54 protein-coding genes and 1 tRNA gene (1 of these 55 running past the window's edge) are annotated in these 57,671 nt (G+C 52.8%); 31 read left to right on the top strand and 24 right to left on the bottom strand.

Annotated features, from left to right (window positions below; genetic code table 11):
• The 5 genes in view from ACSV5M_RS08110 to ACSV5M_RS08090 are tightly spaced (at most 24 nt apart) and all read left to right on the top strand, a layout consistent with a single transcriptional unit that may run on beyond the window.
• Positions 1–755 carry the final stretch of an IucA/IucC family protein gene (locus ACSV5M_RS08110; protein WP_439175339.1) on the top strand. It extends 1,048 nt beyond the left edge of the window, so only the last 755 of its 1,803 coding nucleotides appear in the window; its start codon lies off the left edge, out of view; its stop codon occupies positions 753–755.
• Complete coding sequence (locus ACSV5M_RS08105; RefSeq protein WP_439175337.1) at positions 742–2,514, top strand: IucA/IucC family protein; 1,773 nt, start codon at positions 742–744, stop codon at positions 2,512–2,514. Before ACSV5M_RS08110 ends, ACSV5M_RS08105 begins: the two co-directional genes overlap by 14 nt.
• A complete protein-coding gene (locus ACSV5M_RS08100) occupies positions 2,498–3,748 on the top strand; it encodes an AMP-binding protein (RefSeq protein ID WP_439175335.1) in 1,251 nt (416 codons plus the stop codon). Before ACSV5M_RS08105 ends, ACSV5M_RS08100 begins: the two co-directional genes overlap by 17 nt.
• A gap of 24 nt (positions 3,749–3,772) precedes the next feature.
• Positions 3,773–5,056, top strand: coding sequence for a DUF6005 family protein (locus ACSV5M_RS08095; protein ID WP_439175333.1), 1,284 nt, complete (start codon positions 3,773–3,775; stop codon positions 5,054–5,056).
• A complete protein-coding gene (locus ACSV5M_RS08090; RefSeq protein WP_439175331.1) occupies positions 5,056–5,910 on the top strand; it encodes a sugar phosphate isomerase/epimerase family protein in 855 nt (284 codons plus the stop codon). The genes ACSV5M_RS08095 and ACSV5M_RS08090 overlap by 1 nt, the downstream gene beginning before the upstream one ends.
• A 42-nt stretch (positions 5,911–5,952) precedes the next feature.
• Here ACSV5M_RS08090 and ACSV5M_RS08085 read toward each other — a convergent pair whose 3' ends face one another.
• The 3 genes from ACSV5M_RS08085 to ACSV5M_RS08075 form a co-directional block, all read right to left on the bottom strand.
• A complete protein-coding gene (locus ACSV5M_RS08085; protein ID WP_439175329.1) occupies positions 5,953–7,041 on the bottom strand; it encodes a hypothetical protein in 1,089 nt (362 codons plus the stop codon).
• A 153-nt stretch (positions 7,042–7,194) separates the two neighbouring features.
• Positions 7,195–9,138 (bottom strand): glycoside hydrolase family 11 protein, encoded by a 1,944-nt coding sequence (locus tag ACSV5M_RS08080; protein ID WP_439175328.1) that lies wholly within the window; start codon positions 9,136–9,138, stop codon positions 7,195–7,197.
• 282 nt (positions 9,139–9,420) lie between these two features.
• Positions 9,421–9,975 carry a hypothetical protein gene (locus tag ACSV5M_RS08075; protein ID WP_439175326.1) on the bottom strand — a complete coding sequence of 185 codons (555 nt, stop codon included), beginning with the start codon at positions 9,973–9,975 and terminating at the stop codon, positions 9,421–9,423.
• Between the two features lie 360 nt (positions 9,976–10,335).
• Here ACSV5M_RS08075 and ACSV5M_RS08070 point away from each other — a divergent pair, with 360 nt between their 5' ends.
• From ACSV5M_RS08070 to ACSV5M_RS08060, 3 genes are all read left to right on the top strand, one after another.
• The gene (locus ACSV5M_RS08070) at positions 10,336–11,247 is read left to right on the top strand and encodes a restriction endonuclease (RefSeq protein ID WP_439175325.1); all 912 of its coding nucleotides are present in this window, start codon (positions 10,336–10,338) and stop codon (positions 11,245–11,247) included.
• A gap of 111 nt (positions 11,248–11,358) precedes the next feature.
• Positions 11,359–11,682: a hypothetical protein gene (locus ACSV5M_RS08065; protein WP_439175324.1), complete on the top strand. Its 324-nt coding sequence runs from the start codon at positions 11,359–11,361 to the stop codon at positions 11,680–11,682.
• Positions 11,675–12,328, top strand: coding sequence for a DUF6036 family nucleotidyltransferase (locus ACSV5M_RS08060; protein ID WP_439175323.1), 654 nt, complete (start codon positions 11,675–11,677; stop codon positions 12,326–12,328). Before ACSV5M_RS08065 ends, ACSV5M_RS08060 begins: the two co-directional genes overlap by 8 nt.
• A gap of 209 nt (positions 12,329–12,537) precedes the next feature.
• Here the strand turns inward: ACSV5M_RS08060 and ACSV5M_RS08055 are convergent.
• The 5 genes from ACSV5M_RS08055 to rpsU all read right to left on the bottom strand — a co-directional run bounded on the left by ACSV5M_RS08055 (position 12,538) and on the right by rpsU (position 17,554).
• Positions 12,538–12,614 (bottom strand) — tRNA-Ile (locus ACSV5M_RS08055).
• A gap of 146 nt (positions 12,615–12,760) precedes the next feature.
• On the bottom strand, positions 12,761–14,620 hold the full coding sequence (gene rpoD / locus ACSV5M_RS08050) for an RNA polymerase sigma factor RpoD (protein WP_439175321.1): 1,860 nt from the start codon (positions 14,618–14,620) through the stop codon (positions 12,761–12,763).
• A gap of 124 nt (positions 14,621–14,744) precedes the next feature.
• Positions 14,745–16,760 carry a DNA primase gene (dnaG, locus tag ACSV5M_RS08045; protein ID WP_439175319.1) on the bottom strand — a complete coding sequence of 672 codons (2,016 nt, stop codon included), beginning with the start codon at positions 16,758–16,760 and terminating at the stop codon, positions 14,745–14,747.
• Between the two features lie 58 nt (positions 16,761–16,818).
• On the bottom strand, positions 16,819–17,274 hold the full coding sequence (locus ACSV5M_RS08040) for a GatB/YqeY domain-containing protein (protein WP_439175318.1): 456 nt from the start codon (positions 17,272–17,274) through the stop codon (positions 16,819–16,821).
• Positions 17,275–17,338: 64 nt separating this feature from the next.
• Positions 17,339–17,554: a 30S ribosomal protein S21 gene (gene rpsU, locus ACSV5M_RS08035; protein WP_087468297.1), complete on the bottom strand. Its 216-nt coding sequence runs from the start codon at positions 17,552–17,554 to the stop codon at positions 17,339–17,341.
• 191 nt (positions 17,555–17,745) lie between these two features.
• Here rpsU and tsaD point away from each other — a divergent pair, with 191 nt between their 5' ends.
• Genes tsaD through folK form a run of 3 tightly spaced genes read left to right on the top strand, consistent with a single transcriptional unit; the run spans position 17,746 to position 19,658 of the window.
• Positions 17,746–18,783, top strand: coding sequence for a tRNA (adenosine(37)-N6)-threonylcarbamoyltransferase complex transferase subunit TsaD (gene tsaD, locus ACSV5M_RS08030; RefSeq protein WP_439175316.1), 1,038 nt, complete (start codon positions 17,746–17,748; stop codon positions 18,781–18,783).
• A 3-nt stretch (positions 18,784–18,786) separates the two neighbouring features.
• Positions 18,787–19,146 carry a dihydroneopterin aldolase gene (gene folB / locus ACSV5M_RS08025; RefSeq protein ID WP_439175314.1) on the top strand — a complete coding sequence of 120 codons (360 nt, stop codon included), beginning with the start codon at positions 18,787–18,789 and terminating at the stop codon, positions 19,144–19,146.
• Positions 19,143–19,658 carry a 2-amino-4-hydroxy-6-hydroxymethyldihydropteridine diphosphokinase gene (gene folK, locus ACSV5M_RS08020; protein ID WP_439175311.1) on the top strand — a complete coding sequence of 172 codons (516 nt, stop codon included), beginning with the start codon at positions 19,143–19,145 and terminating at the stop codon, positions 19,656–19,658. The genes folB and folK overlap by 4 nt, the downstream gene beginning before the upstream one ends.
• A gap of 57 nt (positions 19,659–19,715) precedes the next feature.
• Here folK and ACSV5M_RS08015 read toward each other — a convergent pair whose 3' ends face one another.
• The 5 genes from ACSV5M_RS08015 to ACSV5M_RS07995 form a co-directional block, all read right to left on the bottom strand.
• Entirely contained in the window at positions 19,716–20,135 is a 420-nt protein-coding gene (locus ACSV5M_RS08015; RefSeq protein ID WP_439175309.1) for an Hsp20/alpha crystallin family protein, read from the bottom strand.
• A gap of 204 nt (positions 20,136–20,339) precedes the next feature.
• Positions 20,340–21,305, bottom strand: coding sequence for a magnesium transporter CorA family protein (locus ACSV5M_RS08010; RefSeq protein ID WP_439175307.1), 966 nt, complete (start codon positions 21,303–21,305; stop codon positions 20,340–20,342).
• An 18-nt stretch (positions 21,306–21,323) separates the two neighbouring features.
• Complete coding sequence (locus ACSV5M_RS08005) at positions 21,324–22,817, bottom strand: RimK family protein (RefSeq protein WP_439175306.1); 1,494 nt, start codon at positions 22,815–22,817, stop codon at positions 21,324–21,326.
• 99 nt (positions 22,818–22,916) lie between these two features.
• Positions 22,917–23,684: a pteridine reductase gene (locus ACSV5M_RS08000; protein ID WP_439175305.1), complete on the bottom strand. Its 768-nt coding sequence runs from the start codon at positions 23,682–23,684 to the stop codon at positions 22,917–22,919.
• A gap of 6 nt (positions 23,685–23,690) precedes the next feature.
• The gene (locus tag ACSV5M_RS07995; RefSeq protein WP_439175750.1) at positions 23,691–24,890 is read right to left on the bottom strand and encodes a multifunctional CCA addition/repair protein; all 1,200 of its coding nucleotides are present in this window, start codon (positions 24,888–24,890) and stop codon (positions 23,691–23,693) included.
• Between the two features lie 452 nt (positions 24,891–25,342).
• On the opposite strand from ACSV5M_RS07995, the gene ACSV5M_RS07990 reads away from it, so the two are divergent.
• The 4 genes from ACSV5M_RS07990 (at position 25,343) to ACSV5M_RS07975 (ending at position 29,582) form a co-directional block, all read left to right on the top strand.
• Positions 25,343–26,263 (top strand): DMT family transporter, encoded by a 921-nt coding sequence (locus ACSV5M_RS07990; RefSeq protein ID WP_439175303.1) that lies wholly within the window; start codon positions 25,343–25,345, stop codon positions 26,261–26,263.
• 417 nt (positions 26,264–26,680) lie between these two features.
• Positions 26,681–27,364, top strand: coding sequence for a TorF family putative porin (locus tag ACSV5M_RS07985; protein WP_439175301.1), 684 nt, complete (start codon positions 26,681–26,683; stop codon positions 27,362–27,364).
• A gap of 177 nt (positions 27,365–27,541) precedes the next feature.
• Positions 27,542–28,588 carry a UDP-glucose 4-epimerase GalE gene (gene galE / locus ACSV5M_RS07980; protein ID WP_439175299.1) on the top strand — a complete coding sequence of 349 codons (1,047 nt, stop codon included), beginning with the start codon at positions 27,542–27,544 and terminating at the stop codon, positions 28,586–28,588.
• Between the two features lie 31 nt (positions 28,589–28,619).
• On the top strand, positions 28,620–29,582 hold the full coding sequence (locus tag ACSV5M_RS07975; RefSeq protein ID WP_439175297.1) for a calcium/sodium antiporter: 963 nt from the start codon (positions 28,620–28,622) through the stop codon (positions 29,580–29,582).
• Positions 29,583–29,675: 93 nt separating this feature from the next.
• Here ACSV5M_RS07975 and ACSV5M_RS07970 read toward each other — a convergent pair whose 3' ends face one another.
• From ACSV5M_RS07970 to ACSV5M_RS07950, 5 genes are all read right to left on the bottom strand, one after another.
• Positions 29,676–30,626 carry a DegV family protein gene (locus ACSV5M_RS07970; protein ID WP_439175296.1) on the bottom strand — a complete coding sequence of 317 codons (951 nt, stop codon included), beginning with the start codon at positions 30,624–30,626 and terminating at the stop codon, positions 29,676–29,678.
• A gap of 190 nt (positions 30,627–30,816) precedes the next feature.
• A complete protein-coding gene (locus tag ACSV5M_RS07965; protein WP_439175293.1) occupies positions 30,817–32,196 on the bottom strand; it encodes an ATP-binding protein in 1,380 nt (459 codons plus the stop codon).
• A 42-nt stretch (positions 32,197–32,238) separates the two neighbouring features.
• Positions 32,239–32,919, bottom strand: a complete 681-nt coding sequence (locus ACSV5M_RS07960) for a response regulator transcription factor (RefSeq protein ID WP_439175292.1) — start codon at positions 32,917–32,919, stop codon at positions 32,239–32,241.
• A gap of 17 nt (positions 32,920–32,936) precedes the next feature.
• Entirely contained in the window at positions 32,937–33,254 is a 318-nt protein-coding gene (locus ACSV5M_RS07955; protein WP_439175291.1) for a PepSY domain-containing protein, read from the bottom strand.
• A gap of 126 nt (positions 33,255–33,380) precedes the next feature.
• Positions 33,381–33,965, bottom strand: a complete 585-nt coding sequence (locus ACSV5M_RS07950; protein WP_439175290.1) for a glycine zipper 2TM domain-containing protein — start codon at positions 33,963–33,965, stop codon at positions 33,381–33,383.
• Positions 33,966–34,161: 196 nt separating this feature from the next.
• Between ACSV5M_RS07950 and ACSV5M_RS07945 the strand changes: the two genes are divergently transcribed.
• The 10 genes from ACSV5M_RS07945 to ACSV5M_RS07900 all read left to right on the top strand — a co-directional run bounded on the left by ACSV5M_RS07945 (position 34,162) and on the right by ACSV5M_RS07900 (position 44,271).
• Positions 34,162–35,427, top strand: coding sequence for a glutamate-5-semialdehyde dehydrogenase (locus tag ACSV5M_RS07945; RefSeq protein ID WP_439175287.1), 1,266 nt, complete (start codon positions 34,162–34,164; stop codon positions 35,425–35,427).
• A 23-nt stretch (positions 35,428–35,450) separates the two neighbouring features.
• Positions 35,451–36,092 carry a nicotinate-nucleotide adenylyltransferase gene (nadD, locus tag ACSV5M_RS07940; RefSeq protein WP_439175286.1) on the top strand — a complete coding sequence of 214 codons (642 nt, stop codon included), beginning with the start codon at positions 35,451–35,453 and terminating at the stop codon, positions 36,090–36,092.
• Between the two features lie 62 nt (positions 36,093–36,154).
• Entirely contained in the window at positions 36,155–36,490 is a 336-nt protein-coding gene (rsfS, locus tag ACSV5M_RS07935; RefSeq protein WP_439175285.1) for a ribosome silencing factor, read from the top strand.
• A gap of 20 nt (positions 36,491–36,510) precedes the next feature.
• Positions 36,511–36,978 (top strand): 23S rRNA (pseudouridine(1915)-N(3))-methyltransferase RlmH, encoded by a 468-nt coding sequence (gene rlmH / locus ACSV5M_RS07930; RefSeq protein WP_439175284.1) that lies wholly within the window; start codon positions 36,511–36,513, stop codon positions 36,976–36,978.
• Between the two features lie 53 nt (positions 36,979–37,031).
• Positions 37,032–38,981, top strand: coding sequence for a penicillin-binding protein 2 (gene mrdA / locus ACSV5M_RS07925; protein WP_439175283.1), 1,950 nt, complete (start codon positions 37,032–37,034; stop codon positions 38,979–38,981).
• A gap of 2 nt (positions 38,982–38,983) precedes the next feature.
• Positions 38,984–40,141, top strand: coding sequence for a rod shape-determining protein RodA (gene rodA / locus ACSV5M_RS07920; RefSeq protein WP_439175282.1), 1,158 nt, complete (start codon positions 38,984–38,986; stop codon positions 40,139–40,141).
• Positions 40,142–40,216: 75 nt separating this feature from the next.
• Positions 40,217–41,278 (top strand): lytic murein transglycosylase B, encoded by a 1,062-nt coding sequence (mltB, locus tag ACSV5M_RS07915; protein ID WP_439175281.1) that lies wholly within the window; start codon positions 40,217–40,219, stop codon positions 41,276–41,278.
• Positions 41,275–42,123: a septal ring lytic transglycosylase RlpA family protein gene (locus ACSV5M_RS07910; RefSeq protein WP_439175280.1), complete on the top strand. Its 849-nt coding sequence runs from the start codon at positions 41,275–41,277 to the stop codon at positions 42,121–42,123. The genes mltB and ACSV5M_RS07910 overlap by 4 nt, the downstream gene beginning before the upstream one ends.
• 144 nt (positions 42,124–42,267) lie before the next feature.
• Positions 42,268–43,446: a D-alanyl-D-alanine carboxypeptidase family protein gene (locus ACSV5M_RS07905; protein WP_439175748.1), complete on the top strand. Its 1,179-nt coding sequence runs from the start codon at positions 42,268–42,270 to the stop codon at positions 43,444–43,446.
• 219 nt (positions 43,447–43,665) lie between these two features.
• Positions 43,666–44,271, top strand: coding sequence for a DUF805 domain-containing protein (locus tag ACSV5M_RS07900; RefSeq protein ID WP_439175279.1), 606 nt, complete (start codon positions 43,666–43,668; stop codon positions 44,269–44,271).
• A 43-nt stretch (positions 44,272–44,314) separates the two neighbouring features.
• On the opposite strand, the gene ACSV5M_RS07895 is transcribed toward ACSV5M_RS07900, so the two are convergent.
• The 6 genes from ACSV5M_RS07895 to ACSV5M_RS07870 all read right to left on the bottom strand — a co-directional run bounded on the left by ACSV5M_RS07895 (position 44,315) and on the right by ACSV5M_RS07870 (position 51,249).
• Positions 44,315–45,667, bottom strand: coding sequence for a DUF58 domain-containing protein (locus ACSV5M_RS07895; RefSeq protein WP_439175278.1), 1,353 nt, complete (start codon positions 45,665–45,667; stop codon positions 44,315–44,317).
• A 79-nt stretch (positions 45,668–45,746) separates the two neighbouring features.
• Positions 45,747–46,727, bottom strand: coding sequence for an AAA family ATPase (locus ACSV5M_RS07890; RefSeq protein WP_439175277.1), 981 nt, complete (start codon positions 46,725–46,727; stop codon positions 45,747–45,749).
• A complete protein-coding gene (locus ACSV5M_RS07885) occupies positions 46,724–48,034 on the bottom strand; it encodes a DUF4350 domain-containing protein (protein ID WP_439175276.1) in 1,311 nt (436 codons plus the stop codon). Before ACSV5M_RS07885 ends, ACSV5M_RS07890 begins: the two co-directional genes overlap by 4 nt.
• Positions 48,027–49,595, bottom strand: a complete 1,569-nt coding sequence (locus ACSV5M_RS07880; protein WP_439175275.1) for a DUF4129 domain-containing protein — start codon at positions 49,593–49,595, stop codon at positions 48,027–48,029. The genes ACSV5M_RS07885 and ACSV5M_RS07880 overlap by 8 nt, the downstream gene beginning before the upstream one ends.
• Positions 49,592–50,575 carry a stage II sporulation protein M gene (locus tag ACSV5M_RS07875; protein WP_439175273.1) on the bottom strand — a complete coding sequence of 328 codons (984 nt, stop codon included), beginning with the start codon at positions 50,573–50,575 and terminating at the stop codon, positions 49,592–49,594. Before ACSV5M_RS07875 ends, ACSV5M_RS07880 begins: the two co-directional genes overlap by 4 nt.
• A complete protein-coding gene (locus ACSV5M_RS07870) occupies positions 50,572–51,249 on the bottom strand; it encodes an RDD family protein (protein ID WP_439175270.1) in 678 nt (225 codons plus the stop codon). Before ACSV5M_RS07870 ends, ACSV5M_RS07875 begins: the two co-directional genes overlap by 4 nt.
• A gap of 181 nt (positions 51,250–51,430) precedes the next feature.
• Between ACSV5M_RS07870 and ACSV5M_RS07865 the strand changes: the two genes are divergently transcribed.
• From ACSV5M_RS07865 to ACSV5M_RS07840, 6 genes are all read left to right on the top strand, one after another.
• Positions 51,431–51,703: a YbeD family protein gene (locus ACSV5M_RS07865; RefSeq protein WP_439175269.1), complete on the top strand. Its 273-nt coding sequence runs from the start codon at positions 51,431–51,433 to the stop codon at positions 51,701–51,703.
• Positions 51,704–51,776: 73 nt separating this feature from the next.
• The gene (lipB, locus tag ACSV5M_RS07860) at positions 51,777–52,361 is read left to right on the top strand and encodes a lipoyl(octanoyl) transferase LipB (protein ID WP_439175747.1); all 585 of its coding nucleotides are present in this window, start codon (positions 51,777–51,779) and stop codon (positions 52,359–52,361) included.
• Positions 52,362–52,507: 146 nt separating this feature from the next.
• Positions 52,508–53,539 carry a lipoyl synthase gene (gene lipA / locus ACSV5M_RS07855; protein WP_439175267.1) on the top strand — a complete coding sequence of 344 codons (1,032 nt, stop codon included), beginning with the start codon at positions 52,508–52,510 and terminating at the stop codon, positions 53,537–53,539.
• 183 nt (positions 53,540–53,722) lie between these two features.
• The gene (locus ACSV5M_RS07850) at positions 53,723–54,223 is read left to right on the top strand and encodes a GNAT family N-acetyltransferase (RefSeq protein WP_439175266.1); all 501 of its coding nucleotides are present in this window, start codon (positions 53,723–53,725) and stop codon (positions 54,221–54,223) included.
• A gap of 201 nt (positions 54,224–54,424) precedes the next feature.
• Positions 54,425–55,867: a chitobiase/beta-hexosaminidase C-terminal domain-containing protein gene (locus ACSV5M_RS07845; RefSeq protein WP_439175265.1), complete on the top strand. Its 1,443-nt coding sequence runs from the start codon at positions 54,425–54,427 to the stop codon at positions 55,865–55,867.
• Between the two features lie 266 nt (positions 55,868–56,133).
• A partial coding sequence (locus tag ACSV5M_RS07840) for a hypothetical protein (protein WP_439175262.1) occupies positions 56,134–57,671 on the top strand: 1,538 nt, incomplete at its 3' end.

Genomic DNA, 57,671 nt, shown 5'->3' with positions numbered 1-57,671 from the left:
CCGGCTTTGAGTTGATCATCCGCTCCAATCCTTTTACGACGCAGCACGACACCGGTGTGCATTCAATCGCGGCACTGGTGCAAGAGCCTTTGCCAGGCTTTGCATCGCGTTTGTCGACGTTGATCGCCACCTTGGCCGTTAAAGAAAAGCGCAGCCCCTCGCAGGTTGCGCAGGATTGGTTTGAGCGATACCTGGAATGTGCGGTGGTGCCATTGATCCTGTTGTACGAAGAGCAGGGCATTGCCCTTGAAGCGCATCAGCAAAACAGTTTGCTGGAGGTAAGCAGCGGTTACCCCACCACCTATTTCTATCGTGACAATCAGGGTTTCTATTTATCGCCAAGCCACCGCGAAGCTCTGGCGGCGATTGAACCGAGCGTTAGGGAAACCCCGGAACTTTTTTACGATGACGACATGATCTGTGATCGCTTTTCCTATTACCTGATTATCAATCAACTCTATTCCGTGATTTATCGGCTGGGAGCCGACCACCTGGTTGAAGAACCCGTACTGCTGGCCTGTGTGCAGCGCCGACTAGCCGCTCTGGAAAAACAATTGCACGGCACCGGCAAGCAATTTGTGCACGGCTTGCTGCACAAAAAAGCGATTCCCTGTAAAGCCAACCTGCTCACGCGCCTGCACGATATTGATGAGTTAACCGCAGAACTGGAGCTGGCGGTATATACGCACATCAATAATCCATTAGCTAAAGTCGAGGGCGTTATTAATACGGAGGTGGATTATGAAGTGGCGTGACAACAGCCCGGAACAGCGTGTGCTCCGCCAACTTATTGAGGCGTTGCTATACGAAAAATTAATTTCCTTCGATAGCTTTGCCGTTGCGCAATCCCAGGATGTGTTATTCCAGTTTACGCTGGAGCAGCAACGTTATCGTTGTCGTGGCCAGATCGGTGCGTTTGATCGGATTCATTTGGTGTCGGATAGCCTGTGCCGTTTGCGAAACGATGGTTCCCAGGCCCGCGCTGAATTGTCGACCATTGTGATGAGCCTGCCGGTGGCCGATGCGCGTCGGGAACAACTGTTGCTGGAACTTGAACACACTATTCGTTTGTGCCAATGGAATGAAAAACACCTGCCCATCGCAGAAAGGGTGCGGCGTAACCTCAGCTACGCTGCACTGGAATCGACGATCCATGAAGGCCATCCTTATCACCCTTGCTTTAAAGCGCGCACTGGATTTTCGCTGGAAGATCATCAGCAGTTTGGCCCGGAAGCTGGGCAGAACTTTCAACTGGTCTGGCTGGCTGTTACGCGTCATCGGGTGCGTTGCGCTTTACCGGTAGCGGAAGAAAATTTTTGGCAGCGGGAGCTTGATAAAGACGTCATCCTGCTGCTCGCTCACCGTTTGCGCCAGCAAGGCGGCGATGCCAGCGATTACACCTTGATGCCGATGCATCCCTGGCAATGGGAAAATTTGAAAACGTCTGCACTGGCATCCGCGTTGGCCAACCGGGAAATCATTCACCTGGGTGCCGCCGGCGATTATTACCAGGCCACACAATCGATCCGCAGTGTGTTGAATATCAGTCATCCCTTGCGCGCTACGCTGAAGTTGCCGATGAATCTCGTTAACACCTCATCGCTACGCAATCTGGAATCCCATGGTGTATGTTCTGCACCGGTCATTTCACAATGGCTGCAAGCGGTGGTGCGCACCGATCCGTTATTTGAAAAACATTATCCGCTCTCATTGCTGGATGAATACGCGGGCATAGTGTTTCAACCGGAACCTGAACAACATGCACAGCTCGACGGTCAGGTTGCGGCCATCTGGCGTGAAAGTGTTGAACACCATTTGTTGCCCGGTGAGCAGGCCGTGCCGTTTACCGCACTGGCATTAATGGAGGCTGATGGTCGCCCGTTTATTGATGAGTGGCTGGACTGCTATGGCATGGAGCCCTGGTTACATCGTTTGATTCAGGTGGCGATATTACCTGTCTGGCATTTATTGGTAAAACACGGCATCGCGCTGGAAGCTCACGCCCAGAATATGGTGTTGGTACACCGCGATGGTTGGCCACAAAAAATTATTCTGCGCGATTTTCACGAGAGTGTTGAATATGTGGATGAGTATTTGCCCTCGCGCGATTATTTACCGGACTTCGCTGCACTGAATCCGGCCTACATCAACGCAGAACCGAATCGCTATTACTGGATGACGCGCATTGAAGCCCTGCGCGAACTGGTGATGGACACCTTGTTTGTGTTCAATCTGAGTGAAGTGTCGCACCTGCTGGACAGTTACTATGGGTTTCCCGAAACCCGTTTTTGGCAATGGGTTAATCAACATTTACAGGCTTATCTGGACGATAACCCCGCGCTTGCCAGTCGCCAGGCACAACTGAATTTTGATGCAGCACATATCCACACCGAATCCTTACTGACACGAAAATTATTCGGCAAAGCCTATGCCGAATTTCATCATCTGGTCAGCAATCCGTTTTATTCCCACCAGCCCGTAAAGAGCCTGCCCGAATATGATCTATGTGAATGACGATCACTACAGCCGCGATTTTTTTAATGCGCGCTTTGCTTACTATGAAACCCTGCCTGTGTTGCGCAATTGCGCGGGCCAGCGCCTGGCGGTTTGCTTGACCGATACCGCTGAATGGATTGCCCTGTGTTTATTTATCAGGGAAAAGCAAGGCTCGGTATTTCCTATCCACGCGGCGACACCGCTTGAAGCGGCACGTCGTGCTGCGCATCGCGCTGAGTGCCATCAATTGCTATTTCACGCGCTCGATAATCCGGTAGTGATTAGCGAGCGCGCTGCCGATGCTGCTGGCATGCTGGTACAAATGAGTTCCGGCACAACAGGTGAGCCGAAAACCATCGCGCGCGCCTGGGATTCTATTGACGAAGAAATTACCAGTTATATTGCCAGCTTCGGCGCTGCGGCACAGCTGACGCCGGTGGTGGCGTGTCCAGTGACGCATTCCTACGGTTTGATTTGTGGCGTGCTGGTCGCTTTGCAGCGCGGCGTACAGCCCATAGTGATTACGCAGATCAATCCAAAGTATGTCATTAAAATATTACGCACCCATCCACAGCACCTGTTGTACGCGTCTCCGACTTTACTTAACACCTTGTCGCAACTGATGCCCACCGGTACCCGCTTTCATGCGGTCATGACATCCGGTGCGGTTATGCCCAAACCCTGGTTTGAAGCACTGCAACAAAAAACCGAATTTTTGTTTCAGCAGTACGGTTGTTCCGAAGCCGGTTGTGTTGCCCTGAGCCAACACATGCAGGCCGCCAACGATATGGGTAAACCGCTACCCCACGTAGAACTGGTTGCCGGAACGAATAGCGAAACCCCGGCAGAAATTGTGATTACCAAACAAGGCACAACCATCTTCACCCAGGATCTGGGTTATCTGGATACCCAGGGTCATTTGTTTTTTGTGGCCCGACAGGACGACACCATCATCGTAGCGGGGCTCAACGTTTATCCCCAGGAAGTGGAAGATGTGTTGCTGGAATACGGGCCTATCACCGAATCGGTTGTGTATAAAAAACAGGACGCCTATGCCGGTGAGCGCGCCTGTGTGAAATTTGTTGCGCGCGCTGCGGTGGATATTAATCACCTGCGCGCCTGGTGCGCCAAACACCTGGCACCGCATCAGGTGCCCCATGAGTTTCAACAGCTGGATGACATTCCCCGCTTACCCAACGGCAAGATCAACCGTAAATCCTTAGCCAATGCCACTGCCGTAGCGCCCGCATAAATTTCCGGATAAAAAGGTTTTTGCATGACCAAGACAGATATCGTCAATGTGATACATCAGGTACTGGCAGAGAAGATGGCCATCCCCTATGTATCGGCCTTCAGTCCTTACGCGCGCCTGAACGAGGATCTTTATCTCGATTCAGTGATGGTGCTGCAACTGCTGCTGCATATGGAGCTGGATCATGGTTTTGTTATTCCCGACGAAGCCCTGGCTAAGGAAGATTTCGAAACGGTTGATACCCTGGCGAACCTGTTGGCGCGTTTGGACAACACGACGACCGTTATCGAACAGCCAATAGAGTTTGAAGATATCAAGGTACATTGCTTCGTCAGTTGCGTGTGCGAGATGATCAAGAAATCCGAACGAGTGGATCATCGTCCCTTTTATTTTGGCGTGTGGGATGCCGATATTGTGGTGACGGACGATAGTCGAATTTCATATCACTCAGCGACGATCAATCATGATTTTTTTATTGAATGGTACAAGCGAATCTATGGTGTCACTATCCATCGCTGGTATGACAGCGCCTTATCCAAAGAGGCCAACGTGCGCCGTTTGCTGTCCCTATTGGACAATAAAATGCCTGAACGCAACATCATGGTCATGCTTGATATGTACTTGTTGCCAGAACGGGAAAATAAATTTAATGCAAACCCGTTTCCGCATTACGTGATGCTGGAAACCACTGACGACCCGGATGCCTGGCTGATGCTGGACCCGGATTATCGCTGGGAGGGTGAGCTGCCCAAAGCCAGGATCCTGGAAGCCATTCGCTCGCCCCACGCAGTCGGTGGTTATTACTTTGACAGCACCGATATTGCACCGTCATCCAACGCTGCCATCAAAGCTTACTTCGAGGCGTGCATCAAACGTGATACCAATCCCATGACGGATGCTGTGCGACTTATCATCCACAACCACCTCGACAGTCACCAGGGGCTGCAACTTTCCCACCTTGCTGAAGCCCTGAAAGAGTTGCCGGTATTGTCCATTCGCAAATATGCCTACGAACACGGGTTCGCCTTTTTCTGGCGGGCGATGAAGCTGGAGGATGACGAATTCGAAGCCTGGTGCGATGTGATCGGCAAATTGGTGGAAACCTACAAGATCATCCAGTACCGCGCGATGAAACTGGCGGTAACCGATGATGCCGATCTGGCTCGCGAGATTTTCCAGTTGCTGGATGAGCAGGACCAACGGGAATTCACTATCAAACAACATCTACATGCTGTCTACCAAACCTGGTGCGCCACCTGGGAGAAAACCTCAATCGGTAATACCACCTTATCTCCAGCGGAGGCATGATGATTAATTTATCACTCTGTACCATTTCGTTCCGCCATCAACTCATGTCTATCGAGCAAGTGGCCGACTGGGCGCGCGCGCAACAGTTTCACGGGATTGAACTGTGGGGCATACACGCGCGTAATCTCGCGCACCAGCCGGAGTACGATGAGCAGTGGCTGGCATCTTTTGGGTTATACACCGCCATGATCAGCGACTATTTGCCGCTCGATGGCGATCCGCAAGAAGCCCAGGCAAAGGCCGGCATTCTGTGTGGCTGTGCCAGCCATTGGGGAACACGCAAGATCCGCAGTTTCGCGGGTCAATTGTCCAGTGATGCGGTGAACCCTGAACAGCGCCGGGTGATGGTGCGGCGTTTGCAGCGCTTGTGTGATCAACTGGCAGATTACGGTTGCGAACTCTTGATAGAAACCCATCCCAACACCCTTGCCGATACCGCCGCCTCAACGCGGCAATTACTGGAAGAAGTTGATCATCCCTCGCTGAAGTTAAATTTTGATGTATTGCACTTGTGGGAAGCCGGTGATGATCCGCTGGCGGTTTACCAGGAATTCAAACCCTTCATTAAACATTTTCATTTAAAAAATATTCGCGAACGTCGCCTGCTGCCCATTTTCTCGCCGGCCAATGTTTATTCACCAGCGGGCACGCGTGATGGCATGGTGTCGCTATTTGAAGGAGAGTTTGATTACGCAGGCTTTTTAACAAAGCTGGCGGGTGAGACACCGATCGAAGCATCCCTTGAATGGTTTGGCACCGATGTGAAGGAGGTCTTAAAACAGGATCGCGAACGTATCCTGCGCCTTCTGCAGCCCGTCAACGCAAAAACGTTTTTGCAGGCAGTGCCGGTATAAAAAGCGCACCGGAATTCGGTGCGCCATGATCTGATGTACCGCTTAGGGGCAGCTATGTGTCAGCCTGGTATAGAGCGTATTCAAGTCCAGGCTATCGCTCCAACCTTGCGGTTTATAGGATGAATTAAAGCCGGCGTTTTGCAGATCCTGCGCGTAGCGATTGTTGATGTATCGGTGGCTGAAATTACCGACGCCATTGAAATAATGGTCAACCAAATTGGTCGGATGCAGTGCAAACTCACCGCGATAACTGGCACCGTCATTGCCATCATTCCAGCCCCAGGGTGCATTAGCCGAATTGCTGTTGCAGGAGGCAAAGATCGCACCGCCACCGCAGCCACCGCTGTTATTGCCTTTAAAGGTTCCCCAGGCATGAAAGGTACTCGACATGGCGCTGGTCATGCTCGCTTCATGCAGGGCTTGTTGCCAGAAACCATTGGGTTCGAAGATGTTGACCAGTTGGTATTTCACTGACCGATCATTGCCCGATGAAGGCGTTTCACCTGTACCGCGGCTTGGATAATAGATCACGCCGTCCTGGTTGCTCGCCCCAGTGAAATTATTGATGTAAGGCCAGGCTTTCAATCCATGGCCTTTTGCTTCCTGCGCCGTTCGTGCGCGGTTTGATCCTTCATAAAATGTAAAGGTAACGCTGCCATCAATATTTTCATTGCCGTTGGTTAACGGACTCCCGTTAGGTACAAAGGAATAAAAATCGGAATGGAATACGGTGATCATCCCTTCCATTGCGCCATAGGTGTTGCCGTTCTTGCGCACAATAAAGAGCGCACCTTCCAAGTCATTTTCATGCTCACCATCAAAGGGTGTATCCACCCAATCACGCGGATGAAAAAACGCATAAATAATAAAATAGTGCGAACAGCTTTCTACCACCGAATAATAAACGGTGGCTGGCCACAGGCCATCGCCGAGGTTGTCCCAGTTATTATTTGAAATCCAATCCGAATCGTAATCAATTGCCGTAATGTATTCCGCAGGGTAATTCGTGCTATCGGTATCCTGATAGTGAATTGGCGCATGATGAAACGCTAGATCGGCGTAAAAATCTGCGCTGGCGTGAGCAGTAATGAACATCAACAACATTGCCAATATCTTATAAATGTGTGACACAGTGCGTTCCTTTTGTAAGTGTAAAAAGCAGGAACGCTGATGATAGAAAGCCAATGTTTAGCTAGCGTGACGGTATTGTGACGGGAAGAATCTGCAATAAAAAAGGGAGCGGATTACCCGCTCCCTTTTTGCAATATGCGTGCTCGAATTTATTTAATTACAAACCACGCCTCCGGCACCATTTTGACTGTTGCAAGTACTGGTACTGATACAACTACGGGAATTTTCCCAACCCCAACCGCTGGCCTGGATTTGGCAAGTCGGATACAAGGTGCCGTACCAATTGCATTGACAGTTAGTGCCACCGTTATTACCGCCGCCTGAACCCGAAGGCGCTACCGCACGACCGGTATTGGGATCAATACGACCGGGGCACAAACCTTTCGCGCGCAAGTTAGCAGCGATTTGTGGAATGGCTGCATTGGTGTTGGCGTAGTTGGCATCGTGCATCAAAATAACCTGGCCGTTCTGTAATTGATTCGCAGCATTGGCAATCGCACTGGCGCTTGCACCATTCCAATCCTGTGAGTCTACATCCCACGTAATCACGCGCAAGCCAAGTGCCTGGGCCGCTTGTTGAATCGTGGAGTTCACCGTACCGTAAGGCGGGCGGAACAATGTGGGCTTGGGGGCGCCCGCATTTTGAATGGCCTGGTTGGTGCGATTGAGCTCATCGTACACCTGCTGATAACTGTAGCCGCCCATTTGCGGATGGGTATAACTGTGGTTCTGCACCTCACCAACCGCGCGCATCTGCGTCACCAATGACGGATTGCTCGCTACGTAATTACCCTGACTAAACCAGGTAACCGGTGTGAGATTATTTTGATTTAATAAATTAATCAGCGTTGAGGTATTGGAATTGGGACCATCATCAAAAGTGATACCGACATAACCGCTGCAATTGGTATTACCGCCATTATTACCGCCGGATGAACTGGTGGAACTACTGCTGCTATTGCCGCCGGTATTACCACCACTGCAACTACCGCTGAAACAATCGTAGGTAAAACCAAACCCAATCACACCATTACAATGCATGGTTTGCGAATAGGAACCGCCACCGCACTGGTTGTTGCCGTAAGTCGCGGTGTTGTACTCCATATCTTCCGCTTGACGGGTTTCGCCGTTCACCTGAATGTAATCCAGAATCACATCACGGTTGGTGCCATCGTTGGTGAACTCTACCTGGATATCCCCGGACGCACCGCCAGTGTAAATGTAATTCTGATTGCTGGTGGTTAGCGTCCAGCTGGCCACCGCTGAACCACCGACACGCAAGCTGATGCGCTCATCGCCATTGGTGCCGCGAGCGCGCACCGTAATGCCACCGCCGTTACCACCGCCATTGCCCGCACTGCTGCTGTTGCCGGAGCTGCTACTGCTATTGCTGCCACCGTTGTTGCCACCACCGGTACCTTCGCTGACGGTGATGTCGGAACTGCCACGGCTTTGATAGCCTTCCGTCGCTAATACCATGTAATCGTGATTACCCAGATTCAATCCCTGGCTGGCCCAGTAATTAAAATGGTTCGCCACAGTGATGGTACCGGAGATGTTGCCGAAGCCTTTCTTGGGCGTTCTCACGCTGAAGTATTGATAGAAGGTGCTGCTGTTGCCTTCGATGGATGGCTGGTTAACCCGCTGACAGCGACGCACATTGTAAGTGGCCCCATCGCTCTGAAAACTGCCATAGTTTTGTCCGCCAGAACAGTTGGCGGGATTATAGGAACCGTAGCTTTCAATCACGTAATACTCAATCAACGGATTGCGCGTCCAGCCGTACAACGCGAGATACGAGTTTTGCGAATTATCGACGTTATAGCTGCCGGAATAATTCACAATCTTCGGCCCGCCGGGATTCCAGCCCTTGCCACCGACCCAGTTATTGGTGCTGTTGGACCACTGGGAGGTGTAACGGCCGCCTGCAAGCAACCCGAACGACGCATCGCCGGAATCTTTCCAGAACGAATAATAAAAACCGTTGTGGGTTCCCGTCTGGTTTGACGTTAAGGTTTGCGCATTGGTGGTAGTTATGCCAAAGGCGAGGGCACATGCGAATGCCGTCGCCAGTTTTTTGCCGGTGAGTAATTTCATTATTGATCTCCATGCTGTTGCCCTCTCAACCAATGCCGCCCATAGAGGAGGAGAGGTTGTTGGTAGCTCATCCTGCTCATTGCAAACAGGAGCTGTTTTTTCAGGCGCCACGATTATTATTAAAGCCTTGCCGCGTCCTGAAGAGCGCTATTTATAAGGGCTGGAGGTATATTGTCAATAAAACCATATGTATATTGTCAAACAAACTATATGAGCGGTTTGGATATGAAGATATGTTGCTTGAAAGCGGGAATTGTCGGTTGTTTTTGGATTGCGGGTGGGTTAATGCTCGCCGCCAATACCCATATAGATAAACAATGCTGCTCTATGCACAGAAGAATCCTCGATGGACATATAACTAACACTGTATTCGGCTCGCTTATTGTCCTGAGTAGAGTCGTCATGCGCTGTCGCTAGTGCGCTATCAGCATCAAACCCTTTTTCTTCAAATCGTTTGATCATTGCCGATACTGCATTCTGAATACTCGCATCCTGTACTGCTGAGTAATTGAAAAAACTTTTAAGTGTTTCACTAAATTTTTTGCCATCTGAAAGTTCATTCGTAGTACTAGCGTAGTAAGCAATTTCGAAGTTATACATCAAGCAATACTTGTGCTCCACAACGGCTACAGATCCATCCTTATAGGCAATGTGCAATCGATTGATGGATTCGTATCCATCGACATCCTTCTGCCAAAAGGTATTGGCGATGTTGTCGGATGTTGGTGTAACAAAGTTCAGAGTATCGCTGGTTAAGGAGCATGTGTGAATGCTGCCTTTTTCCGCATGACATGCGGCGGTGAGTGTTAATAAGAGAAGTGAAATTAGCAATCTCATGCACAGCTGCCGTTGATATTTGGTGAGAGAGAACCTCGATTTTGCGGGAGTTGGGGTGCAAATGGAAGGTGATTACGGGTTGGTTTAGGTTGGCTAGGTTGCATAAATCAGGGATATTATGAGATTTGTCGAAAAGTTAATGACGCTAGCTTCTTTGAACTCTTCCCAAGATTCCCCTATTGTCTCAGAATTCACAGGGTCTCCAGATTGTGATTGGTGAAATATTGACCATTGATGGGCTGGCTAGCGACCTCGGTTGGTCAATAAGACCGCCGACCACCTGGCCTCAGAGAGGAGGTTGCCGTTTAGGCGAGTGGATGTGGAAGAGTGGATAGAGCAAGCTAAGCGGAAGGAAGCAAAATGATTCCAGATTTTCAAAGCTGCATGCGCCCTTTATTGGCTGCCGTGCAGGATGGCCAAATACATCGCTTTAACGAAGCTTTCGAGCAAGTGTGTATTCATTTCCAACTTACCGAAGATGAACGCTCAGAAAAGTTGCCATCAGGTAAGCAAACCATTATTCGAAACCGTATTGCTTGGGCTAGAACCTACCTGAATAAAGCAGGATTGCTGACTGCGCCGGGGCGGAGTCAGTTGCAAATAACTGACCGAGGCCGGGCGGCGCTTCAGCAAGAGCCGGACCGAATTAATGTGCGGTTTCTGAAGCAATTCCCCGAATTCGTTGAGTTTCACACCGCCAAACCAAAGGCGAGTACAGCTGTTACTACCTATGAAAGCGACACTGAAGATACGGACCCAACCGAGCGTTTGGAAGAAGCCTACAGCGAAATTCAACAGGAACTTATTGAAGAGGTCCTCCAAGCCGTTAAGCGGCAATCGCCCCAATTCTTAGAAAAACTTGTGGTCGAGCTAATGCAGGCCATGGGCTACGGTGGTTGGAGTAAAGAGTCCGGCCAGGCAACTCAATACACCGCTGATGGTGGCATAGACGGCCTAATCAACGAGGACCCACTCGGTTTAGATACCATTTACCTTCAGGCGAAACGTTACGCAGACAGCACCATTGGTCGCGAAGCTATTCAGGCGTTTTCTGGTGCGTTAGATATGCAACGCGCCCACAAAGGTGTTTTTATCACTACGTCAATATTTAGCAAAGGGGCGCTGGAATACGTAAGATTGATTCAGAAAAAAATTATCCTGATTGATGGCGCCAAGCTCGCGGCGCTTATGATTAAACACAATCTCGGTGTATCAGTGAAAGAGACCTACGAAATTAAAGCACTGGATACAGACTTCTTTAACGAAGATTAAAGTTGATAAAAATGACTAAAGAACGGCAGATAGAACAGAAACTAAAAAGCATAATCAATTTTTAAAAGAGCCTGATCTGTATACTTTTCCAAATTGATGGATGTTCTAACAATGAGCAGAAAACATATACCCGACCAGCGTACCTATGCCTTTCACCAAAAAGCGGCAGAGATTCTTCGGGGATCACCGCAAAGATTGAGTGAAGTTAATGACGTTTTGCTCAACTGGAAAACGATGTCCGGAACTCAGGCCGAAGGCTGGGCTGGAAAGTGGCAAGAGCTAATCGACGGCTTGAGTGCTGCTGAAGTGGCAGAGTTGATTTGCCAAGAAGGAGAAGAAATGGACTTCTATCGCAAGAGCAGTCCGTTTGCTTGCCTTTTATCCGATGAAGAGCGAGTGGAGATAATACGGAGGTTTAAATTCGATCATGAATAAAGCACAGCTGGAACATATTTTACTATCAGCCGCTAAAGTTGGTGACGATAACGAAATTATCGTCATAGGCTCGCAATCTGTCCTTGGACAATTTCCGGAAGCAAGTAAAAACCCGGTGCTTTCCTATTCAATGGAAGCTGACCTTTATCTCAAAAATAAGTTGAAAAACACAATATTAGTTGAAGGCGCTATTGGCGAAGGTTCTATGTTTCACCAAACCTTTGGCTATTACGCGCAGGAGGTTGGCCCAAATACCGCGATTTTGCCAAAAGGTTGGGAAGATAGACTGTTCCCGGTTGTTGTTAAGCGTGATGGCCGAACTGTTACCGGATACTGTTTGGAGGTTCATGATCTTGCCATAGCAAAGTATGCAGCCGGTCGGGAGAAAGATTATATTTTTCTCGCGGTACTGATCAATAAGGGCATGCTAAGGAAAAAGGAATTGATCAGTCGTGTGTATTCTACCAAGTGTATTCAGCCCCAGTCCGTAATTGATCGTATCAAGCGAGACTTTAAAGAGTACGCTGGCAAGCACCATGATTTTGGAAAATATATGCCTGCCTCAACTCATCAGCCGTCATCGAGAAAGGATCATGATAAGCAGAGCTTTATAGCTAGTGTGAGAAAAGGGAAAAATATCATTTAGGAGAAATAGACTCTCATCGACATAGATGCTCATCGCCTGCATTTTGATTCTTGCCTTACTGAAGTCGCGGTAAGGTTGAAATAACGCTTCAATTGAGGTGCTGTTTGTAATACAAAAAAGCAGTTATCTTGGCCATTGGCATCCTGGCTCATCATGGTTTGGCCAAAACGGCAAAACTATGATGCCAAGATAAATATGGTGTCGGAGAATGGTGGGCCCAGCTGGACTTGAACCAGCGACCTGCCGATTATGAGTCGGATGCTCTAACCAACTGAGCTATAGGCCCTTTTTGAGGAGCTCGCATGAAGGATTGCGCGAGTGGGGCGCATTATAAAGGCATGTGTCGACGGTGGCTATAGTTTGGTTTCATTGAGTTTTAAATAGCAAAAAGCCCGCGCTTGGCGGGCTTTTTAGTTTTAGCTAGCGTCAGGATTACTCATCCAGAAAGCTACGCAAGTGATCAGAGCGTGAAGGATGGCGCAATTTGCGCAGCGCCTTGGCTTCGATCTGGCGGATACGTTCGCGGGTTACGTCGAACTGTTTGCCCACTTCTTCCAGGGTGTGGTCGGTGTTCATATCGATACCGAAACGCATACGCAGTACTTTGGCTTCGCGCGCGGTCAGGCCGGCGAGGACTTCGCGGGTAGCTTCGGTCAAACCTTCGATGGTCGCGGACTCCACCGGTGAAATAATGGTGGTGTCTTCGATAAAATCGCCCAGATGTGAATCTTCATCGTCACCGATCGGGGTTTCCATGGAGATTGGCTCTTTGGCGATCTTGAGCACCTTACGCACTTTATCTTCCGGCATATCCATACGGATACCCAGTTCTTCCGGCGTCGGCTCACGGCCCATTTCCTGCAGCATCTGACGCGATACACGATTGAGTTTGTTGATGGTCTCTATCATGTGCACCGGGATACGGATGGTGCGCGCCTGGTCGGCGATAGAGCGGGTAATGGCCTGGCGAATCCACCAGGTCGCGTAAGTAGAAAATTTGTAACCGCGACGGTATTCAAATTTATCTACCGCTTTCATCAAGCCGATATTACCTTCCTGAATCAGGTCGAGGAATTGCAAGCCACGGTTGGTGTATTTCTTCGCGATGGAAATAACCAGACGCAGGTTGGCTTCCACCATTTCTTTCTTGGCGCGACGCGCACGCGCTTCACCAATCGACATGCGACGGTTGATGTCTTTGATGTTGGCCAGTGACAGGTTATTTTCCTGCTCAATCTGAATCAGGCGGCGTTGTGCGCGCAGGATATCTTCTTCAACCAATTTCAGGGCGTCAGAGTAATCGCGCTTTTTCTTGATGATGTCCGGAATCCACGACTCATTGACTTCGTTGCCGGGGAATTCTTTGATGAATGTCTTGCGCGGCATGTGCGCTTTACGCACACACAATTCCATGATGGTGCGCTCTTCGCGGCGCACAGTGTCCAGAACACCACGGATTTGAACGTAAATCGGGTCGAATTGGCGTGGCGGGAGCTTGAAGAATTTGAACAGGTCGCCTTGGGCGGTCAATTCTTTCTCGGCTTGCTTGCTGTTGCGCCCGTGTTTCGCGACGGCTTTATCGGCCTTCTCGTTTTGCTTTTTCAATTCTTCGAAGCGAACGCGTGCTTCTTCCGGGTCGACACCGGATACGCCTTCTTCTTCATCGTCGCCGGAGGATTCTTCTTCCTCGTCATCGTCATTGGCGGCTGCTTTGGGGGCAGCGGTGGCGATAGGAAGTTCTTCGTCGGTGGTGGCTGCGGGAATATCTTCTGCCGGGTCGAGCCAGCCGATAATCACATCGCCCAGGCGACGCTCTTCTTTGGCAACCAGTGCGTATTCGTCCAGTACCTGCTGAACGGCGCCGGGCCAGTAGGAGACGGCATGCATTAATTCGCGCACACCTTCTTCAATGCGTTTGGCAATGACGATTTCGCCTTCACGGGTCAGCAGTTCGACAGTGCCCATCTCGCGCATGTACATCCGCACCGGGTCAGTCGTTCGGCCCGCTTCGGTTTCCACGGCAGCCAGGGCGGCAGCGGCTTCTGCGGCGGCGATTTCGTCGGCAGAGGAGTCGCCATCGGTCATCAACAAGGTATCGGCATCCGGCGCGGTTTCGTACACGCGGATACCCATGTCGTTGATCATCTGGATGATATCTTCGACCTGATCCGGATCTGAGATATCTTCCGGTAAATGGTCATTTACCTCGGCGTATGTGAGGTAGCCCTGTTCTTTACCTCGGGCGATCAGCTCTTTGATACGAGACTGTTGCTGTTGAGCGTCGTCAGACATTCGGAACCCTGTCAAAAACGTGAGTGGGAGAAACGCAAAGCGCGGGATTATAGCCCATATGTGGCATTGGATTCTAGGAAATCAAGCGGCTGGCGGCGGAGGTGACATAATTCTTTTCGGTTGGTTATTTTATGATCTTGTGCGCTAGAACCTCGGCAGCAAGGCGTTTGCGCTCCTCTTGATTTAAGTCGCCACTGCGCAATTTTTCCAATAATTGAGCGGTTTTTTTTGCGCTCTCCTGTTTGCGTAGCTTCTCCATGCAATCGCAAAACGCAGCGGCGCTGTCGTAATCCGCCTTGGGTGGTTTGTCCTGGCGTACCTGGGTGATCGCGCTTGTGGCTTGCAATAGGTCATGACCGGCGATGGCGGCCAGCTTTTCAGTATTTTCCGAGCCGTAGGCGCCCAACCAATAGCCGAGGATGTGGGACAGGTTGTAATGGCTTCGTTCGTGCAGCAGTTTCAATAGCCGCCCGAGTAACTGTATCTCTTCGTCTTCACAGGCCAGCCAACTGTCATGATCCGCTTCGCTGGCGGCCAGCTCCGGGTGTGTAAGCAACAGGGCAATTGCCTTGCGCGCGGGCGGCATCAGGTATTTGCTTGCTACCTGTGGTTGTAGGTCCGGTTGTAGCTCTCGATAGTCTCGCGCTTTATTCCGGCGCGGCTGGCGCTCCTCGTAGTAGCCATCGTATTCCGGTGGCGGTGACGGCGGGCTGTAATAATCGTCCGTATAGTCGCTGTACTCCGGCTCGATAGGCGGCGGAGCGGAAGGGTGTGACGGCTTTTCCGGCTTGGGTTCTGTTTTGATCGGGGCCGGCGCGGGTAACGGCTCGGGCTGTGCCTGGCTGATCAAATCCTGCAGGACATTGCGACTGAGGCCGGTGCGTTTCGCCAGGTTTTCAAACATCAACTCGCGAAAGACACCTTTCGGGAGGCGATCCAGTAAAGGCGCGGCGCGTTTACTGAAGCTGGCGCGGCCTTCCATGGTACGGATGTTCAGGCCTTCTGCCACGGCATCAAACAAATAGTCTTCCAGGGGAACGGCAAGCTCTACCATGCGCTCAAACTTTTCCGGTCCTATCTGACGCACCAGGGTATCCGGGTCTTCGCCCTCGGGCAGGAACAGGAATTTGACCTGCCGGCCGTCTTTCATGGACGAGAGGGAGTTTTCAAGTGCGCGGTGTGCGGCGGTGCGCCCGGCGTTGTCGCCATCGAAGCAAAAGACCACTTCGTCGGTGTGGCGGAAGGCGCGATCCAGGTGATCTTCGCCGCATGCCGTTCCCAAAGTGGCTACGGCGTAACGAATACCGAACTGCGCCAGGCTGACCACGTCCATATAACCTTCAACCACCAGCAGGCGCGGTAACTCACGGTACGCCAGGCGTGCTTCGTACAGCCCATACAGTTCCTGGCCTTTATGGAATATAGGCGTCTCGGGTGAGTTGAGGTATTTGGGTTTATCGTTGCCCAGAACCCGTCCGCCAAAGCCAATCACCCGGCCGCGCGTGTCGCGAATGGGAAACATGATGCGATGCCGGAAACGGTCGTAGATGCGTTTTTCATCGGTGTTATGGATCAGCATCCCGCCTTCGATCAGCAGGTGCTTGTCTTCGTCCGTTTCCGCGAGGGATTTGAGCAGGTTATCCCACCCCGGAGGTGCAAAGCCTACGCCGTATTCCTTGGCAATCTTGCCGTCGAGGCCGCGGCCTTTCAAGTAAGTCACCGCCATCTGCTTGCTGGGGTGCTGGCGCAACTGATTTTGGTAAAAGGTGCTCGCTTTCTCCAGCAGGCTGTAGATGCTGCGCTTTTCCTGCTCGCGCTGCGCCTGGGCTTCACTTTGTACTTCGCGCGGTACATCAACGCCTACCAGCCGGGCCAATTGCTCCACGGATTCAGGAAAGCTGAGGCGTTCGAAGTCCATGATAAAGCCGAGCGCATTGCCGCTGGCGCCGCAGCCAAAGCAGTAATAGAACTGTTTTTCCGGGCTGACGGTAAACGAGGGGGTCTTTTCTTCGTGAAAGGGGCAGCAGGCGCTGTAGTTCTTGCCGGTTTTTTTCAGCTTAACGCGATGATCCACCACCTCGACAATATCGACGCGGTCGAGCAGGGTATCGATAAAGCTTTGGGGGATTAAACCGGCCATAGTGAGTCGCGTAGCTTGGGGTGACGAGTTGCCAGTATAAGCAATTGACTCGCGGTTGTTAGCGGCTCAGTTGTTCTTTCAGTAACTTGCTGACTTCGCCCATGTCGGCGCGGCCCTGTACCTGGGGCTTGATCAGGGCCATGGCTTTACCCATGCCGCGCATATCGGCAACACCGGCATCTTTAATGGCCTGGGTAACGATTGCAGACAACTCATCGCTGCTGAGGGCGGCGGGCATGAATGCCTGGATTTGGGAAACTTCGTAGGCTTCCTGGGCGGCAAGCTCATCGCGCCCGGCGGCACGGTATTGCTGCTCGGAATCGCGGCGCTGCTTGATCATCTTGTCCAGCACCGCCAAGGCGCGCGCGTCTTCTACGTCAATGCGCTCATCAACTTCGATGCGCTTGAATTCCGACATAACCAAACGCAACACCGCCACGCGCTCTTTCTCTTTCGCGCGCATGGCGTTCTTCAAGGCATCGTTGATGCTGTCTCTCAGTGTTGTGTTTGCCATGGGATAACCTGTAGCAGAACGACACGGAATCCGACTCAGGTCGGATTACAACCAAGACCCGGAATTAATACAGGCGGGTAAATTTCTTGGATTCGCGTTGCACTTTCTTGGCGTGGCGCTTAACGGCAGCCGCAGCGTTACGCTTGCGTACAGTCGTGGGCTTTTCGTAGCACTCGCGAGCACGTACGTCAGCCAGGATGCCAGCTTTCTCACAAGCGCGCTTGAAACGGCGCAGAGCAACGTCGAAAGGTTCGTTTTCTTTAAGTTTTACTGAAGGCATGTTGTTACCTTTGCTGTCTTGATTCATCCTCTGGCGCAGGGCTGCAAACCAGGGAACCTGAGGGGCGCAGATTCTATACACTTCTTATTACCGGCGCAACCGTCGCTCCGGGCCTGGGTAAAATACTTACTGGCGCCTGGCACCAGCCGCCTTTATCATACGCCACCCCTGTATATATAGATGGTAGAGCAATGCGCGTACTTGGGATCGAAACCTCCTGCGATGAAACCGGAATTGCCGTTTACGACAGTGAACGCGGCTTGCTGGGCCATGCGCTCTACAGCCAGATTGACCTGCACGCTGAATACGGCGGCGTGGTACCTGAGCTGGCCTCCCGCGACCATGTCCGCAAGATTCTGCCGTTGATTGACCAGGTCATGGCCGAGAGCCACACCACGCCGCAGGATATCCAGGGTATTGCTTATACCTCCGGCCCCGGTCTCATCGGTGCCTTGATGGTGGGAGCTTCGGTTGGCCGCGCGCTGGCCTATGCCTGGGATGTGCCCGCTATCGGCGTCCATCATATGGAAGGCCACTTGCTCGCGCCCATGCTGGAAGATAATCCCCCCGCTTTTCCTTTCGTTGCCTTGCTGGTTTCTGGCGGGCATACCCAATTAGTCAAGGTCGATGCCATTGGCTGCTATGAATTGCTGGGTGAGTCGCTGGACGATGCGGCCGGTGAGGCCTTCGATAAAGCGGCCAAGATGCTTGACCTGGATTACCCCGGTGGGCCCCAAGTGGCGCGCCTGGCTGAACAGGGCACACCCGGCCGTTTTGAATTTCCGCGCCCGATGGTCGATCGCCCCGGCCTGGACTTCAGCTTCAGCGGTTTAAAAACCTACACCTTGAATACCATTGCCGCTCACGCACTACCGGACGGCCTGCCCGATGACCAGACCAGTGCAGACATCGCCTGCGCGTTCCAGGATGCGGTGGTAAGCACACTGGTGATCAAGTGTCGCCGGGCGCTGGAGCAAACCGGTATGAAAACCCTGGTGATTGCCGGTGGTGTTTCTGCAAATAAAAAATTGCGCCAGGAGCTGGAAATCGCCTTGGCCAAAATCCACGCCAAAGTGTTCTACGCCCGCCACGAATTTTGTACCGACAATGGTGCCATGATTGCTTACGCCGGTTGTCAGCGGTTGCTGGCGGGGCAATCGGAATCGCTCGCCGTCAACGTGCGTGCCCGCTGGCCGCTTAACACGCTATCGCCTCTCGCTACGGATTGATTCATGGATATTGTTTACATCAGAGATTTACACATCGACACCATCATCGGCATCTATGATTGGGAGCGTCAGGTGCGCCAGACGGTCAGTATCGATCTGGAGATGGCCACGGATATTCGCCAGGCTGCCGCGACGGATGATATTCAATACGCCTTGAACTACAAGGCTGTGTCCAAACGCGTTATTGCGTATGTGGAAAACCGCAATGCCTTGTTGGTGGAATCGCTGGCCGAAGAGGTGGCGCAAATCGTGCGTGACGAATTTAATGTGCCCTGGTTGCGCTTGCGTTTGAGTAAACCCGGTGCGATTCGCGGCGCGCGCGATGTGGGTCTGGTTATCGAGCGCGGAGTCAAACCGCAATGACGCAGGTGTATCTCGGTTTGGGTAGCAACATTCATCGCCATCAACATATCGCGGCAGCACTGGATGCGTTGCATGAGGTGTTTGGTGAACTAAAAATCTCCACCGTTTATGAAAGTAAATCTGTGGGTTTTAACGGTAGTAATTTCTTTAACCTGGTTGTGGGTGTCCAGACCGCGTTATCGATCTCTGAATTATCAAAGGTGTTGAAGAATATTGAGGATGAGAACGGGCGGTGCCGGCAAGGACCCAAATTCAGCCCTCGTACGCTGGATATCGATATTCTGTGTTACGGTGATTTTGTCGGTGTTGAGAATGGCATTGCGTTGCCGCGCGCAGAGGTGGTCCAGAACGCATTTGTCCTGTTGCCGTTAGCCGATATTGCGGCGGACGCAGTGCATCCCGCGTTGCAAAAAACCTACGCGGCGCTGTGGCAGGCTTACGATAAAACTTCGCAATCACTTTGGCCGGTTGATTTTTATTGGAGAGACCGAAAAATTTCCAGCGCTACCTGAGCGCAGAAAGCCTCTCCCTTCCCTGGTAATGAGAGGCGGTAGCATAAGTCAGTGCAATTAATGGATTTCGATTCGATGAGTTGATGGCACTGAGGGCTCTACTTTGGGAACCATCAATGTCAAAATCCCGTCCTTGAACTTGGCGTCAATGTCTTTTTCCTTGACCGCTGTGCCTAAATCAAAACTGCGTACAAACTTGCCATAACGTCTTTCCTGGCGAATAAGTTTCCCATCCCTCTCATCCCTGGTTTCCTGACGCGCTTCAGCGGTTATTGAAAGCATTCCATTATCCAGTGTTAGTTGGATATCTTTCTTCTCGACACCGGGTAACTCGGCGGTAATTTCGAAGCGATCTTTTTTCTCGTTGATATCAACGCGCGGTGAAAACGATACTCCAGGGCCAGCTCTCAGCGGTGTCCAGAAGTTTTCGAGTATTTGGTCTACATCAAAGAGTGAGTTGCGCGGTATAAGATTCATAAACAACCTCCGTCATGATGGTTAACTAACCAGGGTAGGGACGGCTGAATTATGAGCGTGTTAGCAGGTGGCTATTTGATTTGGAGCAATTAATCCTTATATTTTTGCGCAATGGGATTTTTCAGTATGCGTTATTGGCGTAGCAAGTATAAAAATCGCGCCACGTATGACTTCTTATTGATGCGTTAACACTTTCCGATATGTCTACAGCCATTTTTTATAAGCGAACCAACCGAAGCCGGTAGCCACCAGCAGCATGGCGCCCCACGCATAGAAGTAACCATATTGCATCTTTAGCTCGGGTATATTTTCAAAGTTCATCCCATAGATGCCGGCGATAAAGGTTAAAGGAACAAAAATTGCCGTGATAATGGTCAGCACCTTCATGGTGTTGTTCAGCATGTGCGAGGAGATAGAAAGGTAACCTTCAATCAAGTCGCCACAAATTTCGTAATACATGGTGCACAAACCGTGCAAGCGTTCGCACCGTTCAAATAAATCCTGCAGGGCATGTTCAATGTCGCCGTCTTCGTCAATCCAGGCTTGAGGAATATTTTTCAGCAGATTGGTCGCAAGGCGCTCGTGGTAACTGAAGATGCGGCGTAGTTTGCGCAAACGGGATTTATAGGCAATCAGCTCGCGCATGGTTTCATCATTGGGGCGCTCCTGCATACAATCTTCCAATTCATTCAGGCTTGGTTCGAAGGCCAGCACGGCCTCCAGATAACGCCCCACGGAATAATGCATGGTGCTGACGGCAAGTAACGCAGGGCTTCTGAGCGAAGTGCCTTTGCCAGCCATCTCCCAGCCGTGGCGCACGCCCGTGGAGGGCCGTTGGTGACAACTGATCACACAGCGTTCACCGACAAACAACGCAATGGTCATTTGTTCTATCGTCAGGTCGTCGTTGAACTGGGTAATACCGCGATACAGAAGCAGGGTATGGTTTTCAAAGGCTTCTGTTTTGGGGGGATGGCGAAAACGTTGCACATCTTCAATAGCCAGTGGATGGCAGTCAAGTGATTCGAGCATCTGGCGTTCATCTTCAGGAGACTCGCCTTCCAGGTCTATCCATATATAAGTATTTTCTTCATTCTGCCAGCGTCCAATCAGTTCAGTGCCGCCCTCGATAAGATTTTCCTCTGCGGTGAGCAGTAGCGTTTTGATCATCCCAAAGTCCTTACGGTGTTAAAAAGATAACTCTTCTTTTAAATGACGAATTTTTTGTACGCGGTGGATAAACTCCTGCAAGATCATGTGGTAAAGCTCATCACCGATAAATTCATCTTCTACACCGGCGTCGATGCTGGGGTTATCATTAATTTCAATCACCACCACGCGATCTTTTAGTTGTTTCAGGTCGACGCCATACAAACCATTACCGATCATGCTGGCTGCTTTGATGGCGGTATTGATGACCGCCTTGGGTACTTCATAGGTCGGCATGGTAACGAAGCCGCCGGAAGGATCGCTTTTATTGTTGTGGTCGTAAATCTGCCAGTGGTCACGCGCCATAAAATATTTGCAGGCATACAAAGGTTTTCCGTTGAGCACCCCGATGCGCCAGTCAAAATCGGTGTAGACAAATTCCTGAGCGAGCAACAAGGCCGAATGTTTTAACAAGTCCGCCACACCTTTATCCAGGGCTGCACGATCTTCAGCTTTCACCATACCGCGCGAAAAAGAGCCGTCGGGAATTTTAAGGATTAACGGGAAGCCCAGCTCTTCCGCAATCTTGTCGAGAATCGCCGGCGATTGATTGGAAATCAGGCGGGTCTTGGGTGTGGGAATGCCACGCGTCGCAAACAGGTCGGCCAGATACACTTTGTTGGTGCAACGAATAATGGATTGGGAGTCATCCATTACCGCCAGCCCTTCCGCCTCGGCGCGGCAAGCAAACTGAAAGGTGTGGTGATTGATATTGGTGGTTTCCCGGATAAATAACATGTCGTATTCCGGCAGTTTGCGAATATCCTTGCGTCCGATAAAGTCCACCTGAATACCGAGTTTGTTGCCAATCTTCACGAATTTTTTCAGCGCTTTTTCATCGCTGGGTGGCAGAGGATCTTCAGGGTTGATCAGTATGGCCATATCGTAGCGGCTGATCTTCTGCGTTTTTTGTTTGCGCCAGAGCTGCGCGCTGAAATGATCAAGTGCATTGGCAAAAGCCTCCTGCTCGGCGTCCAGCTTCAAACTGTGCAGGGCTGTGACCTTCAGGCTGCTCACTCGCCAGCTGCCGTCCCATTCCAGTTCGGCGCGCATGATCGGGCAGGGCTGCTGCTCAAATAATTCCCGCGCCAGCTTTTGCAGTTCCGGTACGCTGCTCTCACCAAAAAAAATCCAGAACGCTAACTTGGGTTCCTCGCGCGATGCCAGTTTTTTAAGGAACTTCTCGGAATGGTTGTGCAGGTGTTCCTGGATGATGGCAAAGGAGTGCTGGTTGCGCAGATCATTGAGCGTCTTGACCGAAGGGATAACCGAATGACCGCGCGCTTCTGCCAATAGTGAGCAGTAATAGCCTTTGCTCAGGTAGCCGAATTTACGGCACAGGTTGATCACACGGGTACGATTGGTTTTGGTGGTACTGAGTTGCAGATAGTTGTCGAACGTGATGACATGTTCACTGGGAAAATAGGGCGCCCAGTCCTGTTCAGATTCAACCACGATGAGCAGACGCGACATTGAGAGTGTAACCTCGCTGGTAAAGTCTTTGTTATGTAGCTTAGCGTTTTTTAATGCAGGTGCCAGTCTTTGTTTGGGTGAATTGTGCGGGCCAACACGTTAATTACAGAGGCTGCGGCCACCGTCTACTGTGATGATCTGACCGGTAATGTAAGGTGCATCCTGAACCAAAAATCTGACAGCCCGCGCAATGTCTTCGGGGCTGCCGCTGCGTGCCAGGGGGATTTTTTGCAGGATCTCCTGCTGTGTTGCGTCATCCAGACCATTGTTCTGTTCCGGCCAAAGTATAGCGCCTGGCGCAATGCCGTTGACTCGCACCTGTGGAGCGAGTTCCCGTGCGAGAGATTTGGTGAGCATCACATTGCCCGCTTTGGCTGCACAATAGATCGGATGTTGCTTGAGTGGGCGATCTGCGTGGATATCCGCAATATTGATAATACAACCCTTGCGTTGTTGCAGCTCGGCGGCAAAGGCTTGCGCGAGAAAAAACGGCGCCTTCAGGTTGCTGTTCATTAAATCATTCCATTGCGCCTCACTGGCATCGGCTACCGGTGTAGGAAAAAAGCTCGACGCATTATTAATTAATACATCGAGCCGTTGCCATTGTTGCAGCAGGGTGTGGGCCAGGTGTTGAATTTCCTGGAGATGATTCAGGTCGGCGGCAAAGGCAAGAGCGGAGTTCGAGCGCTGTTGATTCAGTTTGTCCACCACCGCTTGAGCCTCCTTCGCTGAATGACGGTAATGCAGTGCAATATTGAAACCCGCCTGATGAAGGTTTTCAGCAATGATTGCGCCGATGCGACGCGCCCCACCCGTTATTAATGCAACGGGACGTGAATCAGACGATGTCGATAAAAGATTTTCCATAGTATGTCAGTGTGTTTCTGGCTTGCGCAGTTGTTGAATGTGGGTCAGGCGTTGTTGGTCCAGTTCATCACCGAAGGCTTTGCCCGTTAAGCCTTGTGCCGCGATAGCCTTCAGGTCGATCGCCAGGCAGGCCTGTAACGCCTCACGCAAAAAATCTGCGGGAAGATAATGTGCTAACGCTCGGTCATGACTGCGAGCGATGGATTCACAGCATAATAAAAAATTCTCAAAACGTTGTGGTCGGCGAAAGGCATCGGTACGCAACAACAAAGTTAATACCATTTCAGGTTCCAATGTTTGCGCGCAATGGCAGTGAACATGAAATTCTGCCACCAGCACGGCCAGCTCCCGGTACTCTTTAGGTGCCGCGATACGTTCGCAAAGCGCATGAATTGCAGAGGTATTGTTGTCGAGGTGTGGTGGCAAGCCATCGTTCAATGCATGTAGCAAGGTGGCAAAACGGATCAGCGGATCAGGGCTGAGTTGACTCGCCTGTTGTAAGCTCAATAACGCGAGGGAGCCAAGGTCCGCAGCGGGCTGATGTGCATCTTGCACCGGCATCTCGAACAAGCGGTCCAGCTCCGGCAGAATACGCGCAAGGGCACCACAATCGCGTAACACCCGGATAAACACATCGGCTGATGTTTCTCCCAATGCGCGTTGCGTTTCTTTCCAGACCCTCTCGGCCACCAGGTGATCCGCTTCGCCGCTGACGACCATTGAACGCATCAATGCCAGGGTTTCTTCCGCAATGCGAAAGCCTAAATGGTGGTAGCGTGCGGCAAAACGGGCAATGCGTAAAATGCGCACCGGATCTTCTGCAAAGGCGGGCGACACATGCCGCAGGATTTTTTGTTCCAGATCGCGGCGGCCGTTATAGGGATCAATGATATTGCCCTGTGCGTCTTCAGCGATGGCATTGATGGTGAGATCCCGGCGGCGCAGATCGTCTTCCAGGGTGATATCTTCCGCACAATAAAAGGTAAAGCCAGCGTAGCCGTGACCGGTCTTACGCTCTGTGCGCGCCAGCGCATATTCTTCGCGGGTTTGTGGATGCAGGAAGACCGGAAAGTCCTTGCCCACTGGCACAAAGCCCTGGGCTTCCATGATCTTCGGCGTGGCACCGACCACGACCCAATCTTTTTCGCTGGAAGGATAGCCCAGCAGTTTGTCACGGACGGCGCCGCCGACCAGAAAAGTCTTCATCATGTTCAGGCAGGTCATCATGCAGGAGCCAGACGTTGGCTCTTTATAAGGTGGAGTCACTCTACTGTATGTGTTGGTGAAATCATAGATGCCGCCTTGTCCAGTGGACGAATAAGTGAGAGTAAAACCCGCTTCATTTTTATCTCATTTTTTATCTCGTGGGCTGTTGTTATCCGCACCGCTTTCCTTTAGAGTCATTGCTCTTTTCATCCAAAGATTAATGGCTATGTCTGTTACACAATCCGCACTACGAATCCGCGCACTGCATGTCGCCCATTGGGTGGCACGCGCGTTATTGTTTGCGGAGTTTGATGAATAGTCGATAGAAAACTTTTTCAACAAAGGCCGCAGCGAGATCTCCCTGCGGCCTTTTTTATTTCCATAGAAAAATCCCGGGGTCAGCTACCGCGTCGCTGCATCAATAAGCTGTATTAATGATAAGGAGCTTTATCGTGGCAGTTTTTCTGGCGTACGTTTTAGTGGTGCTCATTTGGGCAACAACTCCCCTGGCTATTCAATGGAGTAGCGATAGCATCAGCTTTATTGCCGCTGCACTGGCGCGCATGATGATTGCTGTGGCATTTGCATTGCCGATATTGTTCGCACTGCGCCGGCAGTTATTTCCTCCCGGTGCCTGGAAAGTCTATCTGGCCGGTTCTATCGGCATTTTTCCCAATATGCCGGTCGTGTATTGGGCGGCACAATTTATTCCTTCGGGTTTAGTGGCGGTGATTTTCGCGATGTCGCCTTTCGTTACGGGTGTTCTGTCGCTGTTGATTTTGCGTGAAAACCCTTTCACCCTTCGGAGAGTCATGGCATTGGTTGTGGCGCTGTCAGGGCTCTTGGTTATTTTTTATGGCCAATTGCGCATTGATCGCGAAGGGGTCTATGGCATCGGTGGCATCCTGTTGTCCTGTCTGTTGTTCAGCTTCAGCAGCGTCTGGATGAAACGCCTTAATGAAAATACCGAAGCCTTTACGCAGATGACGGGTTCGTTGTTGTTTTCGCTGCCGGGCTTAATGCTCACCTGGTGGTGGCTGGATGGTCAGTTCCCGCACGATTTTTCGCATAAAACCATCGGGGCGGTGGCCTACCTGGCGATCTTTGGTTCCCTGCTGGGTTATACGTTGTTTTTCTTCATCCTGAAGCGCTTGTCCGCCAGTGTCGTCTCGCTGGTCACACTGATGACACCTCTTCTGGCATTAGTGTTGGGCGTATGGGTTGCCGAGGAGCGGTTCACGTTGCAACTCCTGATCGGTGTCGGCATGGTCATCCTGGTGCTGGTGTTTTACGTCGATCTGGGGCTCACCCGGCTGTGGCGATCCTGCCTGCAGGTGGCGAGTCAGTTATGGGGCGCATCCGCCGTTCGATAACCGCGATTGCCTTTACCCCGAGAGTGGTGTGCCCGACTTCGGTCGGGCCACGCCCCTCTGCCGGAGCGGATGTGTGCGCTGTGCCGGGGTTTTAGCTGGAGAAATTGGCTTTCTATCAATTTTTATAGCGATTTATCCTTCCTTTCCTCCGCTATCCCTCCGGAACATTTATTTGTGCACAAAGTTGGTGCCAATGGCCTCCGATGCCACCGATTTTCTGCATCAATATGGTGCCTCACGATGTTTTTGCCCCGGTATGCCATCTTGTATTCATCCTCTATCTTTTTGATTTATATATAAAAAACAAAGTTGGCTTGGTAACTGCAATATTGGCGACAAGCTAGTTCGGAATGATATCGACAGCTGCCTCAACAATTAAACGGCTTTACCAATACCTAAAACCTAGAGGAAGAACTCATGAAGAAGATGAAACAAAAATTTCTGGCCAGTGCCATCGCTCTTTCGGCTCTGGCTTCTACCGCTGTAATCCCGGCTGCTAATGCGGCTGAGGTGTCTGCATCGGTAGGTGCTTCTAATATGTATTACTGGCGCGGTTTTGACCTGTTGGGTGGTGCCGCATTAATCGGCGATGTGAATGTAAGTTCCAATGGTTTCTTTGCCGGCCTGTGGGCCTCTTCAGGCGATGAAGTTTTGGGAAGTGAATACGATATCTATGCAGGTTACTCAGGTGAAGCGGGTGATTTTAGCTACGGTGTCAGTTTTGTTTCATATAACTATGCCAATCCATCAGCAGGTATTGAGCCTGTTAGTCCAGGTGATTACGTAGAAGTCGTGCCATTCTTGGGATATGGTCCATTCAAAGTCACCTACTACGATGCCATCAATGCTGACCACGATTCATTCTCTGAGGATTACAGCTACGTTACCGCAGAGCTTAACTTTGATAAATTCGGTATTAAGTACGGTCAGCACATGTTGAAAGACGGTGGTTCTGGCTCAATGGATGGCGTAGCTCATATTGACCTTACCTACAAATTTAACGACAAGCTGAGTTTCACGTTGGGTCAGATCGTAGACGACAATGATTTTGCAAACGACGAAACTAACTTCGTCGTGACTTTATCTCTGCCGATTGAATAAATACTGATGCATTCACGTTAAAAGTTAAGGCAAGCGCAAGCTTGCCTTTGCTGTTTTTACACCACGGATAAATTTTCACCGCCTGTATTTTTCTGTGAACATCCCCGGCTAAATCAGTATGATGGGCACCTGCAACGGGTTACCTCTCTGACTTTACATCTAAGGGACACAGGAATCATGACTTCATCCCAAGAGCGGGCTGATCGCCCTCACATCCTCGTTACCGGTGGCGCCGGTTTTATCGGTAGCCATGTCTGTGTTGAATTGATTAATAGCGGTTATCTACCTGTCGTTGTCGACAATCTGTGCAACAGCAAGCCTGAAGCGCTGAAGCGGGTCGCGGCTATTACTGGTGTAGAGCCGGTGTTTTATGAAGTGGATATCAATGATAAAGCGCGGATGCGCGAGGTGTTTGCCACCCATTCCTTTGCCGCCGTCATGCATTTTGCCGGCTTGAAGGCCGTAGGCGAGTCGAACCAGATCCCGATGAAATATTACCGCTATAACGTGGCGGGCACGCTCTCCCTGACGGAAGTCATGGAGGAGTTCGGCGTATGGAAATTGATCTTCAGCTCATCCGCCACCGTATACGGCGATCCGGTGAGTGTGCCTATCGATGAAAGTTTTACTACCTCGGCTACCAACCCTTACGGGCGCAGCAAGTTGATGGTAGAGGAGATCCTGCGCGATATCGCCGCGGCTCCGGGCAGCGACTGGAATATTTCCCTGCTGCGTTACTTTAACCCTGTTGGTGCGCATGAAAGCGGCATGATCGGCGAAGATCCTGCTGGTATTCCCAATAACCTGTTGCCTTATGTGGCTCAGGTGGCCATCGGTAAACTGAAAGAGCTCAGCGTCTTTGGCGATGACTACAACACAGTGGATGGTACCGGCGTGCGCGATTACATCCATGTGGTGGATCTGGCCCAAGGCCATGTCGCGGCGTTGAAGGGATTGGATCAGGTGGGCGCCGGTTGTCGTGCATACAACCTCGGAACCGGGAGCGGTTATTCGGTTTTACAGATTTTACAAGCGTTCGAAGCGGCGAGCGGGCGTAAGGTGCCGTACCGCATCACACCGCGTCGGCCGGGCGATATCGCCAGCTGCTATGCCAATGCGGATAAAGCCAGGAAGGAATTAGGCTGGGAGGCGCGCCTCGACTTGCCGCGCATGATGCAGGATGCCTGGCGCTGGCAGCAGCAGAATCCGAATGGTTACGAATGACGGCAATAAATAAGCAAGGTGTGGGGCGTTTATGACGAATGTGTTGTGGTTGTTGTTGGGTGTGGGTTTACTGACGGTTGGTGGTGAAGGCGTTGTGCGGGGTGCCCTGGCCGCCGCCCGCAGATTGGGTGTTTCACCACTATTGGCTGGTCTGGTGATTGTTGGTTTCGGTACTTCCGCCCCGGAGCTGGTGGTGTCGGTGAAAGCGGCTTTTGATCAGCAACCGGACATTGTGCTGGGTAACGTCGTGGGCAGTAATATGGCCAATATGCTCCTGATATTGGGGGTTAGTGCGTTGATCATGCCGTTGACCATTCATATCAAATCCCTGCGGCGCGATGGTTTATCCATGTTGGCTGCGACATTGCTGTTTATGGCTCTGGCCAATCTGTATGGATTAAGCCACCTGGACGGCTTTATCTTATTTGGTGTGTTGTTGGCCTACCTTATCTGGGCGTATCGCAGCGAGCGTGAACACCTTGATGATCCGGTGGCGGAGCTGCATCAGGCGGAGGCCAACGAATACGAAAACTTGCCACTGTCTATCCCGTTGACGCTGTTGTTTTTGATCGGTGGCCTGGCGTTATTGTTGCTCGGCGCAGATCGGTTCCTGGTGGGAGCGGTAGGACTTGGACAGATGTTCGGCGTCCCGGAGGCGATCATCGGTTTGACGGTCGTGGCGGTGGGTACGTCCTTGCCGGAACTGGCGGTGTCTATCATCGCCGCAATTCGACGTCATGCGGATGTCGCTATTGGTAATGTACTGGGCAGTAATATCTTTAATTTATTGTCCATCCTGGGGATTGCGTCCATGTTGCAGCCGCTGCCGTTTGGCGGGCGCTTGCAAGCGGTGGATCAATGGGTGCTGTTGGGTGTGTCGATTTTGTTGCTGCTGTTTTTATTTTTTGGCTTACGTTTGTCGCGCATGAAAGGTGCCGCGTTGTTGTTGGTTTATGTGGTCTATGTGGTGACTATGTTTTTTACGCAGCAATAAAGCGAGGCTTGCGAAAACGTTTACTACGTAAGTCATGCAAAAATAAAAACCGGTCTTGTCCAGCCAAGACCGGTTTTTTTGTGCCTATAACATTCAGACCAGTTCCTTGTCAGTTGCAAAGGACAATGCAAATGACTTGGGTCCTACGTTGATGGCGCCGGTCATGCTCATCATCGACAACATGGTTTTAATGCCGTGCTGTTTACAGAATTCGCGAAACTCAACCATCACCGGTTCATCCTTAATTTCTTCCAGTAAACCGCCGTAACTCATGGCGACTACGTCACTGGTTAATCCTTGTTTAACTTGTTTGCGCACGTGGTCCAACAGCTTCCCTACCGCGCCGATAAATCCTTTACCGGTGTCCATCTTTTCAGTCTCGCCGCGATATAACTGCACAATCGGGCGAATATTCAGCATGCTGGCCAATTGGAAATTGATCCAGGAAATATTGTTGTCTCCTTTGCGCAGATGGCGACGGTCGCGCATGTAGGAAAGGTCGTTAGGAATAATGTAGCCGTACACATCTTCACGCATATCGTCGATTTCGCGGATGGCTTTGCTCAGGGGAACCTTTTCCTGATGAATCTTTTTCACCAGTTCGTATACCAGTAGTGCATGACCGGTAAACATGGACATGCTGTCGTACAAGCGAATGCGGAAAGGGATGCGACTAGGGTCAATTTTTTCCAGCTCGCGGAACTTGGGTTCATTAATCAGGGCCGCTTCAGAGACGCGCTTGAACACATCACTTTTTTTGCTGTTGATGGTGACGACTTGCACCAGGTCATATTTGGGTAGCAAGCGGTGCTTGAGGATCTTGGTCATGTCATCCACAGACAGAGGATCGGATTGCGCCAGGCCAAACTTTTTCTTGGAATGGTTTTTATAGAACTGCAACATGGTTTGCGGATCGCGGTAGTCAAGGTGCTGGCCACCGTCATAATTAATGTAAATTGGTAGAACCTCAATGTTGTGTTGCTGGATAAACTTGGCCGGCAGATCGCAGGTGGAATCCACCGCTATACAGGTTCTCGCTGCCATGATTGTGTGCTCCGCTATTTTTACTTGTTGTTGGCTGTTTGTTGTCGATCAATGGGTTTCATGTCGATGGTGACATTATTGACCGGCGGTGGCCGTGCGGACAGCAGCCAAAGCCACTGCGTGTTGTGCGGTAGATTCACAGCATGTTGTGCGACATAGCGCACATAAGTGCAGAAAAAGGGAAGGCGTGTCAGGCGGCCAGCGGTAAGCGAAGGATAAAAGCCGCGCCGCCCAGGGAAGAGCGGTCAATCTGCAACTGGCCGCCGTAGCTGGCAATAATGTCAGCACTGACCGCCAATCCTATGCCTTGACCGGGCTGCGATGTGTCGAGGCGCTGGCCGCGTTGCAGGATGCGCTCCTGCTGGTCGGTGGGAATGCCGGCCCCGTCATCGCTGATATTGATGAGCAGGTGTTGCTGTTCGGTGCGCGCCTCCAGCCGTACCTGGCGATGGCAATATTTAAAAGCGTTTTCCAACAGGTTGCCGAGCAGTTCGAGCAGATCCTGTTCGTCTCCCACAAAGATACTGTGACTGTGGATGTTGGTCTGACAGTCGACCTGTTTATCCCGATACACTTTTTGCAACGCAGCGACCAGCCGTTGCACCACTTGTTCGACCTCAATGCGCTGGTTCAGCCCTTGTTGCTGACTGGATACCGCCCGTTGTAATTGATAGGTCACCACCTGATTCATTCGTGTGACCTGTTCGGCGAGGGTCTGTTGAAGATCGCTCTCATGCGGATCCTGGCTCAACTTACCTTGCAGGACCGCCAGGGGTGTTTTCAAACTGTGCGCCAAATCGCTCAGACTATTACGGTAGCGCTGGCGCAAGGCTTCCTCCCGCGCTAACACCAGGTTCAGGTTATCGACAACGCGTTGCAGCTCACGCGGATGTTCGCCGGCGATGTTACGGGTGTCGCCGCTCTGCATGGCTTTGAGCGCGCGGGCCAGTTTGCTCAGCGGGCGCAGACCCCAACGCAGGATCACCGTCTGGGCCAGTAGCAGCAATAATCCGGCGGCACCCAGCCAGCGCCAGAGTTGGTTGCGATAAGCCTTTAGCTCGGCCAAAAACGCATCGCCATCGTGGGTGACTGCAAAACGAAAAGGATGGCCCTTGCCTCGTGCATCCTCCCAGATCACATCGTAATGCGCACTGAAACGCAGCCCTTCTTTCGTGTCTTTGTCCTGCACAATCAATTGCCCCACAGTGGACTGCTCAGCAAAGCTGTCATGGGAGGGCGCTTCCATCAGGGCGGCGGAATTGGAGCGCCAGATTAACTCTTTGCCTTCGTTATAAATATAGGCGTAGAGCCCGGAATTGAGACGTTCAAAATCCGGCTCCATCAGCACCGTGGGCATCTCCAGGTTGACTTTGCGGGTGCGGATATTGGGCAGCTCCGCAACACTGAACAATAGATATAAGTGCGTGCGCAACCGCGCGTCTTCGGCGGCCATCAGGCTGCGCTGAAAGGCGTTATCGAGGAAAAAGCCGGTGAGCCCCAGGAACAGCGGCAGGAGCAGGGCGGAGGCGACCAGCAGGCGGGCGGAGATCGAAGTAAGTTTGACGGCCATCGTTGGTTATCGGATCTGCGCTGGTGAATAAAACGAGTGGGATTATTTACTGGTGTCGAGATTAAAGCGATAACCCAGGCCCCGTTGGGTGGTAATTAAGTTCAGGCTGCCATCCGGGTCGAGCTTTTTGCGCAGGCGCCCGACAAATACCTCGATCACATTGCTATCGCGATCATAGTCTTGGGCGTACAGATGCTCCGTCAATTCCGTTTTGGAGACATTCTTGCCGGCATGCAAGGCCAAATAAGTAAGCGTGTTGTATTCAAAGCTGGTCAATTCCACTTCCTGACCGCGCAGATGAACCCGGCGGGCACTGGTATCGATAGTGAGCGAACCATAATCCAGCACCGGCGCGGCATGACCGCTGGCGCGACGCAGCAGGGCATTGATGCGGGCGCGCAGTTCTTCCGGATGAAAGGGTTTGGTGAGGTAGTCGTCGGCACCGGCTTCCAGCCCTTCCACTTTGTCCTGCCAGGCACCGCGTGCGGTGAGGATCAGGATGGGAAAGTTACGCTGCTTGGCGCGCAGTTGGCGAATTAATTGGGTGCCGTCCAGCAGCGGCAGGCCGAGGTCAATAATGGCCAGGTCGTAATCGTATTCCTCGCCGAGGAACAGTCCCTCGCGGCCATCAGCGGCGGTATCGCAGGCAAATTTTTCAGCGCTTAACTGACTGCTGATCTGCTCGCGCAGGCTGGGCTCGTCTTCCACAATCAGGATTCGCATGCTGGGGTCCGCTCAGGTTAATTAAGGATGGCGCCGGTCTGGCCATCCACGCTGACCGTGCGCATGTGACCGGAGTTCTGCAGGATCTTTACACCGTAAACCACCCCGTTACCGGTTTGGCGGGTGCTGACATTCATCACTTTGCCGCCGTAACGCTGCTGCACGATGGCCGCCGCCTGGGAAGCGGAAATCCGAGCGCGGGGCCGCTCGTCCTGACTGCCCTTGTCGCTCCGGGGTTCGGCAGAGGCGACTGAGTGGAATGAGCCCAATGTCGCGGCCAGGAGCACAATCAGCAGCCAGCGACAGGGGGAATTGGAGTGACGCAACAGCGACATGGCAAGACTTCCTGCAAAATCATCAAGTTGGGCGTAAGTATACAAGGTGTTCGCAACTCTCGCGTGTGTGCCTTCACAGGAAAAAAGAATCCGGGGTGATTCTGCACCCCGGCAAGAGCGGAGCCATTAGTAGCCGCGACCCGGGCGCACATGCACATCCACAGGAATACGGTCGCCGGGATGGTGGCTGGTGCGTGTTTGGTAGTACTGGCCGTGGTATTGGTAGGTCACGTCATAGCCCACGACCCGTTGTGAATATTCGGTGTGGTAGCGTGTGTGACATACCTGCTCATCCCGATAGTGAGTGGTGCCGCCGCTGGAGCGATTGCGGCTCACATCGTGGCCGATAGCTGCACCCAGCAGGCCGCCAGCAACAGCGCCGACATCTTTGTTGCGTTTGCTGTGGCCCAGCTCATGGCCGACAGCGGCGCCAATCAGCCCGCCCACAACCGTACCCGTATAGGAACCACTTCTGCCGGGTTCGCGATAAGCGACAGTTTCATAATGACAGGCTTGTTGGGGCACCTGGGTTTCAACACGATGATAAATAGGGCGAGCTTCAACCACGCGGGCGTAATCGTTATGTTGATAACCGCCGTGGTAATGGTGTTTATGTTTGTGATGATGCTTGGGTCCCGCCAACGCGCCATTGGCCAGCAGCAAGCTCAATGCGACGCCGGTGACAGTGCTGATCAAAAGGGACTTTTTCATGGTGGTTCTCCACTGGCTATACGGGTGATCAAGGGATTCTTTACCCTTGTCAGCAGATTACCCTTGTCAAACTGAACCGGAACTGAAGTAAATAGCGCTTTATCCTCCGCTAAATTCGCCAAAAGGCCTTACCAATCAGGGTATAATCGCCGCACTCTTGACTTCACATCACCCTGTTCACGGATTTTTATTACTGATGACCGATTCTCTTGATGTAAAAGCCTATATGGCCGAGTTGGGCCGCAATGCCCGGCAGGCGTCTCGCGTAATTGCCGCCACCCCCTCGGGCGTAAAAAACCAGGCGCTGTTGGCGATTGCTGATGCGCTGGATAACGCCCGGGCCACGCTGACCACGGAAAATCAGAAAGACCTGGAAGCCGGCGCGGCCAATGGTCTGGATTCCGCTATGCTGGATCGCCTTGCGCTTAAGCCAAGCACGATTGACGGCATGATCGAAGGTCTGCGCCAGGTTGCCGCACTGCCGGACCCCTGTGGTGAAATTACCGGTTTGAGTTATCGCCCGTCCGGTATCCAGGTGGGCAAGATGCGCGTTCCCCTCGGTGTGGTGGGCATCATCTACGAATCTCGTCCTAACGTGACTATTGATGCGGCAAGCCTGTGCCTCAAATCCGGTAACGCCGCCATTTTGCGCGGTGGCAGTGAAGCGATACATTCCAACCGTGCGATTGCCAGCTGTTTGCAACAAGGCCTGAAGGCCGCCGGTTTGCCCGACACCGTTGTGCAGATTGTGGAAACCACTGACCGCGCCGCCGTGGGCGAATTAATCACCATGCCGGAGTACGTGGACGTGATCGTCCCGCGTGGTGGCAAGGGACTGATCGAGCGGATCAGTAATGACGCGCGCGTGCCGGTTATTAAACACCTCGATGGCATTTGCCACGTGTATATCGACGATAAAGCCGATCTGGAAAAAGCCTTCGCCATTGCGCTCAATGCCAAGACCCATCGTTACGGCGTATGCAACGCGATGGAGACCTTGTTGGTTGCCGAGAGCGTTGCAGCCAATATATTGCCGCGCCTCGCGGTGGCTTTTGGTAAAAAAGACGTGGAGCTGCGCGGGTGTGAAAAAACCCGCGACCTCATCAATGCCAATATCGCCACTGAAGAAGATTGGGCTACTGAGTATCTCGCCCCGGTGTTGTCGATCAAAGTTGTGGCTGGCCTTGATGAAGCCATTGATCACATCACCCGCTACAGTTCGCAACACACCGACGCCATCGTGACCGAAGACTTCACGCGCGCGCGCCGGTTTATCACGGAAGTGGATTCCAGTTCGGTGATGGTCAACGCATCTACCCGTTTTGCCGATGGGTTTGAATATGGTCTGGGGGCGGAGATCGGTATCTCCACCGATAAGATTCACGCGCGTGGGCCGGTAGGACTGGAGGGATTAACTTCGCAAAAATGGGTCGTGTTGGGTGATGGGCATATCCGCCAATAACGCCGCTGCCGGTGAGCACCTTCATGCGTAACAAGATCGGCGTCCTGGGCGGCACCTTTGATCCGATTCATTTCGGTCATCTGCGCCTCGCCCTGGAGTTAAAGCAATCGCTGGGCTTATCGCAGATGCGGCTGATGCCGTGTCATCGTCCGGTCCATCGTGATGAGCCACAGGTCAGCAGCGCCCAGCGTGCGGAGATGATTCGCCTGGCTTTGCTGGATTGCCCCGAGCTGACCCTGGACGAGCGTGAGTTGCGCCGCGATATGCCGTCTTACACCTTTGATACCTTGCGCAGCCTGCGTGCCGAGTTGGGTGCAGAGGTCAGTTTGATCTGGGCCATGGGCACTGACGCCTTTGCCGCGCTGGATTCCTGGAATCGTTGGCAGGAGTTGCTCGATTACACGCACCTGGTGGTGATTGAGCGTCCCGGATTTTCGTTGCCGGACGCCGGGCCGGTTGCCAGGTTATTGCAACAACATCGTGCGCCGGCCTCGGCGCTGGATGAACTGCCGGCCGGCGCAATTGTCTTGCCTTCATTGCGCCTTCTGGATATTTCCGCTACCGGCATCCGCGCACAGTTGGCGGCCGGTGAGTCGGCCCAGTTTTTATTGCCCGAGTCGGTACGCCGTTACATCCTGGCCGAAGGACTGTATCGACAGGGCTGAGTCTATTTTCTATGGCTTCATCCAATCTCGGATGAAGTATTTTTTAAGCAAGCAGGTAAAGAATGTCAGAAGAGTTAAGCCAGATCGTGATCAACGCGCTCGAAGATCTGAAAGGTAAAAACATTGTGCAGTTGGACGTGCGCGAAATGACCGATGTGACGGATACCCTGATCATTGCCAGCGGTACCTCCAATCGCCATGTCAAATCCATGGCTAACAATGTGGTGGAAGACTCCAAAAAGCTCGGGTACATGCCGCTCGGTGTTGAAGGTATCGATGCGGGTGACTGGGTGCTGGTGGATTTCGGGGATATCGTCGTGCACGTGATGCAGGAAGAAACCCGCAATTTCTATGAGTTGGAAAAACTCTGGTCGATCACGCCCAGTAACCGCGGCTGATTAATTCAGGTTTTCTCGCTATGAGGATTCGCATCATCGCGGTGGGCACCAAGATGCCGGGCTGGGTTGAGCAGGGTTACGCGGAGTACGCCAAACGGTTGCCGCGCGACTGCGCCGTTGAGCTCGTCGAGTTGCCCCTCGCACAACGCGGCAAAAATACTGATATCGCCCGTGCCATGGAAAAGGAAGGCGAAGACATGCTGGCGGCTATCGGTAAGGGCGAGCAGGTGATTGCGCTGGACGTCAAAGGCAAGGCCTGGAGTACCGAACAACTGGCAGAGCAAATGGCGGATTGGCGTATGAGCGGCAACAACTATTGTTTGCTGATCGGTGGCCCCGACGGTTTGGCTCCGCAATGCCTGGCACAGGCGCATATGCGTTGGTCGCTGTCGGCCTTGACCTTGCCGCATCCGCTGGTGCGTATCCTTGTCATTGAGCAGTTGTACCGTGCATGCAGCATCTTGCAGAATCATCCGTACCATAAGTAACGAACGCCCGGCAGCGTCAGCAATAATCTTTTGCAGGTTCAACCAGAGGCACAATGTCCGAAACGCAACACTTTAAAGACTACCACCGCGAAACGCGTATCTTCTGGGCTCGCCTGGCGGTAATGTCTTCGGTGATGCTGGCATTGCTCGGCGTGCTGGTGTATCGCTACCACCACCTGCAAATCGTGCAATACCAGGATTACGCTACCCAATCGGATCGCAATCGTGTCCATATCCAACCCATTCCTCCTACCCGCGGTTTGATCTATGACCGCAACGGTATTTTGTTAGCCGAAAACCGCCCCAGTTACACCCTGTCGATTGTGCGCGAGCGGGCGGGGGATCTTGAAGAAACGCTCAATTTTCTGCAGACCTTGGTTGATATCCGTGCGACTGATCGGGAGAAATTCTACAAACTGATGCATCAGCGTCGCCGTCCCTTCGAGCCCGTGCCGCTGCGTTACAACCTCAGCGAAGAAGAGCTGGCCAGCCTTGCAGTCAATGAATTCCGCCTGGAAGGAGTGGAGATTGATGCGCAACTGGTGCGCCATTATCCCCAGGGCGATTTATTTGCTCACACGGTTGGTTACGTGGGGCGTATCAGCGAGGCAGAACTGGGAAACTTCGATGAGGAGGAATACCGCCGGTATAGCGGTACCCATTCCATTGGCAAAAATGGACTGGAACGGCATTACGAAGATATCCTGCTGGGCGAAGTGGGTAACCAGAACGTGGAAACCAATGCGCGTGGCCGCGTACAGCGGGTATTGGAGCGGATAGATCCCAAACCCGGTGGCGATCTGCATTTGTACCTTGATGTGCGTATGCAGCAAACGGCGGTGGCCGCCCTGGCTGGTCGGCGTGGTGCGGTGGTGGCCATTGAGGTGAAAAGTGGTGGCGTACTGGCGGCTGTCAGTGTGCCCAGTTATGACCCCAACTTATTTGTGACCGGCATCAGTTTTGCCGATTACCGCAGTCTTAATGAATCCCTCGATATGCCGCTTTACAACCGTTTTATCCAGGGGGTTTATCCACCTGGCTCGACAATCAAACCTATGATTGGCCTGGCGGGCCTGGATACCGGTTTTACCGACGTCAATCGCAGCATCAGTGATCCGGGTTTCTTTCGTTTGCCCAACACAGAATGGATATGGCGTGACTGGAAGCGCGGTGGTCACGGCGGCCGCGTTAATCTGAAACAGGCCATCTCGGAATCCTGTGATACTTATTTTTGGGATCTGGGCAATCGCATGGGCGTTGATCGCCTGTCCGAATTTGGCAACCATTTTGGTCTGGGTGAGCTGACTCACATTGATATCCCCAATGAACGTCGTGGTGTTTGGCCCTCGCGCGACTGGAAGCGCGGTGCCAAGGGGCAAGCCTGGTACCCCGGAGATACGATCAATATGTCTATCGGCCAAGGGTATGTCCTGGCATCGCCCATGCAGTTGGCCGTGATGACCGCAACCCTGGCTCACCGAGGTGTACGTATCCGACCCCAGATGGTACAACGCGCCAATGACGAATTTCTCGCGCCGGTGATTGAAGACCGTTTTGATGTCGCGGAAGCCCATTGGGATGCGGTCTTTGACGGTATGGCAGAAGTGATGCACGGTCAACGCGGTACAGCACGTGCGGCAGGCCAGGGGGCGGATTATCGCATGGCGGGCAAGTCGGGCACGGCCCAGGTTGTCGGGATTCCCCAAGGTGCGAAATACGATAGTGAGGCGCTCAAGGAGCGCCACCGCGACCACGCGCTGTTTGTCTCTTTTGCGCCGCTGGAAGACCCGCAGATTGCGGTGGCGGTTATCGTGGAAAACGCCGAGGGCGGCTCCAGCCAGGCGGGACCGGTAGCGCGCAAGATGATGGATGCTTTTTTACGCGGTAAATATCTGATGCCCGAGCAGCCTGAAGGCGTTGAAGAGGCTGCGCCGCCCGTTGCCGGTCGGGCTCCATCCCAGCCTTTGGCCCGACGCGCAATAGATGCAAGCGGAGTGAACTAGCCATGAGTGGACAGGATTTTCTCCGTCGTTTACCCAAAACCGGCTTTGGCCTTGGCCGTCGCGAGGCGCTGCAACAACGCCTGCATGTGGATTTTCTGTTGTTGTTCCTGCTCCTGGCATTGACGGTCGTGGGCATGTCGGTGCTCTACAGCGCCAGCGGTGAAAGCATGGTCACCATGCGCCGCCAGGGGACGTTTTTTCTGATGGCATATATCGCGATGTTTGCGGTCGCCCAGGTGCCTGTGGGTTTAATGCGGCGCATGGCACCCTGGGCTTATGTCGGCGGCGTGATTCTGCTGATCCTGGTACTGGTCGTCGGCGTGGGTGCCAAGGGCGCCCAGCGTTGGTTGAGTATTGGCGGCTTTCGCTTCCAGCCGTCCGAAATCATGAAGCTCGCCATGCCGGTGATGATTGCCGCCTACCTCAGTAAGCGTTTCCTGCCGCCCGGTATCAAACATGTATTTTTTACCTTGCTGCTGATCGCGATTCCCACCGCCTTGATTATTGACCAGCCGGACCTGGGGACCTCTATCCTGGTAGCTGCCTCGGGCATTGTGGTGCTGTTTTTCGCGGGGTTGCGCTGGGGTTATATCGTCCTGGCGGTCATCGTCTTTGCGGCCAGCCTATGGCCGATCTGGCATTTTATGCTGCACGATTACCAGCGCCAGCGGGTGTTGACCCTGCTGAATCCGGAGGCAGACCGCCTCGGCGCCGGCTGGAATATTATCCAGTCCAAGACGGCCATCGGCTCGGGAGGGCTATCGGGCAAAGGCTGGCTTGAGGGTACCCAGTCGCGTCTGGATTTCCTGCCGGAAGGGCACACCGACTTTATTATCGCGGTGATGGCCGAAGAATTCGGACTGCTGGGGGTACTGATGTTGCTCGGCGTTTATATCCTCGTCATCATGCGCGGCATGATGATCGCGCTCAATGCACAGGACAGTTTTGGCCGATTATTGGCTGCGAGCATTACCACCACCTTTTTTGTGTACGTGTTTGTGAATATGGGCATGGTGTCCGGCCTCTTGCCGGTGGTGGGGGTGCCTCTGCCGCTGATCAGCCAGGGCGGTACTGCCATCGTCACCCTTATGGCGGGCTTTGGCATCCTCATGGCGATTGCCACCGAGCGCAAGCGGGTCATGACGCCGCAGAAAAAATAATCAGACCGAAAATAAATCAGGCGCTGTGGGCCAACCAGTTACAGCGCAAGTATCAGTGCGAAAAGGGGTTCAATAATGACGCGAGTCAACGCGGCGGAGGCTGCGCCAGCCAGGCGCTTATCTGCTTACTTCAGTTTGGGAAAAGCCATCAGCCTGCTCACCGGCTGTCTGGTATTGGGATGCGCGAGCACAGGCTCGGCGAATTACAGCCAGCACGCGGAAACCCAGGGCTTTATCGACGAGATGGTGCGTGACCACGGTTTTGCCGCCGAACCTCTGCGCCAATGGTTGGGCCAGGCAGAAAAGAAACAAAACATCCTTGATGCGATTTCGCGCCCGGCAGAAAAAACCAAAACCTGGAAAGAATATCGCCCGATCTTTATCGTCCCGGCCCGTATCGATAATGGCGTGAAATTCTGGCGCGACAACCGTGCGGCCCTAACGCGTGCCGAGCGCGAGTTTGGCGTGCCCGCGGAATATATCGTGGCGATTATCGGGGTGGAGACCAACTACGGGAAAAATACCGGCAGCCATCGCGTGATTGATGCACTCACCACGCTCGCTTTTGATTACCCGCCCCGCGCACCTTTTTTTCGCAAAGAATTACAGAATTATTTTCTCCTGACCCGCGAGCAAAAACAGGACCCGCTGGCGTTCAAGGGGTCTTATGCCGGTGCCATGGGTTACGGTCAGTTTATGCCGTCGAGCTATCGCGCCTATGCGGTGGACTTTGATGGGGACGGCTTCACGGATATCTGGAATAACACCACCGACGCCATCGGCAGCGTGGCCAATTATTTCAAACAGCATGGCTGGCAGGGTGGTAAGCCGGTGGTCAGTCGCGTGCGGCCGGACGATGATATGGGCAAAAAGGCGCCCACCTACACCTTCAATGAGATCAACCCCCCAAGTGTGACGGTCGCCGAATGGAAACAACGGGGTTACCAGCCGATCACGGATTTACCCGTGGATGCCAAGGCCCTGATCCTGAAACTCGATGGCCAACACGGCGAAGAATATTGGCTTGGCCTGCAAAATTTTTACGTCATCACCCGCTACAACCGCAGTCATTTGTATTCCATGGCTGTGCATCAACTCAGCCAGTTAATCAGAGAAAAAATGGAGGCTGGCCAATGAGCATCGTTATTCGCGCGCTGATATTGAGCCTGGTGGGGCTGTTGCTGTTTGCCTGTACCCCCATTACGCCTTACCCCTCGACCCCTAAACAACCGGATTTTGACGATATCAAGGACAGCGGTCCGGAGCGCGAGATTGACACCTCTCACGTACCCGATGCAGTACCGCGCCATGAAGTCCGCACCATCGCGGGCAATAAAAATCCCTATACCGTGCTGGGTAAAACCTACTATTTGCTGAAAGATGAAAGTTCCTACAAAGAACGTGGACACGCTTCCTGGTACGGCAACAAATTCCACGGTCGACGCACATCCAACGGTGAGATCTACGATATGTATGCCATGACCGCCGCCCACAAAACCCTGCCGATTCCGTCTTACGTGCGGGTCACCAATATCAGGAATGGCAAGAGTGTTGTGGTGCGGGTGAATGACCGCGGCCCCTTTCACAGTGATCGCATCATTGATTTAAGTTACGCGGCTGCACAGCGCATCGGTATTCTCAACGCCGGTACCGGGATGGTGGATGTGGAGATTGTCCTGCCGGATGACGCACCGCCCGCGCCCCTGAAAGCCAACGCCACGAATAATGTCATCGCGGGTAGTAAACTCCCGGCCAATACGCATCTACAAATCGGCGCCTTCAGTTCTGAGTCCAGTGCAAAACAATTCGCTGCACAGGTGTCCGGCCATCTGACCTACCCGGTGATCATCAGCCGCAATCAAACCGGCAAACCGATCTTCCGCGTGCGTGTAGGGCCTATTACCGATGCGCGGGATTTACAGCAGGTGCGTCTGGATGTGAAAAAATTGAATATTCCTGAAGCACACGTTGTCTACGAATAATTCTGGTGCCGTTGCGTTTTTTATTGTGCACATTTTTGCGTAAACAGAATGAAAACTTGTGCAACGACAGACGAAAAATCCGGTCACCAACTGGTACAATTCGCCAGTTTTTTTGAACCCATAACAGCGAGTGATTCTGTTCCCATGTTAAAAACATTATTTACCAGTGCATTGTTGTTACTGGCCAGTCATACCTTGCTGGCTCAACCATCTCCCACTCCGAATGCACCCAGTCAGCAAGTGATTATTCCCTCTGCGCCGCAACTCGCTGCGACCGGTTATTTATTGATGGATGCTAATACCGGGGCGGTTATCGTGGAGCACAATGCGGATGAACGGTTACCGCCAGCCAGCCTGACCAAGATGATGTCCAGTTACATCGTTTCGGAAGAGATTGAAAAGGGCCGTATCGGCGAAGAAGACATGGTGAACATCAGTGTCAAAGCCTGGCGCATGGGTGGCTCCAAGATGTTTATCCGTGAAGGCACCCAGGTGTCAGTCAAGGATTTATTGCTCGGCGTGATTGTGCAATCCGGTAATGACGCAACGGTGGCTCTGGCTGAGTATGTGTCCGGCAGTGAAGATGCCTTCGTCGATGTCATGAATCAAAAAGCCGCCTTGATGGGTATGAACAGCACCCACTTTGAAAACTCCACCGGCTGGCCCGCCGATGGTCACCTGACCACTGCCCGCGACCTGGGTATCCTGGCGCGCGCGATCATCAATGATCACCCCGAGCATTACGCACTCTATAAAGAAAAATATTTTGTGTGGAACGACATTCGCCAACCCAACCGCAACCTGTTGTTGTTCCGCGATGAAACCGTAGACGGTTTGAAAACCGGCCATACCGAAGAAGCAGGTTATTGCCTTGTCGCCTCGGCAAAGCGCGATGGTATGCGTTTGATTTCCGTGGTCATGGGCACTAGCAGCGAGAACGCCCGCGCGGCAGAGTCGCAAAAACTTCTGGCCTATGGCTTCCGCTATTACGAAACCCTTTCACTCTATAACGCCGGTACGGAGCTCAGCAAAACCCGCGTCTGGGGTGGTAAAAGTGATGAAGTGGGGCTGGGTATCGCTGAAGATATCAAGCTGACCCTGCCGCGTGGTCGCCAGCAGGACCTGCAAGCCAATATGCATATCAATGACATCATCAAGGCACCCATCGAAGCCGGTCAGGCCCTGGGTAAGGTGGTGATTGAGCTGGATGGTAAGGTGCAGGCCGAGACGGATCTGATTGCCTTACAACCAGTTGAGCAGGCAGGCTTCTTTGCCCGTATCTGGGACAATATAAAGCTGTTCTTCCGCAATTTGTTTAGCTGATACCGGGTTAGCTAGACCGGCGGCGCCCACAGCGAGTGGGCGCTTGCTGTATTCTTCTCTCAAGCCTCTTCTTCTGTTCGGCTATTTTTTTAATTAGTCGACACGATCATATTTTTCGTCGCGCAAAACCGCCGATTTGGGTCTACAATTTCTGGCATCCGTTACAACATCTTGGGGCGTAGCGGAGTCATTCCATTTCATATTTTCAAGGAGATGCTCATGGAAGCAACTAACAATCCCTATCAAACACCGGAAGGTCAATTGACTGTCGATGGTCAAGGTTATGGTGAGGTGAATTTCTTTTCACCGAACACGCGCATCGGGCGACTGCGTTATCTCTCTCACAGTTTTGTATTTATGCTGGTTGCCTATGCCGTACTGGCTGCCGGGTTGGGGCTGGCTTTCGGTGTATCCGAATTTTTCTGGGTGCTGGTAGGTGTCGGGTATATCGCGATGATCGCCTTTTCAGTCATCTTAATGATCCAGCGTTTACACGACCTCAACAAAAGTGGCTGGTTCTGCCTGCTTATGTTTGTACCTTTGGTGAACTTTATTATGGCGTTGTTTCTGGTCTTCGCCGCCGGCACCAAAGGCACGAATAATTTCGGTTTGCAGCCACCGCCGAATAAAACCTGGAACTGGATTCTCGGTATGGCGTTTCCGGTCATCATGGTGGTCGGGATTATTGCGGCTATCGCCTTGCCGGCTTACGTGGATTACACCGAGCGCGCGAAGGCGGCAGCCGAAAGTTATCAGTATGACGACTACGATACCGATAGCGGTACCGAGTCAACAGAATATTCAGACTACGCCGAGGAAGAGTAAGGTTAACCTGTGATCTGATAAAGCGAATCCGCAAGGGTTCGCTTTACAATACCCCCGCCCCTTTAATCTCCAGATAGCTGTTCGCCACCCGCACCGCCAATTCCTTTGCCGTACAGTCCAGGGTATACACCCCGGCGGCGGTCAGTTTTTTCTGCACGTCATGGCGACTGCTCAGATACTGCTGTACGCCGGCATAGCTGATGGCCTCGTCGAGGTTGGTGACCGGGCGTTGTTCCAGTTGGTCGAGGATTTCCTCGCGGATGTTGGCGATCATCACCAGGTGGCGTTTCTTCAACAGGTTTACCGCCAGGAGCAATTCATTCACATCTTCATCGCGGGAGTTGGTGACCAGGATCACCAGCGAGCGTTTTTGTTGTAGCAGAGCCAGTTTTTCCGCAGCGGCGGTGTAATCCGGCGCGCATTGCCCGGCTTGCAGGTCGTACATGCCGTTGAGCAGATTCTTGATCCGTTCCACGCCTTTCTGCGGCGGAATCCAGCGGCTGACTTCGCCAAAACTCATCACGCTCACGCTATCACCCTGACGCAGGGCAATGAAACTCACCAGCAGCATCGCATTGAGCGAATGATCGAAGTGGCTGAGCTCGTCATCCTTGGCGCGCATGCGGCGGCCGCTGTCCACCAGCAATACAATCTGCTGATCCCGTTCGTCCTGGTATTCGCGCGAGATAAGTTTCTGGCGGCGCGATGTGGCTTTCCAGTCGAGTTGCCGCAGGCTGTCGCCGAGGCGATATTCACGCAGTTGCTGGAACTCCAGGCCCGTGCCGCGCCGGGGCTTACGTTTGATGCCGATCTGGCTGGTGTGATTATCCGTGGCCAGGATGGTGTAAGCCGCGATGGCCATAAAATCCGGATAGACCTTCACCTGGCTGGTTGTGCCGCTGCGGTACTGGACTTGCCAAAAACCCAAGGGGCTGGGGATTTGCAAGTAAGCCGCCTCGATAGCCAGAGGTCCACGCTCCAGCGGGCGCAGGTTGTAGCTGACCTGGCTGGTTCGACCGGGCAGGAGTTCAAGGGATAACGGCAGGTTTTGCAGTTCAGCCTTGGCGGGTACGCCGTCAAATACCTGCACCCGCACAGGTCGATTAAATTGGTGGCGCAATTGCAGGGCGACACTGGCCCATTTATCCACCGCCAAGTTGCCTGCGACCTCGCGCTCGACATCGATCCCCGGTAACTGGCGCGACATCATGTAATCCACCCCCACCACAATCAGGCCGGCCAGCAGTATCGCGCCACCGGATTCGAGGCTATTTCCCAAGGCAAAGTAGCTGTTCACGAACGCCAGAGCGAAGGCGGCCAAGGCTAACAGGAGCAGCCCGCCGTAAAGACGTTTGCCCGGTATCCAGCGTCGGCGGCTCCAATGGTGTGGTTTCATGGACGGTCTCGGGTGCTATGCGGTGTTTGGTTTCCTTGGTACGGGTGTCGGATTACGCCTTTGGCTAATCCGACCTACGTTAGTGCCTGGGCGCTTCTACGTGTTGCATGACTGAGTGGAGTACGCGGTCGGCGTCCACGCCTTCGATGGCCAGCTCCGGCGACAACAGGATGCGGTGGCGCAGGGCGGGGAGGTACATGGTTTTGACATCGTCCGGCGTGACAAAGGTGTTGCCTTTGACCAAGGCATAGGCGCGGGCGGCGGCGAGCAGCGCAATGCAGGCGCGCGGACCGGCGCCACGGGCGATGCCATTCCATTCGCGGGTGGTGCGCACCAGTTTCACCACGTAATGCAGAATCTGGTCATCCACGGTGATCTGTTCCGCCACCTTTTGCAGGCTCAGGACATGGGATGTTTTGAGCAGAGTGCGGATATCCTCCAGGCCAAAGCCGCCCTGGGCCTGGCCACTGACGTGCCGGAGCATGACTTGCTCATCGCTTTCGCTGGGGTAGTCGATCATGACCTTCAACATAAACCGGTCCAGCTCTGCTTCCGGCAGCGGATAGGTGCCCTCTTGCTCCACCGGGTTCTGGGTGGCGAGAACCATAAACGGCTCGCCGGTTTTGAAGGATTCGCCCTCGATGGTGATCTGGCCTTCCTGCATGACTTCCAGCAGAGCAGCCTGGGTTTTTGCCGGGGCGCGGTTGATCTCATCCGCTAACAACAAGTTGGTAAACACTGGGCCGCGACGAATCTCGAATTCCTGTTTGGCCATGTTGAACATGGCATGACCAGTGACATCGCTGGGCATCAGGTCCGGGGTGAACTGCACACGGGAAAATTGGCCGCCGAAACACTTCGCCAGGCTGCGCACCAGCAGGGTTTTACCGAGGCCGGGTACGCCTTCAATCAACACATGGCCCCGTGCAATCAGGGCGACCAACACCTGCTCAATGATAAGGTCCTGGCCGATCAGGGCTTTCCTGATTTCCTGCAGCAGGTTATTGGCCAGGGCGCTGGCCTGCTCCAGGCGGGACTCGCGGGAAATATCATCACTCATATGTTGTTCCTTATGGTTTGCAGGCAGGCGACTGCCGAGGTGAAATCGTGGGGATGTTGCAAGTTGTCGCTGAACAGTGCCCGATGCAATTCACTTGCACTCAGAGCGGTAAGCTGTTGCAGGTGGCTGATCTGTTCCCGCTCGGAAAATTGACTGAATTGGGGGTAATGCTGGTGTAACTGCTGGCGGACCTCTTCACGCAGGCGATCCACCAGATACGGATGTTGCTGGCGGCGCCACAACAGCATGGCGCTGGCGTGGATATGTTCTGCCAGACTGCGGCGACCCTCGGCTTTGCGGGTCAGGATCGGCCCGAAGCGTACCGCCTTGGCCCACAGCCAAAAGCCCAGCGCGAGCAGCGCAGCCAGCATGCCATAAGGCACCGCTTGCCATAGCAGGCTCCACAGTGAAGGGGCTTCCTGATTGATCAAAAACCACACCTTGCCGTCGTGGTCGATCAGCTTCCACAGGGCGTAAGCATGGTCGTGGCAGTCGACGCGCTGGTTGGTCCAGATGTCATTGTCGCTGTTGACGATGACCAACCCCTGACCCCATTCGAACTGCGCCAGATGCAGCCCCCGATCATCCCCCGACCAGCCCTGGGGTTCTTCGTCGTAGTAGTCAAACGCCTCACCGTCGCTGTAGTCGATCAGCAGGGGCTCATCCTCACCGAAAAAGTCCACCGCCTGGGGTTCCAGGTAAAGCGCACAGCGGAAATGGTTATCGGGCAGTTTCTCCTCTTCCTCGGATTCCTCATCGTTTTCCTTGGGGGAGGCATCATCGCCGTCATCTTCCAAGGATTGGTCAGCAGATTCGGTTGAGGTTTCGTTTACCGAATCATCTATTACCGGGCCAGTATCCTCGGCAGCCTCATCATAGTCGCCCACCAGGATGCCGAAATGATCCAGCAGTGGATCGCTACCGTCAGCACCCACAAACGGGTTATGGGTGCTGGTAATCACGGTGCCGCCCTGTTCAACCCAGCCGAGCAGGTTGTCGAGCCGTTGGCCGCGCAGCATCTTGTGCGCATTGAGTAGCACCAGGGTATCGCGTGCTCCCAGCCGCTCACCTTGCCAGGCCAGGTTATCGAGCAAGCCAAAGCTGCGCAGGCTCTGGCTTTCAATACCCTGTTGCGCGAGGAATTGTTTGATGGCGAGAAAGTCGTCTTTCTGGGCTTCGCGTGAATAACCCAGGTCGATTTCTTCTTCCTTCCAGGTGATATAGCGGCTGGCCCAGAAGAGCAGGCCGATGGTCACCGCAATGATCGCCAGTATGAGTAGCTTGTTCGTGGAGATCCGGCTAGCCATTGGCCGCTTCTCCCGTCACATCGGCCGGGCGCCATAGCGGGTTCCACTGGCGACAGAGCTGCTCGGCGGTAGCATCGTCAACCGGTATATGGCCGTAGGCCAAGCGCTGCCAGATATGGGTTAGCTGGCCAAAGTAGACGATCGCGGCTTCGGCGGCTGGGGTATGTTGAGCATAGTCACGCGCCAGTTGCAGGCACTCGCGCTCGGTGTGACCATCCTCGATATCCAATCCGGCATCGAGCAGGCGAATCAGGCAGGCGCGGTAGAGCAGGGCCAGTGCCGCCCGTTGTTCACCCTGATTCCAGAGCTCCTGGGCTTTGGCACCGACATCGGCGGGTAAGGATTCACGGCTCAGGTCCAGTCCAAAGAGTGTGACCGGACGCGCCCGGCGGGCCGTTTCCGGAACCTGTTGCGGCAGGTAGGCGGCGAGCCAGTGGCGGTAGCGAAATACCACCCAGACAATCAGGCCGATTACCCCCGCCCACAACAGCAGCTCCAGCCAACTGGCCAGGCGCAGGGCCTCAACGAAACCGCTCAGGATATCCAGCAACCAGTCCCATTCGCCTTCCCGGTCTTTCTTCTCTTCGTCGTCCTGATTCAGAAAGCTGGGGTAGCGTAAGACTTCCTTTTGGTGAAAATCCTCGCCGGCCACGATGGCTTCAATCGCGGCTTTTGCCGATTGGCGATCCAACGAGGTGGGCGCAGTTTCCAGCACTGCCGGCATATCAGGCGTTGCCTCGTCCGCCTGGGGTTCAGCCCAGGGCATCAACCCGATCAAGACAGCAAGCATTAGGCCGACGACCGAGTGGCTGTGCGATTGCACGCGGCGTTTGTTGACGATGCGCTGGAAGGCAATATCAATATCCCAGGCTTCCAGTTTGATGCGGCGGTTGAGGTAAAGGGAAAAACCGCAGGCGACATAAAAAGGTGCCACCAAGGTAATCGCGAGATATCCACAGGCGTTGGTGAGGTAGACAAACCAGACGGCTTCTTCGCTGGTGAACAGGGCCAGCAGATCGATATCAACTTCGCTGGGTATAAATGCATAAAGCAGTATCAACATGCCCAGGCTCAGGAAACTCTCGACATGGACACCGATGATGGTCAACCAGGCGGCGGAGTTGGAGTCTTCGCGGTGGAGGATACCCAGGCGTTGCTTGCGCCGCTCCCCCTTCAGGCCCTCCAACTGGATGACGGGTAGATCCAGCGAGCGGGTAAAACTCAGACGTCGCCAGGTGAGGCTCAAAAAAGCTTGTCGGGCCGCTTGGGCAGGAAAGGCTATAAGGGTGCTGCGCGTATCGGGTAAGTCACCGAACACGGCCTGGCTGAGGATATGCAGTAAAGGCCGCTCGAACAGGGGTTTGAGCCACCAGATGATCACAGTGCTTAACCATAACCAATCCTGGGGCAACAGGTTCAGCAGCAAAAACAGCGGCAAGGTCAACACCAGCCAGACTTGGGTCATGGGCCACCACCAGCGGCGGGCCATCAGCAGACCCAGGTCCACCGCTTCCCAGGCGCGACGCGGGCGAATCTCGATAGTGACCTGGTCCAGATTCATGGCAAGTCCGCCTTACCCTGGCGACCGCTCAGGCATAAGTAAGCGATTACTACCACCCAAAGTGCTGCACCGACGAGGTATTTCTGCCAGGGCACCAGGATGTTATTCGATGACCAGAACGCCTCAATAAATGCCGCAATCACCAGCATGATGATCACCCCGTACACCAGGCGAATCGCAATCCGGCCCGCCTGTTTTAACGCTTCCAGACGGGTGCGGTTGCCGGGGTTGAGCAGGTGGTAACCCAGTTTTAACCCCGCCGCACCGGAGATCACGATGGCGGTGAGTTCGAAACTGCCGTGGCCTACCACAAAGGTAAAGAATGTCTCGGTGTATTCAGCGTTAGTCAGATGACCTGCCACCGCGCCAAACAACAGCCCGTTAAATACCAGAAAGAAGATGGAGCCTATGCCGTACAACAAGCCCGAGGCGAAGGTGCGGAAGGATACCCCGATGTTGTTACTGATATAAAAGCCAAACATCTGCCAGTTGGTGGCCGACTCACGGGCACTGCCGAGGGTGCGGTTGGCGGGGTTGTACATCTCTTCAAAATTGTCCACCTGCTCCGGCGCCATGATGGTGTAGACCAGGTCCGGCTGCCAGAGCACAGCCAGGAACAATAACAGGCCGGGCAGGTAGAGCAGCGCCGTGGCGGTCCAGAAATACCCCTGCTCCTGCCGCACCAGGCGGGGAAAATCGGTCACGATAAAACGTAGGAACTGCTGCGCCAAGGGTTGCTTCCGCCGATAAAGTTGCTGGTGCCCGCGCACCACCAGGTCACCCAGTTTATCCACCAGATAACTGCTGTAGCGACGCTCTTTGGCCAGCGCGTGGAAATGGCACACCTTGCGATACAGCGGCGCAAACTCAGTCAATTGCTGCGCCGTAAGCACTCCTTTGCGCGCTTCCAGTTGTTCAATCAAGGTTTCCAGCGCTTGCCAGACGGGTTGGTAGAGCGCTTCAAATTGCCCCTGCTTCATTGACGCCCCACCATGCTGTTGGCCATTTGTTTGATGGCGATGACCGGCTCGTCAGTCTTTAATACCGGCAACAGGATAGCCGCCAGCTCGCTTTGCCGCTCCGGGGATAAACGCTTGCTGCGCTCGGCAAACGCCAGCAGTGCCCGCTGTTCATCGGTCGTGAAATCAACCGGAACCGGCAGGTGGCCTTTGACATCGAAGTTGGGATCGGGGATGGGATCGGCGTCGTATACCACCAGGGTGCCGGCGACCAGATCGCCGAGGCGTTTGAACTGGGTATTGAACAGGCTGGTGATGATACCGGTGAGATACATCAAGGGTAGGAAATCCACCACCCGCAACAGGTTGCGCAGCAACGAAGGCCCGAAGGTTACGGGCGTACCATCGTCATTAACGACACGAATATTGAGATTCTTTTTCCCCGGGGTACGCCCCTGGTGCCAGACCTCAAAGTACACTGGATAAAACCATTCGAGTAAAAACGCCAGGATCAGCGCAATCCCCATACCCATGCCGCCCAGAAAGGCCAGCAGCGTAAACACCACCATGTTGGCCACCATCTTGATCAGCATGTCGATCATAAAGGCCATGATGCGCACGCCCATACCGGCGGGGGCGAGCGGGAGGGTTGCTCCTTCGGGGGTTTCAAGCGAAAGGCGGGTGTCGAGTATCAAACCTGGGCTTCCATTGTCTCGATAGTTTTACCTGAATGGCGGTGTATCGCTGTCGCGAAAACTGGCGCATGGGAGAATAACCCATTGGCCCAGGTCTGGGTAGCCAGTGCCTCACACTCCCGCAGCTACCGGGAGGCTCTGGTATAATCGCCGCACTTTTATGCTTTTCGGTTTGATTGCTATGACTGACCAACAACCCCCCAAGATTGAATTCCCTTGCCCGGACTATCCCATCAAAGTACTGGGCGATGCCGGCGATGAATTACACAGCCTGGTGATTGAAGTGATGGAGCGCCATGCGCCCGGTTTTGACCAAACGCGTATCACCATCAATGAGAGCAGCAAAGGTCGCTTTCAGTCGATTACGGTATGGATTACCGCCACCGGTGAAGCGCAACTGCATGCGATCCACACCGATCTGCGCACCAAGCCCATTACCAAGATGGTGATGTAAGTTGGTGCCAGCCTTCGATAATGTGATTGTCCGCCGATTGGGTCTGCAGGATTACCGCCAGGTATGGCAGTCGATGACCGACTTCACTAACCGGCGCACGCCGGACACACCTGACGAGTTGTGGCTGGTGGAACACCCGCCGGTATTTACCCAGGGGCAGGCGGGTAAACCGGAGCATCTGTTATTGCCGGGCGAGATTCCGGTGATCCAGACGGATCGTGGCGGGCAGGTGACCTACCACGGCCCGGGGCAGCTGGTGGCTTATCCCTTGCTGGACTTGCGCCGTATAAAGATGGGGGTGCGCGATCTGGTGACGGCCATCGAGCAAACGCTTGTGGCGACCCTGGCGGTGTATGGCATTGAAGCGTATCCCAAGCCGGATGCGCCGGGGGTTTACGTCGCCGGTAACAAGATTGCGTCGTTGGGATTGCGCGTGCGGCGTGGGTGTAGTTTTCATGGCCTGGCGTTGAATGTGGATATGGATCTGGCGCCGTTTCAACGGATTAATCCGTGTGGTTATGCGGGCCTGGCGATGACGCAAATGCGTGATTTATTACCCGAGCCCCCCGTGTTAGCTGAGGTTCAAGACCAATTGGTTATGCAATTTGCGCGGAAATTGGGTTATGAAAGTTGTACAATGGCCGCCGATTTAGGTTGACGGGGATCGGGTACAGGCTTGTGAGACACCCCGTGAATCCTTCCCTGGAGGCTTGGCGTCGGCGTCCTTGCCGACGACAGTCTCTCAAGCCTTTACCCGATCCCCTCTGAGGTATCGTGGAAACTTCATGAAACAAAGAGATTTTTATGTCTGATTTGCCTCCTGTATCTACCCTTGTTCCTGAGCTGCAACCTGTTAAGCGCACAGAGCGTTACAAGCAGGGTGAGAAGTTGCGTGATGCGGATAAGGTTGAGCGTATTCCGGTTAAGGTGATTGCCAGTGACCGGGAAGAGATGTTGCGCAAGCCGGATTGGATTCGCGTGCGTATCCCAGCGTCGCCGGAGGTGGATCGTATCAAGGCGATCCTGCGTAAGAATAAGTTGTCGTCAGTGTGTGAAGAAGCGAATTGCCCGAACCTGGGCGAGTGTTTCAGCGGCGGCACCGCGACCTTTATGATCATGGGTGATATCTGTACCCGCCGTTGTCCTTTTTGCGATGTCGGCCACGGTAAACCGAATCCTCTCGACGTCAACGAGCCGCGTCAGCTGGCTGAAGCGATTGCCGAGATGCGTTTGAAGTATGTGGTGATTACCTCGGTGGATCGCGATGATCTGCGCGATGGCGGTGCGCAACATTTTGCGGATTGTATTCGCGAGGCGCGCGCCTTGAGTCCGAATTTGCAAGTGGAAGTCCTGGTGCCGGACTTCCGGGGGCGCATGGAGATTGCGTTGGATATCCTTGAAAAAGAAGCGCCGGATGTTTTCAACCACAATATGGAAACGGTGCCGCGTCTGTATCGCCAGGCCCGCCCCGGTGCTAACTATGAGTGGTCATTGCAACTGCTGAAAGACTATAAAGCGCGTCGCCCGGATGTGTTGACCAAGTCCGGTTTGATGGTCGGCCTGGGTGAAACGAAAGAAGAAATTATCGAAGTCATGCAACACATGCGCGATCACGATATCGACATGCTCACCATCGGCCAATACTTGCAACCATCGCGCGACCATTTGCCGGTAGCGCGTTATGTTCACCCGGATGAATTTGAAGAATACACCCGGCTTGCCACTGAGATGGGTTTCAAACACGCCGCCTGTGGTCCGCTGGTGCGCTCCAGTTACCATGCTGACAAACAAGCCCACGGTGAAGACATCAAATGGTTTGAAGCCGCCAAAGCTTAATTTTCGAGAAGTAGGTCGGATTAGACGCACAGCGTCGTAATCCGACTTAAAAAATTCTGGCAACAAGGCAACGAATAATGAGCACTGCGAGCGGATAACGCTAGCACCACCAGCACCGCCCGCGAACCTCACCACCACTTTCCTGTCTGTACACCATTCCCTTCATTTTTTAAACCTGCACCTATGCCAATACCCTTAGCTGAAATTATTGTCCAGCCCCTCGCTCTTGCACCGCAGTTTTGTACCCAAGTAGCGGCATGGCACCACCAGGAATGCGAGCGACAAGGATTAAAAAGCACATTGGCATTGCGCCAGCAGCGGTTGCAACTGCACATTCAGGGAAAAGCCATTCCGCAAACATTAGTTGCTCTGTTAGATGAAAAAATTATCGGTTGCATTAGCCTCGTGAATTATCACAGCAGCACCCAACAAAAAAACAACGGGACGAATCTTTCACCAGTGTGGCTGAGTAATTTATTTGTACAGGAACAACAGCGCCAACAGGGCGTTGGTACTTTATTAATTGATAACGCCGTTAATTATGTGCGAGCCATGGCGATGCAGGAATTATGGTTATCGGCAGCCGAGTACACCGAGTTCTATCAAAAGCGCGGCTGGCAAATTTCCCGCCGGACCCGGTTGGGGGGAAGGGTGGTGAATATTATGCGGTTGGTACTTAGTTAAGACGTGCTAGAAATGTAATCTTTGTAATCAAAAAAATACTGGACAAAATTTTTTCAGCTGATATTTTACCTGACTATCTTAATCAGCGTAATTTCTATCCTCAATTCAGGATGTTCAAAAGCATTGCGAATAAGTAATAACGGGTAGGTAAAGTTATCCGTTTGGTAATAAAAAATAATCAACGTACTCAGGGACATCATCATGCCGGTAAAAGGAATGCCATTTTTTATGGCATGTTTGTTCGTTTTGAATCTCGCTTTTGTTTCCAGCGCACTATCTGCTCCTCACACAATTACCTACACCTACGATGAACTCGGTCGTCTGACGTTCGTCAACGATACGGTCAATCGCGACTACGATTATGATGCGGCGGGTAATCGTATTTCAGTGGAGGTCGGAACTTCAGTAGACCATTTACCTCCTCCTTCAATTTCCCCTAGTGGGGGCACATACGTCGGTTCCCGTACGGTTACGCTAGTACCACCGGCAAGCGGTGTAGGCATCCGGTATACAACAAATGGTACCGATGTCACTTCCAGCTCGCCTGTTTATAGCGCACCATTCACCTTAACAAGTTCTACAACGGTTAAAGCAAAGTCGTTCTTAACAGGGCAGCTCAGTTCGCAAGTCGCTGCTGCATTTACCATTACTCCGCCGCCTGTGGTTGCAACACCACTAGTTTCCATGTTGCCTGTGTATCCTGGCAATCCGGCCTCACCTTTAATCATCACCATATCGACAACTACTCCGGGCGCAACAGTTCGCTACACAGTGGATAACACGCCGGTAACGGAAACATCGCCAGTGGCTTATCAGTTCACAATAACAACCAGCACGACTATTCGAGCGCGGGCGTATAAGAGTAGATGGATTCCAAGCGATGAATATTCGGTGTATCGCTTAATTCAAGCACCGCCAGGACCGCCTAGCATCAGTCCGGCAACGTCTACTTATGTAGGTGGCGTCACGGTAAGTCTTAATACAGGGGTTGTGGGGGCAACCATAAGGTATACAACTAATAATACCGCAGTGACCGCAAGTTCGCCTGCGTACACAGGGCCTATTTCCCTAACCAGCAGCGCTGTAATCAGGGCCAAAACCTTTGACCGGGATGGCATTAGTAGCCCTGAAATTAATCGATCATATACTATCGCTCCCTTTCCATTGGTCGCTACGCCTACAAGCCTCCCGACTGGAAGCATCTTTTATTCTTCGGTTTCCGTGAGCCTGAGCGTTGCTACCAGCGGGGCCACCATACGATATACAACAGATAACTCCGATGTGACTGAAAACTCACCCGTGTATGGTGGGCCATTTACGCTGACGAGTCACAAGACAGTTAAAGCCCGTGCATTCAAACCTCAAATGTCGGGAAGCATCCAGATGGTGAAGGAGTTTATCGTTCATCCTCTCCCCGCTCCGTCCGCGCCATCACAAGCTAAAGGGTCGCCATACCACTACAATATTTCCTGGGGTGCTGTTGCTGGTGCTACTTCTTATGAAGTCAGACTGTCGAACCAGAGCACACTATACATTACAAACGCAGTGCCAAACGCAAGCGGCAGAATAACGATAACCAATGCGTTGGCTGCTACGTGGGTGAAAGCTTGCGCAAGTTCTTGCTCACCACATGCAAATTTTTAAAGTAGTAAGATGCATAGGTATTTCTCTTAAGAGCTGTGGACATTTTTTTGCCCGGAACGGCGAAGATGGACATATCTAATAATTTGTAATAACTAAATTCGCGTACGTGATGCGGCTTTGTGGAGCTCTAAAATAAAATCCACACTATCAACAAAGTTAAGTCGTACATGGAAATGAATGCACGATAGCGAGTCTACCGATTCGCTTGAAAATATTTAATAAGCCTGGCAGCGGTGCTGCACGTTAATTTTAATATCGGAGAAAACATGAAATTCTTTTCAGGGAGCGCCGTTTTTTTTATCTTTGTCATTGGCCTTGGACTCCAGGCAGTCGAAGCTTCTTTACCGGATCTGGCACCGCCTAAAGTCCAGCTGGTCGATGAGTACGGCGTAAATGTACATAATGGGCAAGTACAGAGTAGCCTTGAGACAGTTGCGATCGGTGGGGCTATGGGCTTGTCACACAGCATCTCCAACTACACCAATAATTTCTCTATAACTGGCTACCGAGGATATCAGGACAAGTTCTACGCAAAGGGACGCGTCACTGAAATTGATTCGCGTCCGAGTACTTACAAAAATGTCATGCGGGTACATGACATCTCTGGCAGCGCTGATTTCGAACTCATTGTTGGTGGTGTCCCTGTAAATATTGGTACAGGACAAGTTTCAAGTTATACCTATCGAGCCCTGGGTGATAGAAGACACACCTTGGAACGCCGCTCGGACGGCGTGTATTGGACCAAGCCTGATGGCACGGTCGTTAAGTTTGACGGGGGAGCTATTGGTTACCCTAATCAGGTAGGTTTGATGAAGCAAATTCAATATCCGAATGGATTCACGATTGATGTAGATTATCTAAATAAACGTGTTACCACCAATACCGGGTTCGCTCTCAAGTATATTCACGAATACGATCCTGCGGATGCAACCATGGCTCCCGAAAAATATGACATTCAGTATGATAGCGTGAACCCGAAGGTCGAGCCGCAAATCTGGGCAGCGCATAATCCCAAATATGTACAGGCTATTAATACCAGTGTAGAGAATTGTTTGACATCAAACTGTATAGGGGATTGGCCAAAAGCAGAATTCGACTGGCCTGCAGGTATGCCCAGGGCTATTTACCTTGGCGATAGTACCTTTAAAGTAACTGATGCCACGGGTGGGGTTACAGAATATTATTTTCGCAGCTTTGATTTGGCCTATAACGGCACAATACTTGCCGAGGGCTATTCTCCCTACCAAAGATACTCTCCACGGCTAATTGGTATTAAACCTGTGGGCAGTAGCGAAAAGGTTTTTCAATACACCTATAAAAATATTTTCGATATTTACCAATCTGAGTTTACAGCATTCTTCTTTTTATCGAGCGAGGCGGGGCAGATTGTTAAAGCTAAGCGATACGACCAAGGTTCGACCTATTTAATCGGTGAGGCTTACTATAGTGATATTCAAAATCAAGGTGGAGGGTTCATTCTGCAAGTCCTTCCCAAGCTTAGCCAGTACCCTGGCGCCATACAAAAAGTCGTGACTCGTGACGGGGATATACAATATGAGGTGAGTTACAGAAATTTCCCCACCCGCTACCTCAGGAACGGTGGAATCGTGGAGTCTTTTGGGTACGATACGCGCGGCAATATGAATTCGCATACGAAGGGGGCGGTAACCGTAACAGCTGAATATCCGACAAGTTGTAACGCAAATAACTTCAAATATTGCAACAGCCCTACCTGGACGCGCGATGGAAAAGGTAATCAAACCGACTACGCGTATCACGCCGAGTCAGGGCAAATAGCAAAGAT

Origin of the sequence: Cellvibrio sp. ARAG 10.3 (genome assembly GCF_051846955.1) — a bacterium.
Lineage (GTDB): Bacteria > Pseudomonadota > Gammaproteobacteria > Pseudomonadales > Cellvibrionaceae > Cellvibrio.
This window is presented reverse-complemented; position numbering and strand designations above follow the sequence as displayed.

Coding starts and splice junctions, on each gene's coding strand:
- ACSV5M_RS08105 (WP_439175337.1), top strand. CDS start 742: ATGAAGTGGCGTGACAACAGCCCGGAACAGCGTGTGCTCCGCCAACTT.
- ACSV5M_RS08100 (WP_439175335.1), top strand. CDS start 2,498: ATGATCTATGTGAATGACGATCACTACAGCCGCGATTTTTTTAATGCG.
- ACSV5M_RS08095 (WP_439175333.1), top strand. CDS start 3,773: ATGACCAAGACAGATATCGTCAATGTGATACATCAGGTACTGGCAGAG.
- ACSV5M_RS08090 (WP_439175331.1), top strand. CDS start 5,056: ATGATTAATTTATCACTCTGTACCATTTCGTTCCGCCATCAACTCATG.
- ACSV5M_RS08080 (WP_439175328.1), bottom strand. CDS start 9,138: ATGAAATTACTCACCGGCAAAAAACTGGCGACGGCATTCGCATGTGCC.
- ACSV5M_RS08075 (WP_439175326.1), bottom strand. CDS start 9,975: ATGAGATTGCTAATTTCACTTCTCTTATTAACACTCACCGCCGCATGT.
- ACSV5M_RS08070 (WP_439175325.1), top strand. CDS start 10,336: ATGATTCCAGATTTTCAAAGCTGCATGCGCCCTTTATTGGCTGCCGTG.
- ACSV5M_RS08065 (WP_439175324.1), top strand. CDS start 11,359: ATGAGCAGAAAACATATACCCGACCAGCGTACCTATGCCTTTCACCAA.
- ACSV5M_RS08060 (WP_439175323.1), top strand. CDS start 11,675: ATGAATAAAGCACAGCTGGAACATATTTTACTATCAGCCGCTAAAGTT.
- rpoD (WP_439175321.1), bottom strand. CDS start 14,620: ATGTCTGACGACGCTCAACAGCAACAGTCTCGTATCAAAGAGCTGATC.
- dnaG (WP_439175319.1), bottom strand. CDS start 16,760: ATGGCCGGTTTAATCCCCCAAAGCTTTATCGATACCCTGCTCGACCGC.
- ACSV5M_RS08040 (WP_439175318.1), bottom strand. CDS start 17,274: ATGGCAAACACAACACTGAGAGACAGCATCAACGATGCCTTGAAGAAC.
- rpsU (WP_087468297.1), bottom strand. CDS start 17,554: ATGCCTTCAGTAAAACTTAAAGAAAACGAACCTTTCGACGTTGCTCTG.
- tsaD (WP_439175316.1), top strand. CDS start 17,746: ATGCGCGTACTTGGGATCGAAACCTCCTGCGATGAAACCGGAATTGCC.
- folB (WP_439175314.1), top strand. CDS start 18,787: ATGGATATTGTTTACATCAGAGATTTACACATCGACACCATCATCGGC.
- folK (WP_439175311.1), top strand. CDS start 19,143: ATGACGCAGGTGTATCTCGGTTTGGGTAGCAACATTCATCGCCATCAA.
- ACSV5M_RS08015 (WP_439175309.1), bottom strand. CDS start 20,135: ATGAATCTTATACCGCGCAACTCACTCTTTGATGTAGACCAAATACTC.
- ACSV5M_RS08010 (WP_439175307.1), bottom strand. CDS start 21,305: ATGATCAAAACGCTACTGCTCACCGCAGAGGAAAATCTTATCGAGGGC.
- ACSV5M_RS08005 (WP_439175306.1), bottom strand. CDS start 22,817: ATGTCGCGTCTGCTCATCGTGGTTGAATCTGAACAGGACTGGGCGCCC.
- ACSV5M_RS08000 (WP_439175305.1), bottom strand. CDS start 23,684: ATGGAAAATCTTTTATCGACATCGTCTGATTCACGTCCCGTTGCATTA.
- ACSV5M_RS07995 (WP_439175750.1), bottom strand. CDS start 24,890: ATGAAGACTTTTCTGGTCGGCGGCGCCGTCCGTGACAAACTGCTGGGC.
- ACSV5M_RS07985 (WP_439175301.1), top strand. CDS start 26,681: ATGAAGAAGATGAAACAAAAATTTCTGGCCAGTGCCATCGCTCTTTCG.
- galE (WP_439175299.1), top strand. CDS start 27,542: ATGACTTCATCCCAAGAGCGGGCTGATCGCCCTCACATCCTCGTTACC.
- ACSV5M_RS07975 (WP_439175297.1), top strand. CDS start 28,620: ATGACGAATGTGTTGTGGTTGTTGTTGGGTGTGGGTTTACTGACGGTT.
- ACSV5M_RS07970 (WP_439175296.1), bottom strand. CDS start 30,626: ATGGCAGCGAGAACCTGTATAGCGGTGGATTCCACCTGCGATCTGCCG.
- ACSV5M_RS07965 (WP_439175293.1), bottom strand. CDS start 32,196: ATGGCCGTCAAACTTACTTCGATCTCCGCCCGCCTGCTGGTCGCCTCC.
- ACSV5M_RS07960 (WP_439175292.1), bottom strand. CDS start 32,919: ATGCGAATCCTGATTGTGGAAGACGAGCCCAGCCTGCGCGAGCAGATC.
- ACSV5M_RS07955 (WP_439175291.1), bottom strand. CDS start 33,254: ATGTCGCTGTTGCGTCACTCCAATTCCCCCTGTCGCTGGCTGCTGATT.
- ACSV5M_RS07950 (WP_439175290.1), bottom strand. CDS start 33,965: ATGAAAAAGTCCCTTTTGATCAGCACTGTCACCGGCGTCGCATTGAGC.
- ACSV5M_RS07945 (WP_439175287.1), top strand. CDS start 34,162: ATGACCGATTCTCTTGATGTAAAAGCCTATATGGCCGAGTTGGGCCGC.
- nadD (WP_439175286.1), top strand. CDS start 35,451: ATGCGTAACAAGATCGGCGTCCTGGGCGGCACCTTTGATCCGATTCAT.
- rsfS (WP_439175285.1), top strand. CDS start 36,155: ATGTCAGAAGAGTTAAGCCAGATCGTGATCAACGCGCTCGAAGATCTG.
- rlmH (WP_439175284.1), top strand. CDS start 36,511: ATGAGGATTCGCATCATCGCGGTGGGCACCAAGATGCCGGGCTGGGTT.
- mrdA (WP_439175283.1), top strand. CDS start 37,032: ATGTCCGAAACGCAACACTTTAAAGACTACCACCGCGAAACGCGTATC.
- rodA (WP_439175282.1), top strand. CDS start 38,984: ATGAGTGGACAGGATTTTCTCCGTCGTTTACCCAAAACCGGCTTTGGC.
- mltB (WP_439175281.1), top strand. CDS start 40,217: ATGACGCGAGTCAACGCGGCGGAGGCTGCGCCAGCCAGGCGCTTATCT.
- ACSV5M_RS07910 (WP_439175280.1), top strand. CDS start 41,275: ATGAGCATCGTTATTCGCGCGCTGATATTGAGCCTGGTGGGGCTGTTG.
- ACSV5M_RS07905 (WP_439175748.1), top strand. CDS start 42,268: ATGTTAAAAACATTATTTACCAGTGCATTGTTGTTACTGGCCAGTCAT.
- ACSV5M_RS07900 (WP_439175279.1), top strand. CDS start 43,666: ATGGAAGCAACTAACAATCCCTATCAAACACCGGAAGGTCAATTGACT.
- ACSV5M_RS07895 (WP_439175278.1), bottom strand. CDS start 45,667: ATGAAACCACACCATTGGAGCCGCCGACGCTGGATACCGGGCAAACGT.
- ACSV5M_RS07890 (WP_439175277.1), bottom strand. CDS start 46,727: ATGAGTGATGATATTTCCCGCGAGTCCCGCCTGGAGCAGGCCAGCGCC.
- ACSV5M_RS07885 (WP_439175276.1), bottom strand. CDS start 48,034: ATGGCTAGCCGGATCTCCACGAACAAGCTACTCATACTGGCGATCATT.
- ACSV5M_RS07880 (WP_439175275.1), bottom strand. CDS start 49,595: ATGAATCTGGACCAGGTCACTATCGAGATTCGCCCGCGTCGCGCCTGG.
- ACSV5M_RS07875 (WP_439175273.1), bottom strand. CDS start 50,575: ATGAAGCAGGGGCAATTTGAAGCGCTCTACCAACCCGTCTGGCAAGCG.
- ACSV5M_RS07865 (WP_439175269.1), top strand. CDS start 51,431: ATGACTGACCAACAACCCCCCAAGATTGAATTCCCTTGCCCGGACTAT.
- lipB (WP_439175747.1), top strand. CDS start 51,777: ATGACCGACTTCACTAACCGGCGCACGCCGGACACACCTGACGAGTTG.
- lipA (WP_439175267.1), top strand. CDS start 52,508: ATGTCTGATTTGCCTCCTGTATCTACCCTTGTTCCTGAGCTGCAACCT.
- ACSV5M_RS07850 (WP_439175266.1), top strand. CDS start 53,723: ATGCCAATACCCTTAGCTGAAATTATTGTCCAGCCCCTCGCTCTTGCA.
- ACSV5M_RS07845 (WP_439175265.1), top strand. CDS start 54,425: ATGCCGGTAAAAGGAATGCCATTTTTTATGGCATGTTTGTTCGTTTTG.